This is a genomic window from Saccharopolyspora taberi (assembly GCF_039534165.1).
Taxonomy (GTDB): Bacteria; Actinomycetota; Actinomycetes; order Mycobacteriales; family Pseudonocardiaceae; genus Saccharopolyspora_D; species Saccharopolyspora_D taberi.
Window position 1 is genome coordinate 637 of the sequence record NZ_BAAAUX010000023.1, and the last position, 57,444, is coordinate 58,080.

Sequence of the window (57,444 nt, forward strand, 5' to 3'; positions counted from 1 at the left end):
ACGGCATGACCCAGCTCCTGTTCTCCGACGCCATCGTCGGATTCCTCAAGGAATTCGCCCGCACCACCCCGCACCGCCCGGACGTCCTGCTGTCCTTCGGCTTCATCCCGGGAGTCGAGCGCAGCAAGAAGCTCATCCAGTGGCTGATCCAGGACCCCGGCAACCCGGCCGTCGCCGCCGAGCAGGAATTCGTCGCCCGCACGGCGGAACTCGGCTTCCAGCAACGGAAACAGGCCGTCGTGGACCTCTACAAGCGGGTCATCGACGGAGTCCACGACCTCGGCTTCCCGCTGAGCGTCCACCTCGAAGCCCCCTACGGCTACAACGAACCCGCCTTCGAGACCTTCGCCGCGCTGCTGGAGCACTGGGAGCCGCAGCCCTGACCCCCGCAACCCGTTCGACCACGCGGGCGCCTGCCGGAGCTGAACGCCAGCACCGGCGGGCGCCCGTCCGCAGCAGGGGTTTCCGCCTCCCAGCGCGATTTCCTGCGACCGATCTCACCCAGCCGGTTGCAACCGGAGCGGATTCCGCTTAGGCTTCCCAGTGGGAAGTTCCCACGTGAGGTGGAGGTAGCGTTATGACCACGGGACCGCGCGTTGCCGTGATTTACTACAGCAGCACGGGCACGATCTACGGTCTCGCGCAGGCCGCGCTGGAAGGCGCGCGCGAAGCCGGAGCCGACGTCCGCCTGCGGCGCGTCGCCGAGCTCGCCCCCCGCGAGGTGGTGGAAAGCACCCCCGAGTGGCTGGCGCACGCGAACGCGACCCAGCACGTCGAAGAGGCCACTCTGGACGACCTGACCTGGGCCGACGCGATCGTGTTCGGCACGCCGACCCGGTACGGCAACATGGCCGCCCAGATGAAGCAGTTCATCGACACCACCGGTGGCCTGTGGGCGGAGAACCTGCTGGCGGACAAGGTGGTCAGCGGCCTCACCAGCGCCGGTTCGGTGCACGGCGGCCAGGAGACCACCCTGACCAGCATGTACCACGTGTTCATGCACTGGGGCGCGGTCATCGTGCCGCCCGGTTACACCGACCCGTGCATCGAGGAGGCCGGTGGCAACCCCTACGGCGTCAGCTCCAACGACGGCGAGGGTGCTGGCCCGGCCGCGGCCTCGATCGTCGCGGCGCGGTACCTGGGCCGCCGCGTCACCGAGAAGGCCGCGCTGCTCAGCAGGCCCGCGGTGGCCGCTGAACCGGCGTCGGTCTAGATCCAGCGTTGAGAACCGACGCCGGTTCAGCGGCGAACCGGCGTCGGGGACGTGGTCTTCGCACCAAAGTGGTCGGTCTGCCGGTCACTCCGTTGTGACCAGCAGACCGAGCGGATTTCCCCTGGGGGTGCGGACGAGCCGGCTGGGCCGGTCCCGTGGACTGGCTCAGTCGGCCCGACCGTCCGGCGCGATGTTGTGGTTGACCCGGAACACGTTGTCCGGGTCGTGCTCGTTCTTGACCCGCACCAGGCGCTCGTAGGAAGCGGGCTCGTAGGCGCCGCGCACCTGGTCGGCCTCGCCCTCCTCCGCGGTGAGGAAGCTGACGAACGGCCCACCGACCCGCCACGGCGCCAGCACGTCCAGCACCTTCTGCTGCGCGGCCCGGACCGTACCGACCTGGTCGCCCTCGCCCGGCGCGGCGACGAACAGCGTGTAGCCGGGCCTGCGGTACGGAACCGCGTTGGGCTGCTCCGGCTCGACCGCCAGCGCACCGGCGATCCGGCGGATTTCCACCACGGTGACCGGGAAATCGGCGTCCGGACCGGCGACCTCCAGCAACGCGCCGATCGCGGCGTCGTCGAAGCTGCCGAGCCGCCCGGAGCGCTCGTAGAACGGGCCCGGCTCCATCGGGTCGAGGTTGACGCTGCCGATCTCGGTGTAGGGCATGTTCGTCACGGTGTCCATCAGCGGCTCGGCCACCTGGCGCAGCGGGCGGACCAGCCGCTCGCCCTCCTCGGCCGAACCCCGGTAGGTCACCCGCACGTGCCCGACCAGCTTGCCGCGGATCGGCTCCGGCACCACGTCGAGGTCCGGGAACCGGACCACGGCGATCGCGGTCTGCATGTTCGCGGGCACGTCCTCCGCCCAGTCCCGCCAGGTGCGCAGCAGCTCGGGCAGCGACTCGCCGGGCATGAACAGCCCGCCACCGTACACAGTGGACAGCGGGAACAGGTCGACCTCGACCGAGGTCACCACGCCGAAGTTGCCCTTGCCGCCGCGCAGCGCCCAGAACAGCTCCGGATCGCTCTGCGCGGTGACCTCGCGCAGGCGGCCGTCGGCGGTGACGACGTCCAGGCTGCGGACGTGGTCGGCGGCGTAGCCGAACGAGCTGCCGAGCGGACCGATGCCGCCGCCCAGGACGTAGCCCATCACGCCGACCGTCGGCGACGAGCCGTTCAGCGGGGCCAGCCCGTAGGTCGCGGCGTCCTGGACGACCTTGCCCCACAGCACACCGGCCTCGATCCGCGCGGTGCGCGCGTCGGGGTCGATGCGCACGCCGCCCATCGCCCTGGTGCTGATCAGCAGCGCGTCGTTCCCCGGGAGGACCACGCCGTGACCGGTGCCCTGCACCGCGACCGGGAGGCCGTGCTCACCGGCGAAGCGCACCGTGCGCACCACGTCCGCCGCACTGCCCACCGCGATCGCGGCCTCGGGCCGGAGGTCGACGGTGCGGTTGAACCCGAGGCGCTCCGCGTCGTAGGCGTCGTCGGAGGGCAGCAGAACCGAGCCGTGGAGCGCGGGTTCGAGATCCTGCCGGAGTGCGTCGACGACCTTCGCTCGCTGTGCCTCGGTAGGGATGGCTGCCATGGAAAAGGTTCTCCCTTCTGGCCCGCGGATGTGCGGGCGTCAGACCAAGAATCTCGGATTTTCGCCGGTCAGTGCGAGAACATGTCCTCGTCCGGCGAGATGTGAAGTGCGCGGTACGAGCCGGTGAAGAACACCAGCGGTTCCCCCTCCCGGTGCGCCAGATGGCGCACGTGGCCGACGAACAGCGTGTGATCACCGGCGTCGTGAGCGTCCCACACGTCGCACGCGACGTGTGCGAGCGCCCCGCTCAACAGCGGAACTCCGTGCTGCCACACGAATTCCGGTTGCAGGTTCGGCTGCGGCCTGCCCGCGAAGTGCCGCGAGTGCGACTCCTGGTCGTCGGCCAGCATGCTGATCCCGTACCGCCCGGACTGGGGAAGAACTTCCGCCATCCGCGTGGTTTTCGCCAGCGACACCAGGATCAGCGGCGGGTCCAGGGAGACCGAGAGGAATCCGTTGGCGGTCATCCCGTGCACCTCGCCGTCGGCTCCCGGCGCGGTCACCACCGTGACCCCGCTGGGAAAGCGCCCCATGACGTTGCGGAAAGCACGGCTGTCGACTGCGAATTCTGTTGACATGTTCGCCTCCAGCGCGAAGATCGGTCAACGGGCCGTGCCCGGCACGGCCGTGGCGGCGCGGACCTCCGCCCGCGCCGCCCGCGGTTTCTGGGACGTCCTCCCCGACGTGACCCGCTCACCGGCACGCGAGTCGCCTGCGCGGCCCGGAGTTCCCGGGTGTCCCGCCGGAGGGACACCCGGAAGCTCCGGAACACACCTGAGAGCCCGTCTTCCCCGACCGGTGCGGCGGCCGAGCCTTCTGAAACGTTTCTAGTCGTGTGCGGCCAGGAAGGCGTCGGTGCGCTCCGGGGTGGACAGCACGTCCCAGAGCCGCTCCGGCTGGTTGAAGAAGTCGATGAACTCGTCGGCCAGCGCCTGGTCGGTGGCCATCCGCTGGAACAGCCGGATCTGGTGCGCCGGAGGTTCGCGGCGCAGCATGAAGTTGCCCCACTGGACCGTCGACAGCACCCGGTGCGCCCGCTTCCTGGCCACCTTGACGCAGAACCGCTCGTCGAAGCCGAGGTCCTCCACGATCGACTCGCCGATCACGAAGGCGGAGTACGAGGCGAGGTTGGCGCCCTGGCCGATCATCGGGTCGACGGTGGTGTGCGCGTCGCCCACCGACAGCGCGTAGCGGCCGTTGGGCAGCCGGACGTAGTCCTCCCGCACCCCCGGCACCAGCGCGCCCTGCACGATGTCCTCCGGGCGGGTCAGCGAGAACTCGCTCGGGTTCACCCGCGCGAACACCGTCGGGTGGTACTTCTCCAGCTTGCTGAGAACGGCCTTCTCGAACGCGGCCGGGTCGTCCTCGTAGCGCAGGTGCGCCAGCTCCTCCATGTCGCCGCCCGGCTTGATCTCGAACAGCAGGGTGGTGACCGGGCCGTCGAAGGAGTGCATCGGCAGCTCCAGCAGCTCGCCCTCCGGCGACACGCTCATCGTCATGCCGGTCGGGTCGGGGCGGGCGACGCCGTGGTAGAGCCCGGCCGACAGCTTGCGCTGCGGCACGTCGAACGGCGACGCGTCGGTGCGGCGGCCGAACATGTTGGACAGCCCGGCCTTGCCGGTGCCCACCACCACGAGGTCGTGCTGCTCGGACAGCGACACGATGGTCGCGGGCTGCACCTGCCGGGTCTCGAAGTTCCCGCCGCGGGCGACGAAGTCCTCGACGAGCCGGGGCAGGTAGATCCGGTAGTCCAGGGCGCGCGCGGGACCCGAGGCGTGCGGGGTGAACCGCAGCGGCGGGTCGCCCGCGATGTGGTGGTGGTGCGCGGTGTAGCCGTACTCGTCCAGGTCCCAGTGGCTGATGCCCAGTTCCTGCTCGCGCCGGATGGTCGTGTTCTGGTGCGCCACCGTGTTCGGCAACCTGCCGGTACCGAGCTGTTCGACGGTCTTGTCGCTGTAGATCGTGACCGGGACGTCGTGCTTGCGCAGGTAGAGGCCCAGGTGGAGGCCGGCCACCCCGCCTCCGACGATGCCGATGTTTGTCACGGGTGCTCCCTTCGAGGGGCAGGCGTGCCGTGCGCCCGCGGTCGCGGGCTGGACCGGCGCACCTGCGCAGCTCCGGAGATGGATGTCGACATGCCTTCCGAGCCTAACCGGAAGACATTCCGTTTACGATCCCATAGTATGCCTGGGTAGACGCCCTGACAACCACCGGCAGCGACCAACCGGTGACGTGGGGAAATCGCCCGAGCCGGTGGCCGGACCGCACCGGACCGAGGAGAGGAGCAGCGATGGCAGCCGATCGGTCAGCCATGAACGGTCGCGGACTCGGCCTGACCGTGGCGGGGCAGCCGCAGCCGGAACGCGCCGACGCAGCCCGCAACCGCAAGCGGATCATCGACGCCGCCCAGCGGATCGTGCGCAGCGGCGGCGTGGAGGCGCTGTACATGGAGGAGGTCGCCCAGGCCGCCGGGGTCGGGGTCGGGACGGTCTACCGCCGGTTCGGCGACCGGGCCGGGCTGGCCTACGCGCTGCTCGACGAGCGGGAGGTCGAGCTGCAGCAGGCGTTCCTGGCCGGGCCGCCGCCGCTGGGATTCGGCGCCCCGCCCGTGGAGCGGATCAAGGCCTTCCTGCACGCGCTGCTGGACCGGCTGCAGGAGCAGTCGGCGCTGCTGCTGGTCGCCGAGACCAACAGCCCGCACGCCCGCTACGTCAGCGGGGCCTACCGGGTGCACCACGCGCACCTGGCCGGCCTGGTGGAACAGGTCCGCCCGGGCAGCGACGCCCGCTACCTGGCCGACGCCCTGCTCGCGCCGATCGGCGCCTGCCTGGTCACGTACCAGCAGGACGTCACCGGCATGTCGCTGGACCGGATCAAGTCCGGCCTGGACGACCTGGTGGACGCGATCAGCAAGCCCGAGAACTGACACCCCGGGTCGCGGTGCCAACGCACCACACTGCACCGCGGCCCGCGTGTCACCGCGGCGAAGTACCCGCAGACCGCCTCGACCATCGACGCGCCGGATTCGCCGCTCTCCGCCGCACCCCAGCGGATGGCCAACGCCATGCCCTCCACCAAGCCCAGATCGGGAAAGACCCTCGCGATAGCGACCAATAGCCCACTACGTCGCCCAAAACAAAACGACAAACCCAACCCCGGGAAGCTGGCCCAAGAGCCAACCCCGAAAAGCTGGTCCAAGAGCAGGCCGAGAACACTCCCAAAGCAAGGAGCACTCGACTCCCAACCACCGCACCGTAGGGGGTTTGGGGGAGTCGCTCCCCCAACAAAATGACGAAGCCGATAAAAGCGAAACGCCCTGCGTGAGCAGGGCGTCCCAATCGCGAAGTGGAGCTGACGGGATTCGAACCCGTGACCCCTTGACTGCCAGTCAAGTGCGCTACCAACTGCGCCACAGCCCCTTGTTCAGTTCTCGCCCGAGGCTCCCGGGGTTTTTCTGTCCCGTTCATCTCGTGCCTGCATACCGTACAACAGCCTCCGGAGGCCCTTCGCAGGGGGGTACCCCTGTTGGATCTACCCAGCGTGCAGCCCGCTCTGCTACACCGTGGGTCGTGACCACTGCACAGCGCGTGTCGCCTCCGCTGACGGCGCCGGAGGACGAGGGGTGCGATCCCGAGCGCCGTCGTGAGCTGCAGGAACGGCGGTTGCAGCGGCTGGTCGACCGGCTGCTGGCGGCTGGCGGCGTGCAGGCGGGGCGGCTGCGCGACAGCGGGGTGCGCCGGGGCTCCGACGTCGGCCTCGACGAGCTGCACCAGCTCCCCTTCGTCACCAAGCAGGACCTCTGGGACCACTACCCCTTCGGCCTGCGGGCCGCTCCGGAGACCGACGTGGTGTGCATCCACGGGACCTCCGGGACGCTCGGGCGGCAGACGCTGGTGCCCTACACCGCGCACGACATGGACGTCTGGTCCGAGGTGATGGCGCGGGCGCTGGCCGGGGCCGGGGTGACCCGCCGCGGGCTGGTGCACAACGCGTTCGGCTACGGCCTGTTCACCGGCGGGCAGGGCCTGCACCAGGGCGCGATGCGGCTGGGCGCGAGCGTGCTGCCGGTCTCCGGCGGGGGCACCGACCTCCAGCTGCGGCTGATGCTCGACCTGCGCCCGGACGTGCTGTGCTGCACCCCGTCGTACGCGATCTACCTCGGCGAGTCGTTCCGCTCGACCGGGATCACCGCCGACCAGCTGTCGCTGCGCATCGGCCTGTTCGGCGCCGAGCCGTGGACCGAGCAGATGCGGATCGAGATCGAGCGGCTGCTGGGGCTGCGGGCGCTCAACATCTACGGCCTCACCGAGATCATCGGCCCGGGCGTGGCGTGCGAGTCGCTGGACTCCGAGGGGCTGCTCAACATCGCCGAGGACCACTTCTACCCGGAGGTCATCGGCACCGACGGGGAACCGGTGCCGGACGGCGAACCGGGCGAGCTGGTGTTCACCACCCTCACCAAGACCGGGCTGCCGCTGCTGCGCTACCGGACCGGCGACGTCGCCGCCGTGTGCGGACCGGTGCCGGGTTCCGCGCGCACGCTGCGGCGGATGACCCGGGTGATCGGCCGCAGCGACGACATGCTGATCATCCGCGGGGTCAACGTGTTCCCCGCCGAGGTCGAGGCGGTGCTGCTGGAGGACGACCGGGTCGCGCCGCACTACCTGGTCGTCGAGGACCGCCGCGACTCCTCCCGGCCCGAGCTGCGGATCGCGGTCGAGCCCTACAGCGCGGCCGAGGACGCCGCGGTCCTCGAACGGGACCTGGCCGCCGCGTTGCAGCAGCGGCTGGGCATCACCTGCGTCGTGCGCATGTTCGCGCCCGGCCACATCCCGCGCGCGACGAGCGGCAAGGCCCGGCGGGTCGTGCGCTGGAACCACGGCGTGGCGCCGCTGCCCGGGCTGGAGTGATCACCCCGCCTGGCCGCCGTGGCGCTGCGGCAGGCCGCGGGTGTTGGCGGCCTTGACGAACTCCGACCGCGGGTCGTGCAGTTCGCCGAGCGCGACTACCTGCCTGCGGAACGGCAGCTCCAGCAGCCAGTCGCCCATGATGCGCGCCTTCCGCGACGCCGTGGGCATCTTGGCCAGGTGGTAGACCCGGTGCAGCGCCCACGCCGGGAAGCCCTTCAGCTTCACCCCGTACACCTCGGCGGCGCCCTGGAAGAGCCCGAGCCCGGCGACCGATCCCGCGTACCTGTGCCGGTACTGGTGCAGTTCCTGGCCGCGCAGCAGCGCCACGACGTTGTCCGCGAGCACCTTGGCCTGCCGCACCGCGTGCTGCGCCGACGGCGAGCACTTCGCGTTGGGGTCGCGGCTGGTCAGGTCCGGGACGGCGGCGCAGTCCCCGGCGGCGAAGACGTCCACGGTGCCGCGTACCTGGAGCTTGGCGGTGCAGTCCACGCGGCCCTTGTCGTCCCGCGGCAGGTCGCTGCCCTCCAGCATCGGGTGCGGTTTGACCCCGGCGGTCCAGACGATCGTGTCGGTGTCGAACTCGTCGCCGTCGGAGAGCACCACGTGCCCGCCCTCCATCGACTTCGCCGTGGTGTTGAGCTTGACCTCGATGCCCCGGTCGGTCAGCCGCTGCCGGGTGTACTCCCCCATCGGCTGGCTGACCTCGGGCATGATCCGGCCCATCGCCTCGACCATCACCCACCGCATGTCCCGGACGTGGATGCCGGGGTAGTCGCGGATCGCGTAGCGGGCCATGCTCTCCAGCTCGGCCATCGCCTCGATCCCGGCGTAGCCGCCGCCGACGAACATGAACGTCAGCAGCCTGCGGCGCAGCTTGTCGTCGGTGGTGCTGGCCGCGATGTCCAGCCGGGACAGCACGTGGTTGCGCAGGTAGATGGCCTCCCCGATGGTCTTGAACCCCACTCCCTGCTCGGCGAGTCCCGGGATGGGCAGCGCGCGGGAGATCGAGCCCGGCACCACCACGAGCACGTCGTAGCTGATGTACTCGGCGGTCCCGTCGCCGATGGTCGCGGTGAGCTCGCGGCGGGCGTGGTCGATGGCGGTGACCTGCGCGGTGATCACCTCGGACTTGCGCAGCGCCTCCCGCAGCGGCACCACGACGTGCCGGGGTTCCAGCGACCCGGCGGCGGCTTCGGGCAGGAACGGCTGGTAGGTCATGTGCGGCTGGGAGTCGATCACCGTGACGTCGGCCTCGCCGTCCCGCAGGATCCGCTGCAACCGCAGCGCGAGGGTCAGCCCGGTGTGCCCGCCGCCGACGATGACGATCCGCGGCCTAGGCATTCTGCGGCTCCCCCCTCGCACCTTCCCTGGTCCGCCGCGGGTCGACGTCGCGGTCGGGGTGCCGCCGCAGGTACTCGTGCTCCAGCTCGAAGGTCCGGGCCGTGTGCTCGCGCAGCGAGTCCGGCGAGCCGTGCAGGAACGTGTCGTGGCGGGTCTCGTGCAGGTGCCGGAGCTCGCGCAACAGATCCGGTTCGGGCAGTTCGCTACCGGGGATTCCGGTGATCATGCTCATGTCGTCCTCCCTGCGTCGGACACGCCGAAGGGTGCGTGCCTGCGGGAGTACCCCGGTCCAGCTCGATCAACACACCGTCAGCGGGCGCCGAACCGCGTCTCCGGCGCGCCCACCCACACCAGCAGCGCGAGCACCGCGGTCAGGCCGGTGACCGCGAAGGCCACCTGGAACGACACCAGGTCGGCGAGCACCCCGGCGACCAGCGGGCCGAGGATCGCGCCGACGTCGGCCGACATCTGGAAGGCGGCCAGCACCGTGCCGCCCTTGCCCTTCGAGCCGACGACGTCGGCGACCGCGGCGCTCTGCGCCGGGTTGAGCAGTCCCGCGCCGAGGCCGGCGACCAGCGACGCGCCGAGGAACCAGACCACCGAGTCGCTGAGTCCGAGGGAGATGCTGCCGACGGCGGAGACCACCAGGCCGATGATCGCCATCGGCTTGCGCCCGCGCTGGTCGGCGATCCGGCCGGACAGCATCAGCACCGCGGCGTTGCCCACGGCGAACACCGAGAGCGCGATGCCGGCCATCGACTGCGTCGAGCGCAGCGCCTCGACCACGAACAGCGGCACCAGGGCGATCCGCACGCCGTAGACGGCCCAGCCGTTGCTGAAGTTCGACAGCAGCGCCGCGCGGTAGGTGCGGTGCGCCAGCGCCTGGCGGACCGTCATCTCCGGCACCGCGTTGCCGCGGTCCGGCGCGGCGAGGGTGGAGTGGCGCAGCATCAGCCAGCCCGCGAAGGCGGCGACGAACAGCGTCGCGCCGTAGGTGAGGAACGGCAGCCGCATGGAGAAGCCGACCATCAGGCCGCCGATGATCGGGCCGGAGATGTTGCCGAGCAGGAAGCTGGTCGCCCACAGACCGGAGGCGCGCCCGCGCAGGTGCGCGGGGGCGAGGCGGACCAGCAGCGCCACCACGGAGACGGTGAACATCGTCGAGCCGATGCCGCCCAGCGCCCGGAACACCAGCAGCTGCCAGTACGAGCCAGCGAAGGCGCACGCGGCGGTGCTCACGCCGACGATCGTGATGCCCAGGACGTACATGGGCCGCTCCCCGAGCAGCGACACCAGGCGACCGCTGACCGGCGCGAAAGCCAGCCGCATGAAGGCGAAGGCGCTGATGATGAAGGAGACGGCGGTGACGCCGACGTCGAAGCTGGCGGCGAAGGCGGGCAGCACCGGGGAGACGATGCCCATGCCGATCGCGACGATGAAGCTGCCGACGACGAGGATCCAGATCTCTCGGGGCAGTGCTGCGGTACCGGATGTCGGAGTGGATGCTGGGGTGGACTCGGCGGCAGTCGCGCTGGACACCCGGACCTCCTGTCTTTTTAGCCGAACTAAGCGAACCAGACGGATTTGCCCGGGTCAATCGGATACCGCGCCCCGCAACGGACCCTGCCCCTCAGCGCCACCAACCCTCGGGCTGCCAAAGGGGCTTTCCGCAGTCAACGGATGTCCCGACTACAGCAGCTCATCCACCCGCCGGGCGTAGGCGGTCACGGGATAGGCCGCCTCAAACCCGCACGCCTCCGCGAACCGCTCCGCGGGCCTGCTCTCGTCGCTGTGCGCCGCGACCAGCCGCGCTCCGCGCTCGCGCAGCTCGTCGACCGCCGTGACGGCCAGCCCGCGTCCCAGCCCCCGGCGCCGCCTGCCGGGCCGCACGACCACCTGCTCCACCAGGCCCATGCCGTGCTCGACGAAGCCCTGCGCGAAACCGGCGATCCGGTCGGCATCCGCGTCGTCGACGACGTGCACGACGCAGCGCGGGTCGTCGATGCGGTGCCCGAGGTTGCGGATCAGCCGGGACTCGCCCGCCTCGGACAGGCCCGCGTCGTCGGCGATCAGCTCCGCGATCCCCGGCAGGTCGCGGTCCTCGGCCGGGCGCGGGGAAACCCACGTCACCCGCGGCTCCCGGTGCAGCAGCACCAGGCCCTCCTCCACCGCGCGCCAACCCGAGTCGTCGGCGATGCCCTCGATCTCGGCGACCGTGCTCGGCGAGGCGTAGACGACGGCCTCGGACCGCCCTGCCTCGGCGAAGACCTGCTCCAGCCGCAGCAGCGTGCTCGCGACCTCGGCGAGCGTTCCCCAGAGCGCGCAGGCGTGGTTGGCCGTTGGCAGCGGGTTGTCCTGGTTGAGCACCAGCGTCGCGACCCCGACCCGGGTGCGCAGCCCGTAGCGGATCGCGGCCGACGACATCCGCGCGTTCTCGACCAGTCCCGCGAGCATCCGGGCCTGCCTCGGGTGCAGCAGGTCCTCGTCGTCCGGGTCGTGCAGTGGGTCCACGCGTTCATTGTCTGCCCCGGGGGCTTGCCCGTGGCGCGCGCGGCTGGACGATGTGCGTGTGGCCACACCAGAACAGCTCGCCGACGAACTGCTGGACCTGATCTTCGAAGGGGATCCGGTCCGGGCCAGCATCTACGGCGACCGCACCCGAGACGACCTGCTGCCCGACCTCAGCGCCGCGGCCGAGCAGTCCCGGCGCGCCCAGTTGGAGGACGTGCGCAGGCGCGCGATGGCAGTCGACACCGAGCACGCCGAGCTGGAGCAGCGGCTGACCATCGCCGTCGTGGTGCACCAGGCCGAGGCCGCGATCGACCGCATCGACTCCCGGTCGGTGGAGTACGGGATCAACGGCTCGCTGTTCGCCCCGGTCTCCGGCCTGCTGGGCGCCCTCGCCCGGGTCTCGGTCACCGACGCCGACCAGGCGCGGGCGTTCCTGCGGCGGCTGGCCGCGATTCCGCGGTTCACCGAGACCGTGGTCCAGCGCCACCGGGAAGGGCTGGCCACCGGCATGCTCCCGGTCCAGCCCCTGGTGGAGGAGGCTGTCGACCAGCTCGACCGGCTCCTGGCCGCGCCCGGCACCGATCCGCTGCTCGAACAGGACATGCACGGCCTCGACGCCGAGCGCCGCGAGCTGCTCGACGAGGTCGTGCACCCGGCGCTGCGGCGCTACCGCGACGTGCTGGCCACCGAGGTCGCACCGGCGAGCCGCCCGGCCGACAAACCCGGCCTGTGCTGGCTGCCGAGCGGACGGGACATCTACCGCCGCCTGGTGCGCTCGCACACCACGACCCAGCGGACACCTCAGGAGCTGCACGAGACCGGCCTGCGCATCGGCGCCGACCTCCGGCGCGAGTACGCCGAGCTGGGCGCCCGCGCGCTCGGCGTCTCCGACCCCGCCGAGCTGACCGAACGCCTGCGCTCGGACCCCGCGCTGCGCTGGCGGGACGCCGACGACCTGCTGACCACCGCGCGCGACGCGATCAGCAGGGCCGAGGCGGCGGCGCCGGACTGGTTCGGGCGGCTGCCCTCGCAGGGCTGCGAGGTCCGGTCGATCCCGCCGTCCAGCGGCCGTTCCACCGGCGACTACTACACCCCGCCCGCGCTGGACGGCTCCCGGCCGGGCATCTACTTCGCCGCCACCGACCGGGCCGCCGAGCGCGTCCGCTACACCGCGGAGGTCATCGCGTTCCACGAGGCCGTGCCCGGCCACCACTTCCAGCTGACGCTCGCCCAGGAGCTGACCGGCCTGCCCAGGCTGCGGCGGCTGCTGGCGATCAACGCCTACACCGAGGGCTGGGGCCTGTACACCGAGCGCCTCGCCGACGAGATGGGGCTGTACTCCGGCGACCTCGCCCGCATCGGCATGGTCTCCGAGGACTCGCTGCGGGCCGCGCGGCTGGTCGTGGACACCGGGATCCACGAGTTCGGCTGGAGCAGGCAGCAGGCGGTCGACCACATGCTCGAACACACCACCCTGCCGCCGCCGGAGGTCGCCGCCGAGGTCGACCGCTACATCCAGCTGCCCGGCCAGGCGCTGTCGTACATGGTCGGGCGGCTGGAGATCGAGCGGATCAGGGCGGCGGCCCGCGACCGCCTCGGCGCGGACTTCGACATCCGGGCCTTCCACGACGCGGTGCTCGGCCACGGCGCGCTCCCCTTGTCCACAGTGGACATGGTGGTGGCATCCGGGTGAACCCCGGCCCGCCGGTGCGACATCCAGGTGATCCCCGCCTGAGCAGCTAGAAAACGCCCGTCGGCGCTCTAGCCTCGGAGGTGGCCGAAGCACCCGTTTCCGCAGTGGAGGCAACGGTGACCGGGACGCACCACCACCGCGAGGAGCGCCTCCGCCGCCAGGCGGAAGCGGAACTGCGAGCCAGGCCGCCGCTGCCGCCGTGGCAGAAGCGGGTCGTGGAGCGGTTCGCGGTGGAGCGCCCGGCCGGCTGGTACACGCTACTGAACCAGTTCGCCCCGCACACCCCGGAGAACCGGCCGGACGTGGTGCTGGCCGGTCCGCGCGGGGTGCTCGCGGTCCTGCTCCGCGAGGAGGACCCGGGCTGGGAGGACGCCAGGGCGGCCTTCGTCTGGACCGCCGAACTGCTGGCGGGCGTGCCCACCCCGCACGGCCTGCTGACCGAGGCCGCGCTGCGCACCGTCGTGGTGCGACCGGCGGGCTCGGCCACCGGCCACAGCGGCGAGCACCTGACCGTCGCCGAGGACGACCTCGACCGGATCCTGTTGCGCGGTGAGGAAGTCCTGGAGCGCGCGGACGCGCTCAGCGCCGCCCGGCAGCTGAGCAGCCGCACCTTCGACCTGACCCCGATCGGCTGGAACCCGCAGCGGATCCCCGAACCGCGGGCCGCGGGCGAGACCGGGGTGTCCGGCCGGTCGTCGGGGCTGTTCGACGTCGACGAGCTGCGCGAGCAGCGGTTCGAGCGCGCGCTGGAAGGGCCGATGCCGGACTGGCGGATCTTCCTGGACGACACCCAGCTCGGGCTGGTCCGGCGGCGCTACTCCGGCCCCGCCCGGATCACCGGACCGGCGGGCACCGGCAAGACCGTGCTCGCCCTGCACCGGCTCGCGTACCTGGCCCGCCGCAGCAGCGGCGAGCTGCTCTACACCACGCACCTGAGCACCCTGCCGCGGATCGCCGAGAAGCAGTTCCGCTCGCTGGCCCGCCAGGTCGGGCACCGCGTCCGGTTCCAGCACCTGCACGGCTGGGCCAAGGAGTTCCTGGCCGCACGGGGCCGGGACTCCGAGGCCGACGACCGCCAGATCGAGGAGGCGTTCCTGGCGGCCTGGCAGCGCGCGGGCCAGGGCGGTCCGCTGGCCGCGGCCCGGCCGTCGCGCGGGTACTGGAAGGACGAGATCGACCGGGTCATCAAGGGGCGCGGGCTGCGCTCCCTGGAGGCGTACAAGACGGCGCCTCGCCGGGGTCGCGGCGGCAACCTGACGCCGGGTTTCCGGGCGCACGTCTGGGAGTTCTACTGCGAGTACGAACGCGAGCTCGGCGAGCGCGGGGTCAGCGACCACAACGACATCCTGCTGCGCGCGCTGACCGAGCTGGGCCGCACGCCGCTGGAACGCCCGTTCACCGCGGTGGTGGTCGACGAGGTCCAGGACCTCACGCTGATCGGCCTGCGCCTGGCGCACGCGATCAGCGGCGACGGCCCGAACCAGCTGCTGCTCGTCGGCGACGGCCAGCAGCAGGTCTACGCGGGCGGCTGGCGGTTGTCCGAGGCCGGGATCGCGCTGGGCGGACGCGGCGAGATCCTGCGCCGCAACTACCGCAACCGGACCGCGATCGTGGACGAGGCGGGCGAGCTGGACGCGGTCAACCGCTTCGACGACCTCGACGGCGGCCCGACGGTGGCGCTGCGCTCGGCGCTGCCGGTCCTGGGCGGCGGCCGGGCGGTGCGCTGGCGCGGGCCCGACCAGGAGGAGGCGCTGCTGTCGGCGCTGCGCAGGCTCGACGACACCGCGGACGCGGCGGTGCTGACCCGCACCAACAACGCGGCCGAGCACTGGGAGAACGTGCTGCGGGCGGCGGGTTTCCAGGTCAGCCCGCTGGACCGGTGGGACGGCACGCCCTCCCCCGCGATCCACGTCGGGACCGTCCACCGGGCCAAGGGAACCGAGTTCCGGTCGGTGTTCCTGCCCGACGAACCGCGCATCGCGACGAACCACCGGGAGGAGCAGGAGGCGTCGCAGCGCCAGCAGCTGGTGGCGATCACCCGCGCACGCGACTTCGTCTGGACCGGATTCGTCGAGTCCGACTGACCCGTTCCGCACCGATCCAGGTCCCCTTGCGGTCCGCCTAATTCAACGTACGATGAATTTATGCGGATACTCAGGCACACCATCGCGATCCTGGTGGCACCGGTGACGGTCACGATCGTCGTCCCGCTGCTGCTCACCCTGACCATCGGAACTCTGACGCTCCCGCTGGGCCCGGTCGGCGACCCGGCGGCGGCCACCCTCGGAGTCGCCGCGCTGGGCGGCGGCCTGACCCTGGTGATCTGGACGATCTTCCTGTTCGACCGGGACGGCGACGGCACGCTCGCGCCGTGGGACTCGCCGCGCAGGCTGGTCCTGCGCGGCCCCTACCGGCACGTGCGCAACCCCATGATCAGCGGCGTGCTCGCGATCCTGCTCGCCGAGTCGCTGATCCTGCGCTCCCCCGTGCTGCTGGCCTGGTTCGCCGCGTTCTTCCTGCTGAACCAGACCTACATCCCGCTCTGGGAAGAACCGGATCTGGAGAAGCGGTTCGGCCGCGATTACGTCGCCTACCGGCAGAACGTCCGCCGCTGGGTCCCGCGGCTGCACGCCTGGAACCCCTGAACCCCACCAGTTGCCGCGGGCAGCTCCCCGGCGTAATTTAGTCACCATCCTTGACTATCAAGATTGATGACCAAGATTTGATGACCCAGATTCGATGACGGAGTGCCGCCCGATGCTGCTGCCCGCCAAACCCGCCGCCCTCGATCTCGACCCGGCCGAGAGCGCGGTCCTCGTGATCGACATGCAGAACGACTTCGGAGCCCCGGGCGGCATGGCCGACCTGGCCGGGCTCGACATCGGCGCGGTCCGCGCGACGATCGACCCGATCGCGCGCGTGACCGCGACCGCGCGGTCGGCGGGGATGCCGGTGATCTACCTCCAGCACGGCTACCGGCCCGACCTCGCCGACATGGGCGCCCCGCGCTCGAAGAACCGCCTCGCGCACGAGGCCGCCGGCGTCGGCAGGACCGTGCCGACACCCGCCGGCGGAACGGGCCGCCAGCTCGTCCAGGGCACCTGGAACACCGAGATCCTGCCCGAACTCGCTCCCGAACCCGGCGACCGCGTGCTGCCGAAGACCCGCTACAGCGGCTTCTACGACACCGACCTGGACGCCACGCTCACCAGGCTCGGGATCACCACGCTGGTCGTGACCGGCTGCACCACCAGCGTCTGCGTCGAGTCGACGATCCGGGACGCGATGTTCCGCGACTACCTGCCGGTCCTGCTCGCCGACTGCACCAGCGAACCGATGGGCCGGGCCAACCACGAGGCGTCGCTGGCGGTGATCGAGCGCAACCTCGGCTGGATCTCGGACGCGGTGTCCTTCACCGCGACCGCTGCCGCTCCACGATGAACCGCAGATCCCGCTTGAACCGCGCGTAGCGCTGCTCGGACAGCGCCTCGGCGTGCCGCCGCTCGATGCCTGCGAGGATGCCGTCCGCGGCGCGCTGCTCGGCCAGACCCCGCTCGGTCGGCACCACCAGCTTCGCCCGGCGGTCGGCGGGATCCGGTTTCCGCTCCACGTAGCCGAGCGCCTCCAGCTCGTCGACGATGGTCCCGATGATCTGCTTGTGCAGCCCGGAAAGCCGCGCGAGCTCGCTGGCCCGGACACCGGACTCGTCGAGGTAGGCCAGCACCGCGCCGTGCCGCGGGGTGAGGTCGTCGAACCCGCGCTCGGCCAGCGTCCCGAACAGCTCGGCCTGCACGGAGAACAGCAGCCGGGCGCTGAGCGCACCCAGGTCCGGGTCCGCGGCCATCCGGTCGGCCCGCCGCTGCTCCTGCGCCACCACTGCCTCCTCTGGATCGACCTCCGGACGGTACTCGCAGCGGGAACGGGCCACCCGACCGACCACAGTGGACCAGCCCGGTTCGGCCCCCCGGGACGGCCGGGTTGCAATACGCTCGGCGGTGATCGACGAACCTGGAGGGGAACGTGGCAACCTGGGAGAACCTGACCGACTTCATCCGTTCCGAGTACGAGGTCACCAAGGACACCGACGACGAGCTCCGGATCCTCATCGAGTACGAGGACGGCCGCAGCCAGGTCATCATCATCGCCCGCGAGATCCTGGACGGCCGGGAGGACTGGGTGCAGGTGGCCTCGGTCTGCGGGCTGGTCGCCGACGTGGACCTGAAGCGCTTCCTGGAGGAGATCGGCGAGACCTCGGTCGTGTGCGGCGCGGTCATCATGGGCGAGCACCTGGTCCTGCGCCACGCGCTGCCGCTGGAGAACCTCGACATCAACGAGTTCACCGACCCGCTGACCTTCGTCGCCGACACCGCCGACCACCTCGAAGAGCTCTTCTTCGGCGGCGACGGGTACTGACCTGACATTTCCCTCGCTTTCCCTTGCGGGACAAGCCTTTCCTCCTGCGCTTCCCTTGACACCCCAAGGTGTACAACCGTCTACTTATGTTTTGCCGCAAGCGATCCCGAGGGGTGGGCAATGAGCACAACCGAGCAGGAACGGGAAAGCGAGTTCGCTGGACTCGGCCACATCATGGAAATCCTGACCGGGGACTGGAAGGCGCGGATCCTGATGACCGCGGTGGAGGTCGACCTGTTCTCCCGGCTTTCCGGCAGCCCGGCCACCGCCGAGAAGATCTGCGCGATGCTGGGCTTCCAGTCGTCCGGCGTGCACGACTTCCTCGGTGCGCTGGTCCATCTCGGGCTGCTGGAGGAGGAAGCGGGCCGCTACCGCAACTCGCAGGCCGCCGAGCGCCACCTGATCAAGGGCGGGCACGCCTACATCGGCGGGTACGTGCGGTTCTGCGACCGGCAGCTGAACCCGGCGTTCGACGGCCTGACCGACACGCTGCGCACCGGCAGCCCGGCCAACCGGGCCGCGACCGGAGGCAGCAACCCGTACGACTCGCTCTACGCCGACGCCGACGTCACCGAGACGTTCCTGGACAGCATGGACCTGGCCGCGACCCCGGTCGCGCTGACCCTGAGCGCCCTGGACTGGTCGGACTACAGGTCCGTGGTGGACGTGGGCGGTGCGCGCGGGCACCTGATCCGCCTGCTGGTGTCACGCAACCCGCACCTGGAAGGGATCGTGTTCGACCTGCCCGCGCTCGAACCGGCCTTCCACGAGTACCTGGCCACCACCGGCGCCCGCGAGCCGATCACCTACCGGGGCGGGGACTTCTTCACCGACCCGCTCCCGGAGGCCGACGCGATGGTCTTCGGCCACGTCCTGCACAACTGGGGCGTCGACGAGCGCATCACCATCCTGCGCAACGCGTACCGGTCGCTGCGGCCCGGCGGCTCGGTGTTCATCTACGACCACATGATCACCGAAGGCACCCCGTCGCTGAACCGGCTCCTGTCCAGCCTCGGCATGCGGGTGTGGTCGGCGGGCGGCCACGAGTACTCCGCCGAGGACTGCCACGGCTGGCTGCGCACGGCGGGCTTCAGTCCGGTCACCTCCGGCCTGCCGGACCTCGGCGAGGACGTCCTGGTCGTGGCGCACAAGGACGGCTGATCGCGGCGCGGCGCCAACGATGCCGCCGCGCCTCGGTGGTTCGTCGCCCAACCGCGGACCAACTACAGTCGGATGGCGGGGGTTTGCCCGCGGGTAACCTTTTTGACTCCGCGGTGAGGAGACAGGAGACGGCCGGGTGAGCGACATGACGACCGACGAGACGACCGGAGCGGACACCAAGGGCGAGCGGACCCGGCGCCGCATCCTCCTCGCGGCCCGCAAGACGTTCGCGACGGTCGGCTACGAGCGCGCGACCATCCGCGCCATCGCCGCCGCAGCGGACGCGGACAAGTCGTCGGTCATCAAGTACTTCGGCAACAAGCAGCAGCTGTTCCGCGAAGCGGTGCACTGGGACATCCCCATCGACGAGCTGACCGCGGTCGACACGGGCATCACGGCCGAACAGCAGATCCGAGCCATGCTCGAAGGCTGGGCCAAAGACCCGATCTCCCCGATGTCGGTCCTCCTGCGCGCGAGCATGACGAGCGAGGAAGCAGCGGAGATGCTGCGCGAACACGTCACGGCCAACTCGGTGGACGCGATCGCCAAGCACATGGGCCACCTCCCCGACGCCCGCCTCAGAGCAGGTGTGTACTCGGCGATGATGATGGGCCTGGCCAGCGGCCGCTACCTCCTCCGCTTCCCGGACCTGGCGGAAGCGGACCTGGAGGACGTGATCCGAGTAGCGGCCCCGGTAATCCGGACCCTGATCGACCCGGACCCCAAACAGGCAAAGACCCGCCGCTGAGGCCGGAGTCGCTCCGACGATGAGCTGACCCACCGACTCCAGCGGCCTTGATAAAGTCCGCCGTTGTGGCGGAAATGATCACGGGTGCTGGCGGAGCCGAGCCTGGTGGTCCGCCGCTACCGACCGACGTCGAACGTGCGCTGTACGCCACGAAGGTCCGCGGCGACTGGGACGGTTATCTCCGGGTCCTGCTTACCAACGACCTGTTCGGCTATTCGTCCAGGACGCAAATCGACAGCAGCAAGCTGGGGTTGCCGCATTGGCAGTATCTCCACGGGCCGGATGGTCGAAAGCTCCTTCCCGTGTACACCAGAGGGGAGCTGCTCCCACCTCGCCAGGACGTGGTGGTGCACCCGGTCGAGCTCCCGTTGTCGAGGGTCGACGCGGTGCTCGCGGAGTGGCGCGGGGTGGTGGTCAATCCGGGAACACCGACGGAGGCGCACTTTCCGGATATCCACAAGCAGCGCAAAAGCTGGAAAGCCCTGAAGGAAAGCACCCCGCGAGTCGGTGCGGACGCGATCCTGCGCACCAAGTACACCGGACCGCTCCATGGTCCACTCGCGCACGGCCTGGCGTGCGGCGCCCTCCTCGCGACGCACAACAAGGTGGTCTGGAACGACATCGGCGACTGCTACGACCACTACGCGGAAGACGTGCTGGTGCTGCGCGACGCGTGGAACGTCACCGACCGGGACGGTTGCCTCGGGCAGCTTTCCTTTCTTCTGCGAGGCATGAACAGCCCGGCGCAAATCGAGTTCTTGCTCGGCGTTCGCGAGGCGATGACGCGGCGATGGCCGGGCACGAGGGACGACGCGGAGGCGTGGCGGAAGATCAGCGTCGACCAGTTCCTGGCCCTTGGCAACGATCCCGGCGGGATCCCCGCCATTCAGGAGTTGATCGGGCGAATCCTGCGGTACGAAGCACGTTTCCGCGCCGACGGCGTGCTGCCGCCGGACGGCCGAGTCACGTCGACGCTGGGATACGACTACGGCCGGGCGGTCAACTTCGCCCGGTGGGGACTGAGCGCCCGGTACCTGACCTTCAACGAGGCCGAGCAGGCGATCCTCGAGGCGGGCGAGTTGAGCCGAAAGGCGCATCGCTCGTGGGCGGACTTCTCGGCCGGCTACATCCTCGGCCGGGTGCTGCGGTTCGACGAGGAGACGTACGGCGAGTTCTACCACCCGGTGGTCGGGGCGCACCGGATCCTGTTGAACGAGCCGTCCAGCCCGTGGCGCAACATCCCGTTCAACGTCGACTGACGGTGGCCAGGTTCGTCGCGACCCCGAAACAGCAGGAAGGCCACCCGCAAAACGGGTGGCCCATCCTCGGTGGAGGTGCCGGGAATCGAACCCGGGTCCTCCGTCGCTTCACCAAGACTTCTCCGTGCGCAGTTCGCTGTGCCTCTGCTCGGCTCCACCGGTCTCACGAACCAGCCGGTGTGACGAGCCCAGCCGCTGTTTGGTGTCCCGCCAGGTTCCGCGGCCGAACCTGGCGGTAAGAGCCTCCTAGCTGATGCCGGATCCCGGGTCGGAGGCGCTCCCGGTCCGACAGAGTCGCTCCTCGCTCAGGCGGCGAGGGCGAACTCGCGCTGACTCTTGTCGGCGCTTATTCAATTGCGGCGACGCTCACGGTGGTCTCCCGCCTGCACCGGCACGCTTCCCTTGGATCAACGTACGGAGTCGAAACCGTTCACCCCCCTGGCCGTCCTGTTGTCCAGCGGCCTGTCCTTCGAACCACTGAACAACAGGATAACGCCTGCCGACCTGACGATCATTCCCATATCCCCGTACCCGTCACGACCTGGTGCGGAGCAGCTTCCCCGGGGTGTCGTGCAACACCGCCCGCAGGAAGAGCGCGCCCAGCCGGTCGTCGGCGTTCGCCCATCCGACGATCGCGGCCAGCTGCTCGGCGTACGGGTACGGGATGTTCGGGAAGTCGGTCCCCAGCACGATCCGGTCCCCGATGTCGGCGAGCCGTGCGGCCCAGTCGCGCGGCAACGGTGCCAGTCGCTCGGTGTACTCGACGCCGACCATCGTGGTGTCCATGTGCACACCGGGGTACCTCGACACCAGTTCCAACGCCGACTCGTACTCCGGCATTCCCGCGTGCGCGAGCACCGCGACCAGGCGCGGGTGCCTGGCCAGCACTTCGCCGAACACGTCCAGTCCGGTGTAGCTGCCCGGCAGCGGACCGTGTCCGCAGTGCACCACAGCAGGCACACCCGCCTCGGCCAGCACTCCCCACGACTCGTCCAACAGCGGGTCGCGCGGGTCGAAACCCCCGACCTGCACGTGGACCTTCACGCACCGGGCGCCCGCTTCGACGGCGGCCCGCAGCGACTCGGCGCTGCCGGGCTCCGGGTACATGGTCGCGGTCGGCACCGCGCCCGGGGTCCGGTTCCCGAAGTCGACGGCCCACTCCGTCAGCCACGCCGCCATGCCCGGCTTGTGCGGGTACACCAGCGGCGCGAACGTCGTGACGCCGAGATCGCGCAGCACCTGCAACCGGGTCACCTCAGCGTGCCGGTAGCGGATCGGCCAGTCCACGCCGTAGTGCACGCGGGCCTGGTCGAAGTACGCCCACACCTTGCGCAGGACCCGCGGCGGCAGGAAGTGCGTGTGGATGTCGACCAGGCCCGGGATCCCGAGCTCCGCCAGCCACGACCGGACCTGCCCGTCGTCGGCGGGCGCGGCGGCTACCAACTGCCCTTCCGGGCCCGGCCCATGGCCCGCTCGATCTCCCGCTGCGCGTCCCGCTTGGCCAGGTCCTGGCGCTTGTCGTGCGCCTTCTTGCCCTTGGCCAGCGCGAGCTCGACCTTGGCCTTGCCGTCGGAGAAGTACAGCGACAGCGGGATCAGGCTCAGCCCGCTCTCCTGGATCTTGCCGATCAGGCGGACGATCTCGCCCTTGTGCAGCAGCAGCTTCCGGGAGCGCCGGGGCTCGTGGTTGGTCCACGTGCCCTCGGTGTACTCCGGGATGTGCACGTTGCGCAGCCACACCTCGCCGCGGTCGACGGTGGCGAACCCGTCGACCAGCGACGCCTTGCCCTGCCGCAGGCTCTTCACCTCGGTACCGGTCAGCACGATGCCGGTCTCGTAGGTGTCCAGCACGGACCAGTCGTGCCGCGCCTTGCGGTTCTGCGCGATCAGCTTGCGGCCCTTTTCCTTCGCCATACCCGCAACACTACAAGCGGACGTACAACCGGAGCGTCACATATCCGGTGATCGCCGAGATGCCTGCGGCCACGAGCAGCAGGATCGGCGAGACCCAGGCGATGTCGGCGTAGCCGATCTCCGGGATGATCCCGGTGCCGAAGACCGGCGCCATCACCTTGTCGATGAACGTCGCCTTCGAGATCAGCAGACCGGCGATCGCCAGCACCGCGCCGATCAGACCGGAGACCACCGCCTCCAGCAGGAACGGCATCTGGGTGTACCACCGGGTCGCGCCGACCAGCCGCATGATGCCGGTCTCGGTGCGCCGGGTGAACGCCGAGAGCTGGATCGTGTTGGAGATCAGCAGCAGCGCGGCCAGCGCCTGCACCAGCGCGATCGAGAACGTCGCGTTGCGCACGCCGTTGAGCACGTCGAACAGCCGGTTCAGGTAGTCGGCCTGGTCGACGACGCTGTCCACCCCGGGCTTGCCGGTCAGCTGCTGCTCGATCACCGGGAACCGGTCCGGGTCCTCCAGCTGCACGCGCAGCGACGCGGGCATGGCCTCCTTGCGGGCGACCTCGCGCAGCTCGGGCTGGGACTCGAAGACCTTGTTGAAGTTGTCGAACGCCTCGTCGCGGTTCTCGTAGCGGACGTTCTCCACGCCCGACGCCTGGGTGAGCTGCGACTTGATGCTCGCGCACGGCTGCTGGGAGCAGCTGGGGTCGTTGGCGCTGACGTCATCGGTCATGAACACGACGACCTCGACGCGGTCCTGGTAGGTCTCCTGCATCTTGTCGATCAGCCGGACCACGAGCAGACCACCGCCGAGGAGGCCGACCGAGATGGCCGTCGTCAGGATCATCGCGATGGTCATCGTCACGTTGCGGCGCAGGCCGTTGACGACCTCGCTGAATACGAAGCTCGCGCGCATCTTTGAGTCAGCTTTCCTGGCTTGAGTCGGGGGAAGGAGTTGCCGGGGGCGGGCCGCTACCGGCCGACGCCGTAGACGCCGCGGGCGTCGTCGCGCACGACCTTGCCGAGGCTCAGTTCCACGACCCGGCGGCGCATCGAGTCGACGATCCCGTGGTCGTGGGTCGCCATGACGACGGTGGTTCCGGTGCGGTTGATCCGCTCAAGCAGCAGCATGATGTCCTGGCTGGTGTCGGGGTCCAGGTTCCCGGTCGGCTCGTCGCACAGCAGCACCAGCGGCCGGTTGACGAACGCCCGCGCGATCGCGACCCGCTGCTGCTCACCACCGGAGAGCTCGTGCGGCATCCGGTCCGCCTTGCCGTCGAGGCCGACCAGCTGCAGCACCTCGGGCACCACCTTGCGGATGGTGTGCCGGGGCTTGCCGATCACCTCCAGCGCGAAGGCGACGTTCTCGGCGACCGTCTTGTTGTTGAGCAGCCGGAAGTCCTGGAAGACGCACCCGATGCGCTGCCGCAGGCGCGGCACCCGTCGGCGGGGCAGTTTGGCGACGTTCCAGTCGGCGACCCACACCCGTCCTCGGGTGGGCACGTCCTCCCGCAGCAGCAGCCGCAGGAAGGTCGACTTGCCCGACCCGGAGGGGCCGATGAGGAACACGAACTCGCCCTTGTCGATAGCGACCGAGACGTCCTCAAGAGCGGGTCGGGTCGACGTCTTGTACGCCTTTGACACGTGTTCGAGCCGGATCACGGGGCGTGAGTTTACCCGCGACCTTTCGAGGGATGTCGCTCACCCGCACCAGCGGCCGAACACCCGGCTACCTGGGGTTTTCGACCGGTCACCAGGGGTCGCGACCACGCCTGGAGAGCGCCTCCGGTCACCCGGCGGGCTCGGCTGAACCACAACGATGCGATTTAGGTTCGCAGTCCTTCCGGCGACGCCGCACCGCCGCGAGCTACGCCGCGGTCTCCTGCTGGCGGCGCCAGCGGATGCCGGCCTCGAGGAAGCCGTCGATCTGGCCGTCGAGCACCGCGTCCGGGTTGCCGACCTCGAACTCGGTCCGCAGGTCCTTGACCATCTGGTACGGGTGCAGGACGTAGGAGCGCATCTGGTTGCCCCAGCTGGAGCCGCTGTCCTTGAGCGCGTCCAGCTCGGCCCGCTCCTCCTCCTTCTTGCGCGCGAGCAGCTTCGACTGGAGCACGCGCAGCGCGGCGGCCTTGTTCTGCAGCTGCGACTTCTCGTTCTGGCAGGAGACCACGATGCCGGTCGGGATGTGGGTGATGCGCACGGCGGAGTCGGTGGTGTTCACGCTCTGCCCGCCGGGACCGGAGGACCGGAAGACGTCGACCCGGATGTCCTTCTCCGGGATCTCGACGTGGTCGGTCTCCTCCACCACGGGCAGCACCTCGACCCCGGCGAACGAGGTCTGCCTGCGGCCCTGGTTGTCGAACGGCGAGATGCGGACCAGCCGGTGCGTGCCCTGCTCGACCGACAGCGTGCCGTAGGCGTAGGGGGCGTTGATCCGGAAGGTCGCCGACTTCAGGCCGGCCTCTTCGGCGTAGGAGGTGTCGTAGACCTCGACGCCGTACTCGTGCCGCTCGGCCCAGCGGACGTACATCCGCATCAGCATCTCGGCGAAGTCGGCGGCGTCGACGCCACCGGCCTCGGCTCGGATGGTGACCATCGCCTCGCGCTGGTCGTAGTCACCGGAAAGCAGGGTGCGGACCTCCAGCGCTTCGAGGTCCTTCTTCAGCCGGGCCCGCTCGGCGTCGGCCTCGGCCAGCCCGGAGTCGTCGCCCTCGTCCTCGGCGAGCTCGTAGAGGACCTCCAGGTCCTCCACCCGCTGGCGGAGGTCGTTGACCTTGCGCAGCTCCGCCTGCCGGTGCACCAGCTGGCTGCTGACCCGCTGGGCGTGCTCGACGTCGTCCCAAAGGTCGGGGCGGGCCGCCTCCTCCTCGAGTTCCGCGATCTTCGCGCGCAACGAGTCGAGATCCATCACGCTCTCGATGCCCTCGAGAGTGGTGGCAAGTTCCTTGAGGTCGGCGGCGACATCGGGATTCACAGTGCTCAAGCGTACTTGACTCGGCCCGGACGCCGGAACTGCGATGCCGGGCGGCCCGCCGAGGGGCCGCCCGGGACGCTCGCGTCCGCTAGTCCGGAATCGCGTCGAGCAGCTTGATGACCGCCCGGTTGTGCGCGACGGCGAAGTCGGCAGCGGCCTTCTCGTACGGGTCGGTGGTCGCCTTGGCGGCGTTCTTGGCCTCGTCGAGCTTGGCCGCGTACTGACCGCGGGCGGACTCGACCAGCGCGGCCCGCTGCTTCGGCGTCAGCGATCCGGAGTGGACCAGCCGCAGGATCAGCGGGCTGCGGACGTTGTCCGGCCCCGGTTCGGTGTTCAGCCACGACTTGAAGGCGCGCTTGCCCGCGGCGGTGATCGCGTACTGCTGGCTGGAGCGCGGCCCCTGCTTGCCGAGCCGGAGCAGACCGGCGTCGGTGAGCGCGGGCAGTTCCCGGTAAACCTGGCTGCGGGTCACACTGAAGAACCCGCCGAAGCGTTCGGTGGCGGCGGCCACCAACTGGCCACCGGTCTTCGGACCCTCGTGCAGTAGGCCCAGCAGGGCGGCGGAAGTCGCATTCAGCTCGGTCACCCCACCAACGGTGCCACGTGTCCGCGATGGTGTCCACAGTGGCCACCGCTTCTGTCCACTGTGGTTGCAGCGAACTGGTCCGAGTGGACGAACGACTACTCCGTTCCCCGGTCGCGGGACCGTCCGGAACTCACACGTGAAGCGGTTTCGCTTCGGCCGAACGGATCGCGCGGGTGCACGGAGCGCTACCGGGGTCGGAAGCGCTGCCCTGTCCGGGCGTTCTTGCCCGCACCAAGAGGTGCTATCCCCCGGCCGCACTGCCGCTCGCGGCGCGCGCCGCGCACTCTGCTGTTTGGCCGACCGACCGGCGGCCAGGAGTGCGGCGATCTGGAGGTGCGACCGTGCATCGCAGTTGGTTGCGTACCAAGCTCGTGGAGACCGGGGCGAAGATGACGGACAAGGTCACCGAACGCGCGAAGGCCCTGGTGCCCGTGCAACTCGAAACCGGAACCGACTCGTGCATGGTCTGCGGCCGGTCCATGCGCCGCCACCACCTGGTGCGCGGAGAAGGCCGGGTGTGCTCGCCCGCCTGCGCCCGGAAGTGGGCGGAGGGCCTCTGAGCGTACCCCCGGCGGGAACAGCAACAGCGGAAACGGCGAAGGCCCGGACCATTTCGGTCCGGGCCTTCGTTAGTAGCGGGGACAGGATTCGAACCTGCGACCTCTGGGTTATGAGCCCAGCGAGCTACCGAGCTGCTCCACCCCGCGCCGTATTTCTGTTGTAAAAAGAACTCTACACCCCACCAAAAACCCCCTTTCACAGGGGGTCCAACAACCCCCTGACCAGCAGAAACCACCCCACCCGAGCCAAACCCACCCACGCCAGAACCACCCGAGCCAGAACCCACCCGAGCCGGAAGAAGCTGGTCCGAGAGCAGGCCGGGAACCGCGAAAAGCGAGGAGCCGACGAAACCCGACCACCGCACCGTGGGGCCTGCGGGGCTCGGCCCCGCAAAATGATCGGAAAAAAGGGAAGGCGGCGCACGAAAGTGCGCCGCCAAACACCATCTTGGTAGCGGGGACAGGATTCGAACCTGCGACCTCTGGGTTATGAGCCCAGCGAGCTACCGAGCTGCTCCACCCCGCGCTGTGTTGTGCCACCAGACTAGATGACCCGCCAATCCTAGTGCAAACCAGGTCCCGTGAGAAGTGATCAGCGTCATCACCACTCGCAAGCACGACCCCTGGAAATGCAGGTGGGGCGCCCGCACCGAGGTGCGGGCGCCCCACCGGGAGCAGCGTCAGCGACCGCCGCCCTGCAGCTGCTCGAAGCGCTTGAGCGCTTCGTCGAGCTGCTGGTAGGCGGTGCCCATCTGGCCGAAGTTGCCGGACTGCTGCGCGCTGCGGACCGCTTCCAGCGCGGACCGGATGTCGCCGACCGCCTTGCTCATCTCCGGGCTGGCAGGCGGCGGCTGCTCGCCCGGGTTCTGCGCGGGCGGCGGGGTGCTGTCCTGGCCCGGCGGCTCGTCGCCCGCCTGCTGCCCGGCGCCGGGGCCGAAGACCTCTTCGAGCGCACCCGCCAGCGTCTCGGAGAACCCGACCTTGCCGCCGAACGACACCAGCACCCGCGCCAGCTGCGGGTAGGACTCGGTCTCGTTGCGCTGGATGTAGATCGGCTCGACGTAGAGCAGACCGCCCGCGACCGGCAGCGTCAGCAGGTTCCCGAAGATCGCCGTGACCTGCGGGTTGTTGAACAGCGTCCGGTTCTCGGTGACCTCCGGGGTGGACTCCATCTGGTTCTGGACCTGGTTCGGGCCCGGGGTCTGGGTGTTGGTCGGCAGCCGCAGCACGGTGAGCTTGCCGTAGTCGTCCGGGTCCGAGGACGCCGACACCCACGCCGCCAGGTTCTGCCGCCGCAGCGCGGTGAGCGCGCTGGTGAGCTGGAAGGTCGGCCTGTCCTGCCCCTCGACCTGCGCGAGCACGTAGTACGGCGGCTGCTGGTTGCCCTGGTTGGTGCCGCCCTGACCGCTGCTGGTCGGGTCCGGCGGGACCTCCCAGAAGGTGCGGTTGGAGAAGAAGTCACCGGGGTTGTTCACGTGGTACTGGGTCAGCAGCTGCCGCTGGACCTTGAACAGGTCCTCCGGGTACCGGAAGTGGTCCCGCAGCTGCGGGCTGATCTCGGCGGACGGCTTGACCACGCCGGGGAAGACGCCCTGCCACGCCTTGAGCACCGGGTCCTTCTCGTCGACCGCGTAGAGGTCGACCGAGCCGTCGTAGGCGTCGACGGTCGCCTTGACCGAGTTCCGGATGTAGTTGATCGGCTGGTTCGTCTGCCGCTCGACGCCGTTGAGCGTGTCGGTGGTCGCCGCGCCGAACTGGGTCAGCTGCGCGTACGGGTAGTTGTCGAGCGTGGTGTAGCCGTCGATGATCCACTTGACCTTGCCGTCGACCACCGCCGGGTACGGGTCGCCGTCGAGCTTGAGCCACGGCGCGACCTTCTGCACCCGGTCGCGCGGGTTCCGCTCGTACATGACCTTGGAGTCGCTGCCGATCGCGGTGTTGAACAGGAAGTTGCGCTCCCCGTAGTAGCCGGCGAAGACCAGGCGGTTGAAGAAGCTGCCCAGCGGCACGCCGCCCTGGCCGGTGTAGGTGTAGGCGGACTGGTCGGTGTCGTACTCCCGCGGGGCCTCGCCCGGGTTGCCGCCGACGATCGCGTAGTCGTTCTGGGCGAGCAGTTCGCCGTAGTACACCCGCGGGTTCTGGACCGGGATCGCGCCCCTGCCGTCGTTGGCCACGTCGCTGATCTGGAACACCGGGTAGCCGCCCTGGGTGGCGCCCTCCTGGAAGGTGGAGTCGACCCGGTCCGCGGGCGCGGCGATGAAGCCGTTGCCGTGGGTGTAGACCATGTGCCGGTTGATCCAGCTCTGCTGGTTCTCGGCGAGGCCGTCGGTGTTGATCTCGCGCAGCGCGACCAGGTAGTCGCGCAGGTTGCCCTCCGCGTCGCGGTACCGGTCGACGTCGAGCTTCTTGTTGAAGCCGTAGAAGTTGTACTGCTGGGTGAGCTGGGTGAACGTGTCGGACAGGACGTTGGGGTCGAGCAGCCGGATGTTCGGGATCGTGCCCTTGTCGTCGGCGACCTCGCCGGGCGTCAGCGCCGTCTTGCCCGCGTAGTCGACGAAGTCGACCTTGTCCTGCCCGATGTCGAAGGCGCTGCGGGTCGCGGCGATGTTGCGCTCGATCGACAGCGCCTCCCGCTGGTTGGCGTTCGGGCGCACCGAGAACTGCTCCAGCAGCGCGGGCCACACCGAGCCGACCAGGATGCTCGACAGCACCAGCAGCACGGTCGCGATCGCCGGGATCTGCACGTTGCGCAGGAAGATCGCCGCGAAGAACGCCAGCGCGCAGAACAGCGCGATGATCATCAGGATCAGCTTGACCGGCATCAGCGCGTTCAGGTCGGTGTAGGTGGCACCGGTGAACAGCGCGTTGCGCTGGGACAGCAGCAGGTCGTACCGGTCGAAGAAGTAGTCGACCGCCTTCAGCAGCACGAACAGCCCGGCCAGCACCGACAGCTGGATCCGCGCCGGGGCCGCGATCTGGCCGGACCGGCCCGCCAGCCGGATGCCGCCGAAGATGTAGTGCGTGACCAGCGCCCCGAGGAAGCCGACGCTGATCGCGACGAACGACCAGGACAGCAGGTAGCGCCAGAACGGCAGCTCGAAGGTGTAGAACGCGATGTCGTTGCCGAACTCGGGGTCGGCCTGGCCGAACGGCACGCTGTGCAGGAACAGCTGGAGCGTCTGCCAGTCCGACTGCGCGGTGAGCCCGCCGATCACCGCGACCACGATCGGGATGCCCAGCCCGATCAGCCGGGAGCGCTCGGTGGTCACCGTGCGGTACCGCGCGAGCGGGTCGTCCGGGCCGCTGACCGGGACGAACACCGGCCGGCTCCGGTAGGCGATCCAGAGGTTGAGCAGCAGCACGCCGCCGACGAACGCACCGACGGCCACGCCCAGCCCGGCCCGGCTCAGCACCTGGGTGGTGAAGACCTGGCGCTTGCCGACCTCACCGAACCACAGCCAGTCCACGTAGGTGCCCAGCAACCGCGAGCCGGCGAGCAGGGCGACCAGCACCACCCCGCCGAGGATCAGCAGGATCCGGCTCCGCCGGGACAGTTTCGGCATTGATACCGGGGGCCGCATGGCCACAGCGCACTCTCCTGATGACGGTCAGCAGGCTTGGAGACCGCCGCGAGCACCGGCGACCCCTCTCGTGATGTTCAACTCTACGACCCCCCGGCAAAGTTCCAGAACCGCACTCGAAAATTGGATGAAGCGGACATCCCGCCCGGGCGGCACCGCTGCTCACCAGGCCCGTCCCGGGTGCGACGATGGGCCCATGTCATCGGAGACCGGCGAGGGGATGGCCGTGGCGCTGCGGCTGGCCGCCCGCGAGATCGAGGAGTTCGTCGCGACGGCCGGATGGGACCAGCCCACCCAGGTGTTCGCGCTCGTGCCCACCCGCCAGCTGCTGGCCGCCGAGCCGGGCCTGGCCGACCAGCTCGACCCCGAGTCCGCGCTGACCCCGATCGCGCAGGAGTCGCTGCCCGCCGACGACCTGGCCGACGCGCTGGCCCGGATCAGCTGGCCGGACCAGGTCGCCGGGTGCGCGATCGTGCAGGAGATCGTGGTGCTGCCGCCGGAGGCGGAGGCGGAGCTGCCCACCGACGGCGAGCAGGCCCGGCAGGCCGCCGCCGAGCACCCCGAGCGCCGGGAGGCGCGGCTGGTCGCCGCGGTGCTGCGCGAGGGTGGCGAGGCCTGCGTGATGCGGCTGCGCGGCGAGGGCGACGAGCCGGGCGAGCGGATCGAGGACCCCTCGCTCGCGCCGAACCTGCTCGCCGCGCTCAGCGAGACCTTCGAGGACTGACCGTCAGCAGCTCGGCGGGGTCTGGCCAGCCTTGATCGCTTCCAGCGCCTTGGTCGCCTCGTCGAGCGTGCCGACCCGGACCAGCCGCAGGTCGTCCGGGGCCTGCGCCTTGGCCTCGGCGCAGTTGTCCGCGGGCACCAGGAAGGTCGTCGCGCCCGCCTCGCGGGCCTTGACCATCTTGAACGGGATGCCGCCGATCGGTCCGACCCTGCCCTCCGGGTCGATCTCGCCGGTGCCCGCGACGAACTGGCCGCCGTTGAGCTCGCCCGGGGTGAGCTTGTCGACGATCGCCAGCGAGAACATCAGCCCCGCCGAGGGTCCGCCGACGTCGGCCAGGCTGATCTCGATGCCGAACGGCACGTCCGGCCGCTCGGTCGCGGCGACCCCGAGGAAGCCCTGCGGCTCGCCCTTGGGGTGCGGCGCGAGCTGGACGTCGACCACGCGTTCGGGCTCCTCGGCGTGCTGGAAGCGGATCTCGGCCCGGTCGCCGGGCCGGGAGTTCGCGAAGACCTCGCGCAGCGTCATCGAGTTGGTGACCGGGACGCCGTTGGCGCTGATGAGCCGGTCGCCCGGGGCGACGAGGCCGTCGATCGGGCTGCCCTTGACGATCTCGCCCGCGAGCACCTTGGTCGGGTAGCCGAGGTAGCGCAGCGCGGCGGTCTCGGCGGTGGTCTGCGAGTCGTTGAACGCCGCGGTGTTCTCCTGCTCGATCTGCTGCTCGGACTTGTCCGGCGGGAAGTACACCTCGCGCGGCGCCAGGGCGTACCGGCCGCTCACCCACAGGCCGAGCGCGCCGAACAGCGAGAGCTGGTCGGTCACCGACACCGTGGTCATGTTGAGGTGTCCGGCGGTCGGATAGGTCTGCCTGCCCTCGATCCGGATGACCGGGGTGTCCCCCTCCGTGCCCAGCGTGTCGTAGGTCGGCCCCGGCCCGAGCGCCACGAACGGCACTCGGACGAACGCGCCGAGCAGTCCGAAGGCGACGACGAGCAGCACGCTCGTCAACAGCGTCCACGTTCGACGGGTCACGGGGCGACAGCGTACGTGTTCGCTGATGGCGAGGGAGTGGACACCTTCTGCCTCGCGGCCCGACCCGCGTACGGTGGAAGCATGAGTGATCTGCCGTTCGGGTTCGGCCCGCAGGACCCCGACGATCGCGACAAGCGCGACTCGTCGGAAGGGCGCTCCGAGGGTGGCGCCGGGAACTCCGGGGACTTCCCCGGCTTCGGATTCGGCAGCCTGCCCGGGGGTCCGGGCGGCATGCCCAACTTCGACATCGGCCAGCTCGGCCAGATGCTGACCCAGCTCGGCCAGGTGCTGAGCCACTCGGGCAGCGGCGCCGAGGGGCCGGTCAACTACGACCTCGCCAAGCAGCTGGCGATCCAGCAGCTGCACAGCGCGCAGCGCACCGAACGCCCGAGCCAGGAGCAGGTGAAAGCGATCGAGGAGGCCGTGCACCTGGCGGAGATGTGGCTCGACCCGACCACGTCGCTGCCCGCGGGCGTGCGCAGCGTGCAGACCTGGTCGTCGGTGGACTGGGTGGAGAAGACGCTGCCGACCTGGCAGCGGCTGTGCGACCCGATCGCCCGGCGGATGTCCAGCGCCTGGCTGGAGGCGATGCCGGAGGAGGCCAAGCAGGCCGCCGGGCCGCTGCTGTCGATGCTCGGCCAGATGGGCGGGCTCACCTTCGGTTCGCAGCTGGGCCAGGGCCTGGCGCAGCTCGGCGCGGAGGTGCTCACCTCCACCGAGGTCGGGCTGCCGCTGGCGCCGGAAGGCACGGCCGGTCTGCTGCCGGCCAACATCGCCCGGTTCGTGGAGGGCCTGGACCGCCCGGTCAGCGAGGCGACGATCTTCCTGGCCGCCCGCGAGGCCGCCCACCACCGGCTGTTCGGCCACGTGCCGTGGCTGCGGCAGCGGCTGCTGGCCACCGTCGAGGAGTACGCCCACGGCATCAGCGTCGACACCTCGGCGCTGGAGGACATGGCCAGCAAGATCGACCCGACGAACCCGGCGTCGATGCAGGAGCTGATGAACTCCGGCATGCTCGAGCCCAAGACGACCCCGGAGCAGGACGCCGCGCTCAAGCGGCTGGAGACGCTGCTCGCGCTGGTCGAGGGCTGGGTCGACGTGGTGGTCGCCGACGCCATCGGCGAGCGGCTGCCCGGTGCGAGCGCGCTGAGCGAGACCGTCCGCAGGCGCCGCGCCAGCGGCGGTCCGGCGGAGCAGACCTTCGCGACGCTGATCGGCCTGGAGCTGCGGCCGCGCCAGCTGCGGTCGGCGGCCACGCTGTGGCGGCTGATGACCGAGCGGCACGGCATCGACAGCCGCGACCGCGTCTGGGAGCACCCGGACCTGCTGCCGAGCAGCGAGGACCTGGACGAGCCGCTGGACTTCGCCGACCGGTGGGGCTCGGGCTCGGAGGACCTCGACGACCCGATCGCGGCGATCCGCCGCGCGGAGGCCAAGGAGGCCGAGCAGTCCTCGGAGGAGGACTCCGGCGGGGAAGGCTCCGGGGACGAGGGCTCCGGCGGGGACGAGCGCAAGTAGACGACGGCCGCCGCTTCCGGGTCCAGCTGCCCGAGGCTGGCCCCGGAGGCGGTGGCAGGTTCGCTGCGCGTGGCGGCCGGGCCGCCCGCGATTGGCCGATCCGCCACCCGCGACGGCCAGCTCCCTGCCCGCGACGGCCGGCTCGCCGACCGCGACGACCGGTTCCCTGCCCGCGGCGGCCGGTTCGCTGCCCGCGATGGCCGATCCGCCACTCGCGACGGCCGATTCGGGCTGCCGGGCTGCGGCCGGTTTCCACCAGCCCCAGCGACCGGCCCCCAACTGCCGCGCGGCGGCCGATTCCCTACTGCCGTGCGGCGGCGATTCCCCACTCGTGCGGCGGCCGATTCCCGCTGCTTCCCCACGCCGCGCGGCTGACCGGACCCTGCCCCGGTCAGCCCTTGGCGTCCACGACGTCGGCGTCGTCGTCCAGGCCGAGGTCGAGGTGGGCCGCCGCGGAGAGCCCCTCCAGATAGCCGATCGCGCGCTCGGTCTTCGGGTAGCGGCGGACCCACTTCCAGAACGCAGGCCCGTGGCCGGGTACCAGCAGGTGTGCGAGTTCGTGCACCAGAACGTAGTCGAGCACCCATCCGGGTACATCTCGCAGGCGGCGGCTCACCCGGATGGTCCCCTCGCTGGGGGTGCAGGAGGCCCAGCGGGTCCGCATCGGCGGGACCCACTTGATCGCGGTCGGCTCGGCCGTGCCGTCCAGGTACTTCGCCGACAGTTCCCGGCAGCGCTCGGCCAGCGCCTCGTCGGAGTCCCGCGCGGGCGAGCGGCGGCGGACCTCGCTGCGCTGCAGGCGGCTCAACATGTCCGCCACCCAGCGCTTTTCCTCGGCTCGGCTCATCCGAGCAGGCAGCAGCACGACGACCTTGTCGCCATCCCTGTAGGCACTGACGGTCTGCCGTCGACGTTTGCTGCGGCGCACCTCAACCTGGGGTTCAGCCACGAGAGCCGACCTTAGCGAGCGGCCCCGACATTGGGAGCCCCCTGTGAGCTTCCTTGCATCGCTCACACCGCGTGATCACCTAAGGGATTACTCCATTAAGCCGAACATGCGATCCTCGTTATGTATGCAGGCCTGTTACTCCGCCTGTACCGTTCCCCCAGCGCGGCCCGGACCCGGGCCTGAGACGACTCGGCGACGACGCTGGGTCACAACACGAAGGAGGGAGCCGTGGCCGAGACGTACAACGGCTACTGCGTGAAATGCCGGGACAAGCGCGACTTCTCCGGCGAGGTCACGGAGACCAACGGCCGCCGGATGGCCAAGGGCACCTGCCCGGTCTGCGGCACCAAGATGACCCGCATCCTCGGCAAGGCTTGACCGCGCACGCGGGTGGGCCCGCCGGTCCACCCGCGTGCCGCCCGCCGGCATCGCGCCTGGCAGATCCCGTTCCACCCGCACCGGGTGTTCCCGGCGCGCAGGGGAACCTGTGCTGATTTCCGGGTCCCCGCCAATTCCGCGCATTGCGACCCGTTCGCCCGAACCGCGTCTGCGCTGTTCTTCTCAACGACGGCCGCCGAACTGTCGATCACGGTCCACAACGGGCTTGGAAAGCTCTAGCATGTGACTGGGTTTCTCGATGCCGAAACCACTTCCGTCATCGGGGGAGTTTTCCTGTGCCCGAAAAAGGAGAATTCGTGACCGACATCCCCCGCCGCGCGGCGCACCGCACCGCCAAGCTCGCCAGCCTGCCGCTCAGCGTCGCGGGGCGAGTTGCCGCGGGCTGGGGAAAGCGGCTCACCGGCGGCAACGCGGAGGAGATCAGCGCCGAGGTGTCGGCCAAGACCGCCGAGCAGCTGTTCGCCGTGCTGGGCCAGCTCAAGGGCGGCGCGATGAAGTTCGGGCAGGCGCTGAGCGTCTTCGAGGCCGCCGTTCCCGACGAGATGGCCGGGCCGTACCGGGAAGCGCTGACCAAGCTCCAGTCGGCGGCCCCGCCGATGTCGGGCGCGAGCGTGCGCCGGGTGCTCGACGAGCAGCTGGGCCGGGCGTGGCGCGACCGGTTCGCCGAGTTCGACGAAACCCCGGCCGCCGCGGCGAGCATCGGCCAGGTGCACCGGGCGGTCTGGCACGACGGCCGCGAGGTCGCGGTCAAGGTCCAGTACCCGGGCGCCGACGAGGCGCTGCGCTCCGACCTGCGCCAGCTGCTGCGCTTCTCCCGGCTGTTCCAGTCGCTGGCCCCCGGAGCCGAGGTCAAGCCGCTGCTCACCGAGCTGCAGGACCGGATGGTCGAGGAGCTCGACTACCGCACCGAGGCCGACAACCAGCGCACCTTCGCCAAGGCCTTCGACGGTGACGCCGACGTGCTCGTGCCCCGCGTGGTCGCCAGCGCTCCCAAGGTGATGGTCACCGAGTGGATCACCGGCACCCCGTTCTCGTCGATCATCGCCTCCGGCTCGCGCGAGCAGCGCAACGAGGCGGGCAGGCTGCTCAGCGAGTTCCACTACTCGTCGCCCGCGCGCGCCGGTCTGCTGCACGCCGATCCGCACCCCGGCAACTTCATGCTGCTCGACGACGGCAGGCTCGCGGTCATCGACTTCGGCGCGGTCGCGCGACTGCCGGAGGGACCGCCGACGACGATGGGCCGGATGCTGCGGCTGGCGCTCGACGACCGCTCGGACGAGCTGCTGGAGCTGCTGCGCGCCGACCGGTTCGTGCACACCGACAGCAAGTTGCGCGCCGACGACGTGCTCGCCTACCTCGGGCCGTTCGTGGATCCGCTGCGCGGCGAGACGTTCCACTTCACCCGGCGCTGGTTGCAGCGTCAGGCCGAGCGGGTGGGCGACCTGCGCAGCCCGGACTTCCGGACCGGGCGCTCGCTGAACCTGCCGCCGGACTACCTGCTGATCCACCGGGTCACGCTGGGCGCCACCGGAATCCTGTGCCAGCTCGACTCCGAGATCGCCGCGCGGGAGATCATCTCCAGGTGGCAGCCGGGGTTCGACGACTGACCTTCAGGGTTTCGTCCCGACGTGGACGGTGTGCGCGACGAGGTACTGCACGTCGTCGCGCCCGCGCACGTAGTGCGGGCTTTCCGGGTCGAGCAGCCGGGTGATCGCGTCCAGGTCTTCGGCGCTGCCCGCTTCTTCCGCTGTCCTGCGCAGGAATTCGAGCCGGTTGACCGCCGCGTTCAGCGCGACGCCGGAAACCGGGGCGGGCCGGTCGACCAGGTAGCTCCACGTCTCGACATCGGTCAGACCGGCTTGCGGCAACGCGCTGGACCATCCGATCGGCAGCCGGACCGAACCGTCCATGTCCGCCCGCATCCGGCGGAACCACTGCTCCCGCAACGCGATCAGCCGCAGCTCCAGCCCGGGTTCGCCGACCCCGACGTCCCACGGGAGCACGCGCGGTTCGAGCCCGAACTCGACCAGCGCGAGCCGGCCTCCGGGGCGCACCGCGCCCGCCATCCGGCGCAGGCCGGCGAGCTGGTCGGGCAGGTGGTGCGCGACGAACGCGGCGAACACCAGGTCCGCCTGACCGACCAGGTCCGGCAGGCCGTCGTCGGCGGCGTCGGCCCGCACCGGGCGGATCTCGACATCCGGCGCCGCGTTCCGCGCGGTTTCCGCGGCGACCGTCAACAGCTCGGGCGCGCTGTCCACCACGGTCACGACACCGCCCGTCCCGGACAGCGCCCTCGCGAAGGCCGCAGCGGACCCACCGGCGCCGGAACCGATCTCGGCCACCGCCCGGTCCTCGGGTCGCAGCAACCGCTCGACCAGCGCCGCCGTCTCGGGCGCGGTCAGCTCGTCGATCTCGCGCAGCCGATGCAGGCGGTCGTTCCAGTCGATGTTGTCGTGCGAGTGAACGCCCATCCGCTCACTGTACGGGCGCGAGCCCGGCGAACCCCTTCAACGGACGGGGTTCGCCGGGCTCGCGCTCATTGACAGCGTTGCGCGCGGTCGGCGCGGTCGGCGGCGTAGACGGCCAGTCGCCGCCACAAACGCCCGGCGCCGACCTTGTGCGCCAACCGCTGTTGTTGTGCTTCGCGTATCAGATCGTTCATCCGGATCCTGGTCAGTTCTTCGGACATCAGCACGGGAAAACCTGCTTCCACTCGGAGATCGACGGTTGGCTGGGTGACCCTGGTGTCGTTCATGCCGCTCGCTCCTGCCCTCGTCGGCCGGTCCGCACTTCGCCGGAACCGGACGCGGCGGGCGCGGGGTTCTTGCGCGGACGGCCGCGCGGGCGCTTGCGGGCGATCACGCTGCCGCGCTCGAAGATCTCGCCACCCCAGACGCCCCACGGTTCCCCGCGGGAAAGGGCGCCTGCGAGGCACTCGGCCTTGATCGGGCACTCGGCGCACAGCGCCTTGGCCTGCTCCAGCTCGCCCGGGCTCTCGGCGAACCAGAGGTCGGGGTCCTGCCCGCAGGGCAGTTCGCTGCCGACGGCGGGGGCGCTGTCGAGTAGTGCGCCGACCGCGTCGGCCTCGCCGGATATCGGCACGCTCGTGGTCAACATGGGGCTACCTCCTGTGTTGGATCGGCGACGGTTTTCGGTGCTGCTGCTGGATTTCACGTGGACCCCAGAAAAAGACAAAGAAGGCCGCGGACCCGGCTGTTGCGGGTCCGCGGCCTTCGAAAGAAGCCTGGAAGCGACCTAAATCATGGGATCGAGGACGCGTTCACGCACGGACCGACAACGGTCGGTCTGGATCAACTGGGTAAATGCGCGGAAGGCACGCGGCTTCATGACGCCGCCCTTGAGGGCCGCGACGTCGTTGCCATACGGTCGCTTGGTCGCACCGACGTGCCAAAGCGCGGCACCCCTGGTCATGGGGTGGCCAGAGGTACCGAACATCGTGATGTTGGTCATCGGAAGCCACCTCCTTTCCCAGGTCCGCGCGGGGGTTTCCACCCCTCGCTCAACGCGCTCTTGCAGGTTATTGGCACGGGGGTGCCGGTCGCAACTTATTTTTCCAAGATTCGCGGCAACTCGCGAAAAACCGCCCTGACCTGCGAGTTCAGGACCGGCGATCGCCCTGGATCAGGGCCAGCACGTCCGATCCGAACTTGCGCAGCTTCGAGGCGCCTATTCCCGATATTCCCACTAATGCGGCCTCGTCCTCGGGTCGCTGTTCGGCGATCGCGGTCAGGGTCGCGTCGGTGAAAACGACGTACGACGGCACCTTCAGCTGCCGGGCCCGTTCGCTGCGCCACGCCTTGAGCTGTTCCAGCAGGCCCTCGTCGACGTCGGACGGGCAGTCCGAGCACCGGCCGAGCTTGATGTCCATGGTGCCGGCGAGCGTCGTGTTGCAGACCCGGCAACGCGGTTTGGCAGCGCGCTTGGCCGGGGCCTCGAACTCCCGCTGCCGCACCTTCGAGGGCAGCGCGGCCGGGTGGTCGTCCGGCACCAGGTTGTAGATGAACCGGCTGCGCCTGCGGTAGCGGCGGCCACCCTCGGCGCGGGCCAGCGACCAGGACAGCTGGAGGTGTTCCCGGGCCCTGGTGACCCCGACGTAGAGCAGCCTGCGCTCCTCCTCCACCGCCGCGTCGGTGTCGGCGTGCTGGATCGGCAGCGTGCCCTCGACCAGTCCGACCAGGAAGACCGCGTCCCACTCCAGTCCCTTGGCCGCGTGCAGGGACGCGAGCGTCACGCCCTCGACCGTCGGCGGGTGCTGGGACTCGGCGCGGACGTCGAGCTCGACGACGTAGCGGGCGAGGTCGGCCTCGGGAACCGCGGCCGCCAGCTCCTCGGCGAGCTCGACCAGCGCGATCAGCGACTCCCAGCGCTCGCGGGCCGCACCGCCCGCGGGCGGCTCGTCGGTCAGGCCGATCTCGGCCAGCGCCTCGCGCACGTCGGCGGGCAGGTCGCCGGAGGGCTCCTGCCGGGACGCGGCGGCGCGCAGGGTCACCATGGCCTGCCGGACCTCGGCCCTGGCGAAGAACCGCTCACCACCCCGGACCTGGTACGGGATCTCGGCGTCGGACAGCGCCTTCTCGTAGACCTCGGACTGGGCGTTGACCCGGAACAGGATCGCCATCTCCGACAGCGGCACGCCCTGCTTGGCCAGCCGGGCGATCTTGCGGGCGATCGCGGAGGCTTCCGCGGGCTCGTCGTCGAACTCGGCGAAGTTGGGCCGCGGACCGTCGGGGCGCTGCCCGACCAGCTTGAGCCGGGTGCCCGCGGGCCGTTCGCGCGCGGCACCGATGACCTGGTTCGCCAGCCCGACGACCTGCGGCGTCGATCGGTAGTCCCGCTCCAGCCGCACGACCGTCGCCTCGGGGAAGCGGCGCGGGAACCCGACCAGCCACTTGGGCGCGGCACCGGCGAAGGAGTAGATCGTCTGGTTGGCGTCGCCGACGACGGTCAGGTCGTCGCGGTTGCCGAGCCAGGCGTCGAGCACCCGCTGCTGCAACGGGTTGACGTCCTGGTACTCGTCGACCACGAAGGACCGGTAGCGGGTCCGGAACTCCTCGGCGACCTCCGGGTGCTCCTCCAAGATGGCCGCGGTGTGCAGCAGGAGGTCGTCGAAGTCCAGGACCTGCGCGCTGTTCTTGAGCTTCTCGTAGGCCGCGAAGACCTTGCTGATCTGCTCCGGCGGTGCCGGGGCGTCCCGCCCGGCCTTCGCGGCGGCCGCGCCGTACTGCTCGGGCCCGATCAGCGACGCCTTCGACCACTCGATCTCACCGGCGAGGTCGCGGACGGACTCCTTCTCCGTTGGCAGCCCGACCTTCCCGGCGGCCTGCATGACCAGCCGGAACTTGTTGTCGGTCAGCGGCCAGACCTGGGTGTCGTGCACCCGCGGCCAGAAGTAGCGGAGCTGGCGGAACGACGCCGCGTGGAAGGTCTGCGCCTGCACCCCGGCCGCACCCAGCGCGCGCAGCCGGGTGCGCATCTCACCGGCCGCGCGCGCGGTGAAGGTGACGGCCAGGACCTGCTGCGGCGCGACGAGGCCGCGCTGCACCAGGTAGGCGATCCGGTGAGTGATCGTGCGGGTCTTGCCGGTGCCCGCACCGGCGAGCACGCACACCGGGCCCCGCGGTGCGATGACCGCCTCCCGCTGCTCCGGGTCCAAGCCTTCCAGGAGTCGCGGTTGTTCGGCCATGCCAGGCATCTTCGCAGAAGCCTTCCCCCGACCGTGGCAGCCCCGCTGTTCCACTCGCGTGTCGGGCGGGCCGCCCTCGGCCGGGGGCCCGGTCAGTCCTCGTGGTGGGCCCAGCCGGTGAGCATGCCGTAGGCGATCGAGACGCTGGGCGGCAGGCGCAGCCCCTCGACGCCGACGCCGTCGGCGTCCAGCGCGGCGCGGACCTGCTCGCGGGTGAACCAGCGGGCTTCCTCGATCTCGCCCGGCGCCGGGCGAAGCGGAGCCGACCGGTCGGCGACCGCGGCGAAGCCGAGCATCAGCGACCGCGGGAACGGCCAGGGCTGGCTGCCCAGGTAGCGGACGTCGGAGACGTCGACGCCGACCTCCTCCATGACCTCGCGCCGGACGCACGCCTCCAGCGACTCGCCGGTCTCGACGAAACCGGCGAGCACCGAGTAGCGCTGGGCGGGCCAGGACGGCTGGCGGGCCAGCAGCACCTGGCCGGCGCCGTCGTGCACCAGGCAGATCATCGAAGGATCGGTGCGCGGGTACTCCTCGCGGTCGCAGCCGGTGCAGCGGCGCATCCAGCCCGCGTGCGCCCGGTTCGTCGCCGCGCCGCACCGAGCGCAGTAGCGGGCGTTTTCGTGCCAGCCGAGCAGGCCGACCGCGGTGGTCAGCAGACCGGCGTCGGTGTCGTCGAGCACGGCGCCCGCCGCCCGCAGGTCCTGCCAGCCGTCCTGGGCGCCGTCCTGCTCCACGCGCAGCGCCCAGTAGCCGACCCCGGCCTCGGCGCCGAGCAGCACCGCGCCGGGCACCGGGGTGTGGCCGAAGTCGGTCGTCGGCTGGTGGGCCAGCCGACGGCCGTCCTCGACGCGGGTGCGCCCCTTGGCGTCCACCAGGATGATCCGGCCGCCGGGCCAGAGCTCGTCGGCCCCGGTGTTCCGCAGGATCTCACTTCTGTCCACTGTGGACCGCGACAGCACGGGTGCGGCACCCAGCTGGAAGCCGCCGCGGACGGGAACACACATCTCCGAAGTCATGACCCGTTCAGCATCCCACAGGGCGACCCCGATCCGGTCATGGCAGAACCACTCCGCCCAGCGCCCGCAACTGATCGCTGAGCTTGTCGGCGTCGCCCACCACCACACCGGTGAACGCCGTGGGGGCGAACAGCCGGGCCGCCTCGGCGACCTGCTCGGTGGTGACCGCGCGGAGCCTGCCCGGGTGCTCGACTAGCCATTCGTGGTCCAGGCCCGACGAGGCCAGCACGACCAGCATCGACGCCAGCCCGGCCTGCGAGGAGGTCGAGGTCAGCAGCCCGCCGATGGCGTACTGCCGCGCCGACTCCACCTCGGACTCCGTCGGCGGCACCAGCGCCAGCCTGCCGAACTCGTAGCGGGTCTCCAGCAGCGCGGCGGCCGTGACCTCGCTGGCGGTGTCGGCGTCGACCAGCAGCGTGCCGTTGTCCCGGGTGAACTCGAACGACGAGTGCGCGCCGTAGGTGTAGCCCTTGTCCTCGCGGATGTTCTCCACCAGCCGGGAGGAGAAGTAGCCGCCGAAGGCGAGGTTGGCGATCTGCAGCGCCGGGTACCGCGGATCGGTGCGCGGCAGCGCCTGCGCCGAGAAGCGCAGCTGCGACTGCACCGCGCCCGGGCGGTGCACCAGCCGCACGTCACCGCCGCTGACCTCCGGCAGCGCGGGGATCTCCGCCGCCGAGGCGTCGGCCCGCCAGCCGGAGAGCCGCTGCCCGGCCTCGGCGACCGCCTGCTCCGGGTCGATGTCGCCGACCAGGACCAGCACCGAACCGCGCGGCAGCACCGACTCCCGGTGCAGTTCGCGGACCTGCTCGGCGGTGACCTCCGCGACGTCCTCGGCCTGCGGCACCTCCCGGACGAACGGGTGGTCGCCGTAGCGGTGCCGCTGCAGCTCCTCCCGCGCGATCACGCGCGGCTGCGAGCGGGCGACCGCGATCCGCTCGACCAGCCGGTCGCGCTCGCCGGACACCTCGTGCTCGGCGTAGACCGCACCGGTCAGCGCGTCGGCGAGCACGTCGAGCAGGGTGCCAAGACCGCTGGCCAGCGAGTTGCCCGAGATGCTCAGCCGCTCCGGGTCGACCCCGGCGTGCAGGTCACCGCCCACCGCCGCGAGGTCGGTGTCGACCTGCACGCGGTTGCGGCGCTCGGTGCCGGTGAGCAGCGTCTCCGCCAGCACCTCGGCCCGCGCCGGGTGCGACGGGTCCGATCCCGCGAACGGGATCCGCAGCCGCAGCTCGGCCATCGGCACCGCGCCGTGCCGCGCCGCGATCACGCGCAGGCCGTTCTCCAGCACCGCGTCCACGGTCGCCGGGGGCTTCCCGGCGCGCGGCTCGCCCAGCGGCGGCAGCGGCCTCGGCCCGTGCTCGGTGCGGCCGATCTCCTCGGCGCTGCGGTGGGTCGGGCGGGTCATGCCGCACCTCCTGCGGAAGCGTCGCTTGCGGGTTCCAGCTCAAGCACCGCGCGGGCGTCCGGGCGCAGCGCCTTCGCCGCCGCGGACACGTCCTCGGCGCTGATCTCGGCCACCCGCCTGGGCAGCTCGGAGATCAGCTCGGCGCGACCGTGCAGCAGCTCCGCGCTGCCCAGGTCGAGCGTGCGCGAGATGACCCGGTCGTGCTCCCGGTACAGCCCGGCCGACCAGCGGGCGGTGACCCGCGCCAGCTCGTCCTCGGTCGGGCCGTCGGTGGCCAGCTTGTCCAGCTCCTCGTCGACCGCCGCGATCACCCGGTCCGCGCCGACCTCCGGGGTGTGGATCGCGGTGAGGGTGAACGAGTCCGGGTCGCGGGCGTCCAGCGGGGCGCCCATCAGGCCGCAGCCGGCGTGCACGTCGACCACCAGCGACTCCTGGTGGAGCATGCGCTGCTGGAGGCGGGAGGCGTCACCGTCGGACAGGATCGCGGCGAGCACGACGTTGGCCAGGTACGCGTCGAGGTCGCCGACCGGGTCGGGCAGGCGGTAGCCGAGGGCGACCGCGGGCAGCGGCGCGTGCGGGTCCTCGTGGCGCCCGCGCAGCTCGCCGGACGGGTGCGGCTCGGCGAACGACGGCCGGGGGCGGACCTCGCGGGCCGGGACGTCGCCGAAGTGCTTGTGCACCAGCTCGGTCGTCCGCTCCACGTCGATGTCACCGGCGACGGTCAGCACCGCGTTGCCGGGGGCGTAGAAGGTGTCGAAGAACGCCGCGCAGTCGTCGACGGTGGCGTCTTCGAGGTCGGTGAAGTCGCCGTAGCCGTTGTGGGCGTTGGCGAAGGTCGAGTACAGCACCGGGGGCAGCAGGATCCAGGGGAAGCCGCCGTAGGGGCGGTTGAGGACGTTGAGCCGGATCTCCTCCTTGACCACGTCCACCTGGTTGCGCAGGTTCTCCTCGGTGATCTTGGGAGCGCGCATCCGGTCGGCTTCCAGGAACAGCGCCCGCTCCAGCGCGGCCGAGGGCAGGACCTGGTAGTAGTCCGTGTAGTCCTGGTGCGTCGAACCGTTGAAGGTGCCGCCGGAACCCTGGACGTGCCGGAAGTGGGCGAGTTTCTCCAGGCTCTCACTGCCCTGGAACATGAGGTGCTCGAACAGGTGCGCGAAGCCGGTCCTCCCCTCCGGTTCGGAGCGGAAGCCCACGTCGTAGTGCACGCTGACACCGACCACCGGGGCCCGTCCCGCCTCCGCGGCGCCCTCTGCTGAGTCCGGTGCCAGCACCACGCGCAGCCCATTGGGCAAGGTGACGCGATGCAGCTGGGGTTCGACCATGCCTTGCAGCCTACGACCGTCCGGTCACGCTGTGTCTCGCCCCCCGCAGGTCGCTTCGGCGTGTTGGGTGCGCCGACCTGCGCGGATCCGCCTCGCTTCGCTCCGGGCGAAACCCCGGCTAGGCCCCCAGCGCCGCGTTCAGCTTCGCCACCAGGACCGGGAACCGGCTCTGGAACCGGCGCAGGTTGGGCGCCTGCCCGGCTTCGCCGTACCAGTACAGGCCCGGGGTTCCGTCCGCGCCGGGATCCAGTTCGGCGAACTCCTCCAGCCACCGCTCGGACTCGCCGAGCACCACCGCGTAGGGCAACGACCGGGAGAACACCGTCTCCCGGTCCGCCGCCGGGAGCTGGGTCGCGGAGACGCCGTGGAGGTAGTCGCGGAGCCCGCGCACCTGCGCCACGAGCGCGCTGCCGCGCGTGGTGCGCGCGGGCATCAACCGCGCGCCGAGCGTCATGGCGATCCCGCCGAGGACCACGCCGATGCCGAGCAGGCCCAGCGAGCTGGTCAGCGCCAGCACCGCGGTCAGGACCGCGCCGCCGATGATCAGGCCGATCCCGCCCCACCAGAACAGGTTGCGCTCGGAGTCCGGCCGCCGCGCGAACCAGTCCTTGTCCACGACGTCGTGGTAGAGGCGGTCGCGCACACCACCGAGCCCCGGTCCCCGGAGCTCGGAGACCAGCACCTCGGCCCGGCCCTGCGGCAGGACGAGTTCGTACACCGCGCGCTCGTAGGGCCGCAGCGAGTCGTCCGGCGGGTTGATGCCGACGATCCGCCAGTCGTCGCCCGGCTGCTCCTCGACCCACAGGTAGTTGCGGACGGCGAGGTCGACGATCGTGGACGTCACGTCGATGACGTCGACGTGCTCGTCGATGACGGTGCCGATCTGCCCCGGCAGCACCCCGTCCGGGGAGGCGAAGCTGACCGCACCCCAAGCGTCGGTCATCAGCACCTCGACCGGTCCGGCTTCCCCGGCCACCGTCCGCGCGTCCCGGCCGCGCGTGTACCAGAGCAGCCCGAAACCGCCGATCAGCAGCAGGCCGATGCCCACGAGACCGGCGCCGGTGCCGGGCGTCAGCGAGAAGGCGTGCGCGAAGTCGAAGGTCTCCTCCTCGACCGCGTTGGCGGGGACCGTTCCGGCGGGCAGGTACAGCCGGATGTCGACCCGTTCGCCGGGCGCGAGGCCGAAGGTCAGCGCGCGCACCGACTGCGTGTGGCTGATCTCGAAGCGGTCGCACTGGTCCGGGCTGCCGACCGGTCCGGCCAGGCACTCGATGCCTTGCGGGACCTTCGGCGACAGGAACTTGGAAACCTCCACCCGGTCGACCGGGACGTCCCAGCCACCGGACACCTGCCAGCGCACGTCCTGCACGTCGCCGTCGTCGGCGACCGCGCCGCCGACGACGTAGCTCAGCGTCGACACCCCGGGCCGCAGCGTGACCGACAGGTCGCGGGTGCCGGGCTCGACGGTGCCCTGACCTTCGATTCTGGGGTCGGTGACGGTGAAAACCCGCTCGGTGTTGCCGCCCGCGGGCTGCCGCAACGGGATCGTGCGGTGCACCAGCCCGCCGTCGGGGACGGTGATCCGCTCGGTGACCGAAAGCCTGCCGTCGCGTTCCAGCTTCAGGTCGACGTCGCTGGACACCGTGCCTGGCAGGCCCTGGTTCGGTTCGCCCTGCGCAGACGCGGTCGCGGGCAGGCCGAGCAGGGTCAGGGCCAGGGTCGCGGCGAAGGTCGGCAGCCCCCGTTTTCTGAACACGGCCCGCACGATAGCGCCCGGTGGTTAAGCTCGGCGGCGCAATCGGCGCAACGGGCAAGGGGAACTTGGCGGGATGACGGATCCACGAACGCTGCCTGATCGTCGACCAACCGTCCACATCGGACACTTCGGCACCGGTTCGCCGGAGGTCCGCGCATGACGCAGCCGCCCTGGCCACCGCAACCGCCGCAGCAGCCACCGCAGCGCCCGCCACACCCCCAGCAGCGCCCGCCGCAGCCTCCGCCGCAGCAACAGCGGCCACCGCAGCAGCCGGGTCAGCAGCAGCCGCAGCAACGGCCATCGAACCAGCAGCAGCCGCAATCCCCGCAGCAGCAGCCGAACCAGCAGCCGCCGCGAGCGCCGCAGCAGCCGATTCAGCAGCAGCCGCAAGCACCACAACAACCGCGTCAGCCGCAGCAGCAGGGCGCACCCCAACCGCCGCCGCAGCAACGGCCGCCGCACGGCGGCTTACCGCCGCAGCGCCCGGTGGCTCCGCCCCCGGCCAACCGGCCGCTCCCGCCGCCGCAGGCCACGATGCCGCTCACCCGGCCGCACCCGGCCCCGCCCGGACCTCCGCAGCCGCCGACGATGCCCGTCGGCGTGCCGCGCTTCGGCCCGCCGCCGCGCAAGAGCAACACCGGCGCCATCGTCGCGGTGGTGCTTGCCAGCGTGTTCCTGCTGGCAGTCGGAAGCGTCGGCGTGCTCGCCGTGTCGTCCAGCTCCAGCAGCGACGCCTCCGACTACGACGACACCAGCACCAGCAGCGAGACGTCCAGCTCCGAGACGTCCTCCAGCGACACCTCCACGTCGGACAGCAGCAGCGAGACGACCGAGCCCAGCTCCGACTCCGACGCGGGTCCGCAACCGGTCCCGGCGCTCGGCGACAACCCGTTCAACATCGAGGGCAACGGCGCGATGAACACCCCGTGCGACCTGCCCGCCTTCTCGACCGACGTCTCCTCCCAGGACGCCTTCTACCAGGCCGCGCTGCCCTGCCTGATGGCCGCGTGGACCCCGGCGCTGGAGGCGGCGAACCTGCCGGTCCGCACGCCGACCGTGGTCACCACCGGCGAGGACGTGAACAGCCCGTGCGGCACCAGGTCGTGGAACCAGACCGCGATGTACTGCCCCGGCAACCACACGATCTACATGACCGCCCGCTACTACGCGGAGAAGGAGCAGCAGACCGAAGCCGGTGTCTACCTCGGCCAGTTCGCGCACGAGTTCGGCCACGCGATCCAGGGCATGACCGGGATCAACAGCGCCTACGGCGACGCCAGCTACGACGCAGGCGGGTACGAGACCTCCGCCGGTCTGGAGCTGACCCGGCGCTCGGAGCTGCAGGCGACCTGCTTCGAGGGGATGGCGTTGGCGGCGCTGCAGAACGGCGGCGTCAGCAACGACTACATCTTCCCGGCGCTGCAGGACTCCTCGAACCGCGGCGACGAGTTCAACAACCAGCCCGACCACGGCTCCACCGCGACCAACAAGGTCTGGGTGGAGCAGGGCTTCTACAAGAACCGCATCACCGAGTGCAACACCTGGCTTTCCCCGCCCGAAGACGTCGACTGACGGTGCTCACGCCGCGCGGCGGGGACGCAGGAGCATTCCGTAGCCCCCGCCGGCGAGACCGGCGATGGTGACCAGCACCCAGCTGAGCCGGTCCACCAGGTCGTCGGAGGAGCCCCCTCCGGTCGGCGCGCCGGGGCGGACCACGAAGTCCGCACCGGGATCGACCGGGATCCGCACGTCGAGCTGCTGGCCGGGGGCGTGACCGCAGCCGTCGAGCCGCGCCTGCCGGGTCTGGTTGCCGACCCGCACCTCGACCAGGTCACCACGGGTACCGGCTCCGCACGGATCGGACCGCACCACGGTCGCGGTCGCGGGCCGCAGCTGGACCGCGCTGAAGCTGGCGACCCGCTGCGACTGCGGCCAGGACGTCAGCGCGAAGACGACCATCCCGAGCGTTCCCAGGACAAGCAGGACCAGCGCAACGGATGCCGAACCATGTCGCCGAGCCACGTCAACGATGTTCCCAGAAGCGCTCAGCCGTCGGCAGGGCTCACCTTCTTGACGTAGAGCAGCCGGTCACCGGCCTCGATCGCGTCCGCCTCCGGCGCGTCGACCCGGTACAGCTGCCCGCCGCGGACCACGCCCAGCACGATGTCGGCCAGGTGCCGCGGCGAACCGCCGACCTCGTTCGGCTCGACGTCGCGTTCGGCGATGGCCAGGCCCACGTCCGGGGTGAGCAGGTCCTCGAACATCTCCACCACCGAGGGCGTGGTGGTCGCCATTCCCAGCAGCCTGCCCGCGGTTTCGCTCGACACCACAACGGAATCCGCACCGGACTGGCGCAGCAGGTGGACGTTCTCGGCCTCCCGCACGGCCGCGACGAGCTGCGCCTTGGGCGCGAGCTCGCGCGCGGTGAGGGTCACCAGCACCGCGGTGTCGTCGCGGGCGGGCGCGACCACGATCGCGCGCGCCCGCTGCACCCCGGCCACCCGCAGCACGTCCGAGCGCGTGCCCGAACCGTTCACCGTGACCAGCCCGAGGGACGACGCGGCCTCCAGCGAGGTGTGGTCGGTGTCGACGACCACGATCCGCGACGGGTCGGCACCGTCGCCGAGCAGCGCCCGGACCGCGGAGCGGCCCTTGGTTCCGTACCCGATGACGACCACGTGGTCGCGCACCCTGGACCTCCAGCGTTGGATCTTGAACGCCTGCCGGGACCGTTCGGTGAGCACTTCCAGCGTCGTGCCGACCAGCACGATCAGGAACAGCACCCGCAGCGGCGTGATGATCAGGACGTTGACCAGCCGGGCGTGCGGGCTGATCGGAGTGATGTCGCCGTAGCCGGTGGTCGACAGCGACACCGTCGCGTAGTAGAAGGCGTCCAGCAGGCTCAGCTCACCGCCCGCGGCGTCCCGGTAGCCGTCCCGGCCGAAGTAGACGATCAGCACGCTCGCGGTCAGCGCGAGCAGCGCGCCGATGATGCGCCGGACGATCGAGCGGACCGGGCTGATGGTGGCCTCGGGCATCCGGATCACGCCGACCAGCGCGTGGTCGGGGCGGCTGGTGAGGCGTTCGGCCGTGTCCTGCTCGGGATGGCCGACGAACGGGTTCGGCCGGATCCGCCCGGACCGGCGGTTCATGACCGCTCCGCCGGAGCACCTGGCGGTACAGGGGTGCACGAGCGCAGTGGACCGCGCATCTGCCTTCCTCCGGAACCGGCTAGCTGATCGCTCACGCCAGCAGACACTAACTGCCCGCCGCACCACCGCGGCATCCGGCGCACCCCTGTTCCGATAACGACTTCCGCACCCTGGAAGGAGTGCTCTTGTATACGAGCGCGTCCAGCGGCTTACCATGCACCGGTGCAACAGCTGGAGCACGCGGCTCTCGCCCTAGGGTGGGAAGGTCATCTCATCCCGGACGTCGAAGTGCTCGGCGCTCGGTTCGCCGCCGTCGCGCGGATCCGCCCGGACGTCCACCAGTGGCGCTCGGCCAACGGCTGGGAACCCGAGCTGAACCCGACCTGGTTCCGCGCCTGGACGGAACCGACCATGCACGACCACCTCCCGCTCGCGGCGGTGGACCTGCTCGGCATCCTCGTCCCGGTGGCCAAGGCGCGCGACGCCGTGCACGCCTGCGGAACGCTCATGACCCTCGCCCCGTGCGCCGTGGTGCTCCCGCACGACCACCCGTACAAGCCGTGGCGGATGATCGAGCTCGACTACTACGGGATCGGCGCGGTCAACGCCGGGGCGGACGCCGCCGAACTCGTGCTGCGCCCGGAGGACCGGACCTCGGAGTTCGGTTCCTCGCTCTTCGGCCGCTGGCTGCTCGAAGTGCTGTACTCGCGAGTGCTGGAACGCGACTCGCAGGCCGCCGAGCGCTGACGGTTCCCGGGCGTCGCACGGAACCTCAGGCGATCACGTACTCGTGCCAGGCGAGTCCTGAGTCGTTCCAGCGCATTCCCCGGCCCTCGTTCAGCGAGCGCAGGGCGTGCATCGTGTGCGGCCAGCGGCGGATGACGTTGGCGACCGCGACCGGGGTCATCTTGTCGCTGGTGCGGCGGTGGTCGCCGGGCCCGAGCAGCGCGATGCCGCCTTCGGTGGAGATGATGTCGGCGAGCACGACCTGACCGGACAGCGCGGTCTGCTCCACGCTCACGATGTGGTGCGGGTGCAGGTCGGACGGCCAGGTCCGGCGGTCGAGGTCGGCGGCCACCGGCTGCTCGCACTCCCCGCAGCGGCACTCGAACTCGCCGATCCAGCCGTGCTGGGACCACGACCACACCGCCGTCGTCCCCGGCTGCAGGTCGCCCAGCGCCGCCACGTGCGGCCAGGCCGCGACCACCGCGCCCAGTACCGTCGTCTTCGTCGCGCCGACGTCTTCGCCGGGCCCGTGGAACGACCACTCGCCCGCGTCACCGCGCACCACCCGGACCAGCGGCACCCGCATCGCGAGCACGTCCTCGCCCACCGCGACCTCGGTGTCCGGTGGGGTCTTCAGCTTCCAGTCTGTGTTCTGCACGGCGCGAATGCTGGTCCGCGGCGTCGTGCGATCTCAAGCTCGGCCACTCGAACGTGTAGATATTTTCCGGTTTTCACTCCGGGACGGGTACTTCGGCGACGAGCCGGCGCAGGCCGTCGGCGTCGAGCAGGTCGGCTGGGCGCAACGTGCGGTCGTGGCGCACGTAGTGGAACGCCGCACGCACTTTTTCCAGCGGTGCGCCCGACAACTCCGACCACGCCAGCCGGTACGCGGCGAGCTGCACGGACAACGCCGGGACCTGGTCGCCCGCCGGGACGGCGCCGGTCTTCCAGTCGACCACTGTCCAGCCGCCGTCGGCGTCGGCGAACACCGCGTCCATCCGGCCCCGGACCACGATTCCTTCGATCTGGGTCTCGAACGGGACCTCCACCCGGTGCGGGGTGCGGTCGGCCCACGCCCCGGCCAGGAACGCCTCCTGGAGCGCTTCGAGGTCGTCGTGCGGGGTCGCGGATTCGTCGGCCGCGCCGGGGAGTTCGTCGAAGTCGAGCAGCGCGGTCGAGGTGAACCGGTGCTCCAGCCAGGCGTGGAAGGCGGTGCCGCGCCTGGTCATCGGGTTCGGCGGGTACGGCAGCGGGCGGCGCAGCCTGCGCGCCAGCGCCTCGGAGTCGTCGGCGAGCTCGACGAGCTGGCTCACCGACAGGTGCTCGGGCAGCCGGACCTGGTCGCGGCGCCGGGCGGCAGCGGCGCGTTCGGCGAGCAGCACGTCGACGTCGCGGGCCCAGCCCTCCTCGTCGTCGCCGTCGTCGATCGAGTCCACATCGGACAGTGCGGCCAGGACCAGGTTCGCGCCTTCGGCGACCGCGTCCCGCCGGTGGCCGAGCGGATCGGCGGGCCACTGCGCACTGCGGACCGCCTCCGCGAGCGGGTTCGCCGCGTCCTCCGCGGGCTGCGGATCCCAGCGCTCGGGTTTCGGCACGACCTCGGCCAGTTCCAGCAGGAAGTCCGACGGCCCTTTGGGCTTGTCACCGCTCTCTGCCCACCAGTGCCCGGACAGCAGCAGCGTCCGCTCCGAACGCGTGACCGCGACGTAGAGCAGCCGCCTCTCCTCGGTGAGCCTGCGCTGCTCGAACTCCTCGTCGTGGACCTGCAACGCCTCCACGATCTCCTTGCGGTCCATGCCCTGGAGCCGGTCGAGGTCGAGCCTCGGCAGGTCCTGGGAGTCGCCGCGCAGCTCCGCGGGCAGCTCGGTGACCGAGCGCAGCCAGGAGGACGTCTTGCGCTTGCCGGGGAACACGTCGCGCACCAGGTGCGGCAACGCCACGACCTGCCACTCCAGCCCCTTCGCCGAGTGCACCGTGAGCACCTGCACGCGGTCCTCGGCGACTTCCACCTCGCCCGGCTCCAGGCCGTCCTCGGCGCGCTCGGCGGCCGCGAGGTAGTCCAGCAGCGCGGGCAGCGTCGCGGACGGGCTCGCGGTGGCGAAATCCGTTACCACATCGGCGAAAGCATCGAGGTGGATCCGGCCCGCCCCGCTCGGCCGCGCCAGGCTCTCGATGTCGAGCAGCAGGGTTCGCTCGACATCGGCGACCAGTTCCGACAGCGGCTGTTCGAGCCTGCGCCGCAGTGCGGCGAGTTCCCTGCCCAGCCGCCGGATCCGCTGGTAGCCGGGCTCGGAATAGCGCTCGGGCTCGCCGGGATCGTCCAGGGCGTCGACCAGGCCCGCCTGCTCCGCGTGCTCCCCCGGCATCGCCGCCGCGACGGCCGCGGTCGGGTCGTCCGACTCCGCCGCGCCGAAGTTCTGCGCACCGAGTTCCCGCGCGCGGTCCCACAGCGCGGCGATGTCGGCCGCGCCCAGGCGCCACCGCGAGCCGGTCAGCAGCCGCATCGCGGCGGTCCCCGCGAGCGGGTCGACCAGCACCCGCAGCGCGCTGACCAGGTCGCGCACCTCGGCTTCGTCGAGCAGGCCGCCGAGCCCGACGACCTCGACCGGCAGGCCGCGATCCCGCAGCGCCGCGGCCAGATCCGCCATGTCGGCGCGGCGCCGCACCAGCACCGCCGCGGTCGGCGGCCTGCCGGTCTCGTCCATGCTCGCGTGCCACTGCGCGGCGACCTGGTCGGCGACCCAGTCGCGTTCGGTGCGCACGTCCTCGACCAGCGCCAGCCGGATGTCACCGGCTTCCGCGCCCGGTTTGGCCCGCAGTTCCTCGACTTCCAGCCCGGCCTCGCGGAGCGGCCCGGAAACCGCGTTGGCCACTTCGAGGATCTCCGGCGGATTCCGGAAACTGGTCAGCAGCCCGTAGCGGTCGGCCGGTTCTCCGGACTCCCGGGGGAAGTCCGAGGTGAAGCGCGGCAGGTTCGCCGCGCTCGCGCCGCGCCACCCGTAGATCGCCTGCGCCGGGTCGCCCACCGAGGTCACCGGCATCGAATTCCCCTGCCCGAAAAGGGAACGCAGCAGGATGCGCTGGGCGTGCCCGGTGTCCTGGTACTCGTCGAGCAGCACCGCGCCGTACCGCTCGCGCTCCCCGGCGACGACCTCGTGGTGCTCCAGGGCGAGCAACGCGGCCAACGACATCTGGTCTGCGAAGTCCATCGCCGCCTCGCGCCGCTTGCGCTGCCCGTACTCGGCCAGCAGCGGCAGCAGCGCGACGCGGAGCCGTTGCGCCGCAACGATCTTCTGCAGGTCCTGCGGCAGGTTCGCGCGCTGTCCCTTGGCGCGGGGCGCGTTCTCGATCGCCTGGCACAGCTTTTCCGCGTGGGCCCGGAGTTCCTCCGGCCCGACCAGGTGCTCGGCGAGCTCACCGGCCAGCGACAGGACGTATCCGGTGACGGTGGACGGGACCTTGTCGGTGTCGAGGTCTTCGGTCCAGGTCGAGACGACGCGGTGCGCAAGCTGCCACGCGGCGGTCTCGGTCAGCAGCCGCGCTCCCGGCTCGACCGGGACCCGCAGCCCGTGCTCGCCGACGAGCCTGCCCGCGTAGGCGTGGTAGGTCAGGACGGTCGGCTCGCCCGCGAGCACGATCGACCGCAGCTCCTCGTCGAGCAGGTCCGAGCCCGCGAGCCTGCGCAGCCGCGCGCGGACGCGGTCGGCGAGCTGGCGGGCGGCCTTGCGGGTGAAGGTCAGGCCCAGCACGCGGTCCGGGGTGACCAGCCGGTTCGCGACCAGCCAGACCACCCTGGCGGCCATCGTCTCGGTCTTGCCCGCGCCGGCGCCCGCGACCACCAGCGAGGGCGTGGGTGGGGCGGCGATGACGGTGGCCTGCTCGTCGGTCGGCGGATGCAGGCCGAGGGCCTGCGCGATCCGCTGCGGTGAGATCACTGCCCGACCTGCCTTCCGGCCGGGTGCACCGGGCAGCAGGTCCGCGCCGGGCAGCGCGGGCAGTCGGAGTTCTCGTTGGCCACGTAGGCCGGACCGACGCTGGACGCGGCGGCGTCGTGCACGACGTCCAGCCAGACCTGGACCCGCTCCCGGTCCAGCCCGTCCTGACCGCGTTCGGTGGCGGCCCCCGTCTTCGCCTCCGGCTTGGCGACGTAGAGCAGCCGCGCACCGCCGGGTTCGGTCAGCTCGCCGCCGTTGAACGCGCCCAGCGCCGCCGCCAGCTGGTACACCGCGAGCTGCGGGTGCTCCTCGGCGTCGTTCTTGCTGACCGGGGTCTTGCCGGTCTTGACGTCGACGACCACCGGCCGTCCTCGGGCGTCCGCCTCCAGCCGGTCGACCCGGCCGCGCAACCGCAGCCAGGGACCACCGTCCCTCGCGGGGATTGTGACGTCGAGGTCCTCCTCGACCGCGACCTGGGTCAGCTCGGCCCGCGACTTCACCAGCCAGGCCAGGAACGCGTCGATCATCCGCTCGACCCGGCCGCGCTCCTTGCGGGAGAACCACGGAGCGCCCGCGTCGACCGACTCCCACGCCTGGTCCAGCGCCTGCCGCAGCTGCTCGGGACCGGCGCCGTCGGCGGCTGCCTGCACCAGCGCGTGCACCAGGGTTCCGGTGACCGAGGCGAGTTCGGCGGTGTCCTGCCCGCCGTGGCGCTCGACCATCCACCGCAGCGGGCACTTCGCCAGAACGTCCACAGTGGATGGTGAAACCCGGACCGGATCGTCCCCGGACACCAGCGGCGCGGTGCTGGAGCTGTCCGGCAGCCCGTACCAGGTCTCCGGATGCGCCCCCGGAACCCCGGCCGCGGCGAGCCTGGCCAGCTGCGCCGCGGCCCGCTCGCGCCGCTGCCGCGGCGCCTCCGCGTCGCACACGACCTGCCGCAGCTCGCCGACCAGCTCGGCAAGCACCAGCCCCCGCTCCGGGCGGGCGACCGGCCGCTCCGCGGCGTCCGGATCGCTGACCACACCCTCCAGCTCGTCGAGGAACCGCGACGGCTGCTCGTCCTCCCCGCGCACCGCGCTGACCAGCAGGCTCCGCCGGGCGCGGCTGGCGGCGACCAGCAGCAGCCTGCGCTCCTCGGCCAGCAGCGGCGCGGTCGCCGACACCCGGGCGTCCACCCCGGACAGCAGGTCGACCAGCCGCTCGACGCCCAGCAGCGAGCCGCGCAGCCGCAGGTCGGGCCAGATCCCCTCCTGCACCCCGGGAATCGCGACGACCTCCCACTCCTGGCCGCCGGCGGCGTGCGCGGTCAGCACCGACACCGCGTTCTCCTTCGGCGCCGACGGCGCCAGCGAGCTCCCGGCGATCTGCTGGCCGGTCAGGTAGTCGGCGAAGCCCGCGACGTCCGCGCCGGGCAGCCGGTCGACGTACTGCGCGGCGGCGTCGAAGAGGGACACGATCGCGTCGAGGTCCCGGTCCGCCTGCGCGCCGGTGACCCCGCCGCGTTCGGCGAGCCCGAGCCAGCGCTGCTGCAGCCCGCTGCTCTGCCATACCTTCCACAGCGTCTCCTCGACGCTGTCACCCGCGTCGACGGATTCCCGGGCCCTGCCGAGCAGGTCGGCGACCCGGCGCGCGGGCGCGGCGGCGGAGTCCTCCAGCGCGGCGAGTTCGTCGTCGCCGTTGAGCACCTCCACGAGCAGGTCGCCGCTGGACCTCGTTCCGCCGGAGGCGGTTTCCAGGCGGCGCAGCCCGCGGCGGAGCCTGCGCAGCGCGAGCGGGTCGGCGCCGCCGAGCGGCGACGCGAGGAGCTCCGCGGCGGCGTCCGGGTCGAGCGCCGGCGGGCGGGCGGCGCAGCGCAGCAGCGTCAACAGTGGACGGACGGCGGTGCGCTGCGCGAGCGGGAGGTCGTCGACCGGCAGCACCAGCGGCACGCCCGCCGCCAGCAGGGCCCGGCGCAGCACCGGGAGCGAGAGGCCGGTGGACCGGACGATGACGGCCATGTCCGACCACGGCACGCCGTCGAGCAGGTGCGCGCGGCGGAGCTGGTCGGCGACCCACGCCGCCTCCTGCGCTTCCGAAGCCAGCAGCCGGACCTGGACCGCGCCGCCCGCGCAGTCGTCCGGGGCGACGAGCCTGCGCTGCGGTCCCGCGCCCGGCAGCTTCTCCGCGAGCCGCTGGACCGCGCTGCGCACCGCTTTGGACATCCGGTGGTCGACGGTCAGCACCACCGTCTCCCCCTCCGCGTCCCGCACGATGCCCGGATCCGCGCCGCGGAAGGCGAAAACCGCCTGGTCCGGATCGCCCGCGAGCACGAACTCGGACGCGGTCTCGCCGAGCCGCCGGACCAGCCAGTGCTGCTGGGGGTCCAGGTGCTGGGCGTCGTCGACCAGGACGTGGCGCACGCGCTCCTGCTCGGCGTGCAGCAACGCCGGGTCGGTGTCGAAGGCCAGCAACGCGGACGAGACGAGTTCGGCGGCGTCCCGTCCCGCCGCGTCCTGCAGCAGGGTGACCTGCTCGTACTGCCTGCCGAACCGGCCCGCGGCCACCCACTCCGGACGGTCGTGGCGGCGGCCGAGCTCGACCAGGTCGTTCGGGCCCACACCGCGTTCGGCCGCCCGCAGCAGCAGATCCCGCAGCTCTTCGGCGAATCCGGGCACGCCCAGCGCCGGACGCATCTGCTCCGGCCAGTCCAGCGCGCCTTCCTCCAGGTCGCCCTTGAGCAGATCGCGCACCAAGGCGTCCTGATCAGGGCCGTTGAGCAGGCGCGGCGGCGGCAGTTGTTCCCGCACGGCCTGGAGCCGGAGCACCGCGAAGGCGTAGGAGTGCACGGTTCGCACGAGCGGTTCCGGCGCGGTGCGGAGTCCCCCGGATCCGGTCAGCCGCCGGGTGATCGCGCTGCGCATCGACGCCGCTGCCTTCCGGCTGGCGGTCAGCACGAGCACGTTCTCCGGCCGCACTCCGCGATTGAGCACGCGGTCGGCGGCAACCTCGGCGATGAGCGCGCTCTTCCCGGTTCCCGGACCGCCCAGCACGCGGAGGAATCCCCCGTCGTGGTCCAGCACCCGCCGAGCGTCGGTGTCCCAGGTCAGCCGTGGCCGGTCGGTACCGGCACGGCGGACGAGAACAGGCGCGGAGGGCACGCCCCGATGGAATCATGCTGGCCCGACACCGGAGCGTCCGGGCACGTCAGGGGCGGTGCGCCCGGAACCGGAACGCGGGAATCCCACTACGGCTTTTGGTGGTACAAACCAATTTTGCTCCATGCGAGGGTTCGTCCTCGTCACGGTCTGAGCACGAACCAGGAGGACACATGGGCAAGCTCCGCAAGAACCTGCTGGCCTGGGCCGGAGCGGGTGCCG

General features: G+C 71.1%; 52 protein-coding genes, 3 tRNA genes and 1 other RNA gene (1 of these 56 only partly in view). 20 read left to right on the forward strand and 36 right to left on the reverse strand.

All coding sequences use genetic code 11. From position 1 onward, the window contains the following. Positions 1-383: mycobacterial-type methylenetetrahydrofolate reductase (locus ABD691_RS26395; RefSeq protein ID WP_344684198.1), on the forward strand; the 383-nt coding region annotated here is incomplete at its 5' end. 194 nt (positions 384-577) lie between these two features. Next, positions 578-1,213, forward strand: coding sequence for an NAD(P)H:quinone oxidoreductase (gene wrbA / locus ABD691_RS26400; RefSeq protein ID WP_344684200.1), 636 nt, complete (start codon positions 578-580; stop codon positions 1,211-1,213). A 165-nt stretch (positions 1,214-1,378) separates the two neighbouring features. Here wrbA and ABD691_RS26405 read toward each other — a convergent pair whose 3' ends face one another. The 3 genes from ABD691_RS26405 to ABD691_RS26415 all read right to left on the reverse strand — a co-directional run bounded on the left by ABD691_RS26405 (position 1,379) and on the right by ABD691_RS26415 (position 4,845). Continuing rightward, positions 1,379-2,800 (reverse strand): FAD-binding oxidoreductase, encoded by a 1,422-nt coding sequence (locus ABD691_RS26405; protein ID WP_344684202.1) that lies wholly within the window; start codon positions 2,798-2,800, stop codon positions 1,379-1,381. A gap of 68 nt (positions 2,801-2,868) precedes the next feature. Then, positions 2,869-3,378: a flavin reductase family protein gene (locus tag ABD691_RS26410; protein WP_344684204.1), complete on the reverse strand. Its 510-nt coding sequence runs from the start codon at positions 3,376-3,378 to the stop codon at positions 2,869-2,871. 249 nt (positions 3,379-3,627) lie between these two features. Beyond that, positions 3,628-4,845 (reverse strand): styrene monooxygenase/indole monooxygenase family protein, encoded by a 1,218-nt coding sequence (locus tag ABD691_RS26415; RefSeq protein WP_344684206.1) that lies wholly within the window; start codon positions 4,843-4,845, stop codon positions 3,628-3,630. A gap of 245 nt (positions 4,846-5,090) precedes the next feature. On the opposite strand from ABD691_RS26415, the gene ABD691_RS26420 reads away from it, so the two are divergent. Next, positions 5,091-5,726, forward strand: coding sequence for a TetR/AcrR family transcriptional regulator (locus tag ABD691_RS26420; protein WP_344684208.1), 636 nt, complete (start codon positions 5,091-5,093; stop codon positions 5,724-5,726). A 420-nt stretch (positions 5,727-6,146) separates the two neighbouring features. On the opposite strand, the gene ABD691_RS26425 is transcribed toward ABD691_RS26420, so the two are convergent. Beyond that, positions 6,147-6,219: transfer RNA gene (locus ABD691_RS26425), tRNA-Ala, on the reverse strand. A gap of 150 nt (positions 6,220-6,369) precedes the next feature. Between ABD691_RS26425 and ABD691_RS26430 the strand changes: the two genes are divergently transcribed. Continuing rightward, positions 6,370-7,710 (forward strand): phenylacetate--CoA ligase family protein, encoded by a 1,341-nt coding sequence (locus ABD691_RS26430; protein ID WP_344684210.1) that lies wholly within the window; start codon positions 6,370-6,372, stop codon positions 7,708-7,710. Here ABD691_RS26430 and ABD691_RS26435 read toward each other — a convergent pair whose 3' ends face one another. From ABD691_RS26435 to ABD691_RS26450, 4 genes are all read right to left on the reverse strand, one after another. Next, positions 7,711-9,051, reverse strand: coding sequence for an NAD(P)/FAD-dependent oxidoreductase (locus ABD691_RS26435; RefSeq protein WP_344684212.1), 1,341 nt, complete (start codon positions 9,049-9,051; stop codon positions 7,711-7,713). Next, positions 9,044-9,283, reverse strand: coding sequence for a DUF6158 family protein (locus ABD691_RS26440; protein WP_344684213.1), 240 nt, complete (start codon positions 9,281-9,283; stop codon positions 9,044-9,046). Before ABD691_RS26440 ends, ABD691_RS26435 begins: the two co-directional genes overlap by 8 nt. Before the next feature lie 77 nt (positions 9,284-9,360). Continuing rightward, a complete protein-coding gene (locus ABD691_RS26445) occupies positions 9,361-10,590 on the reverse strand; it encodes an MFS transporter (RefSeq protein WP_344684215.1) in 1,230 nt (409 codons plus the stop codon). A 150-nt stretch (positions 10,591-10,740) separates the two neighbouring features. Further along, entirely contained in the window at positions 10,741-11,562 is an 822-nt protein-coding gene (locus tag ABD691_RS26450; RefSeq protein WP_344684217.1) for a GNAT family N-acetyltransferase, read from the reverse strand. 58 nt (positions 11,563-11,620) lie between these two features. On the opposite strand from ABD691_RS26450, the gene ABD691_RS26455 reads away from it, so the two are divergent. From ABD691_RS26455 to ABD691_RS26470, 4 genes are all read left to right on the forward strand, one after another. Continuing rightward, positions 11,621-13,255, forward strand: a complete 1,635-nt coding sequence (locus tag ABD691_RS26455; RefSeq protein ID WP_344684218.1) for a DUF885 domain-containing protein — start codon at positions 11,621-11,623, stop codon at positions 13,253-13,255. A gap of 116 nt (positions 13,256-13,371) precedes the next feature. Beyond that, a complete protein-coding gene (locus ABD691_RS26460; protein ID WP_344684220.1) occupies positions 13,372-15,339 on the forward strand; it encodes a UvrD-helicase domain-containing protein in 1,968 nt (655 codons plus the stop codon). 60 nt (positions 15,340-15,399) lie between these two features. Then, complete coding sequence (locus tag ABD691_RS26465; protein WP_344684222.1) at positions 15,400-15,900, forward strand: methyltransferase family protein; 501 nt, start codon at positions 15,400-15,402, stop codon at positions 15,898-15,900. Between the two features lie 94 nt (positions 15,901-15,994). Continuing rightward, positions 15,995-16,696, forward strand: coding sequence for a cysteine hydrolase family protein (locus ABD691_RS26470; RefSeq protein WP_344684224.1), 702 nt, complete (start codon positions 15,995-15,997; stop codon positions 16,694-16,696). Here the strand turns inward: ABD691_RS26470 and ABD691_RS26475 are convergent. Then, positions 16,668-17,129, reverse strand: coding sequence for a MarR family winged helix-turn-helix transcriptional regulator (locus tag ABD691_RS26475; RefSeq protein WP_344684226.1), 462 nt, complete (start codon positions 17,127-17,129; stop codon positions 16,668-16,670). The two genes, ABD691_RS26470 and ABD691_RS26475, sit on opposite strands and share 29 nt — an antisense overlap. A gap of 146 nt (positions 17,130-17,275) precedes the next feature. Between ABD691_RS26475 and ABD691_RS26480 the strand changes: the two genes are divergently transcribed. The 4 genes from ABD691_RS26480 (at position 17,276) to ABD691_RS26495 (ending at position 20,836) form a co-directional block, all read left to right on the forward strand. Continuing rightward, on the forward strand, positions 17,276-17,668 hold the full coding sequence (locus tag ABD691_RS26480) for a type III secretion system chaperone family protein (RefSeq protein ID WP_344684227.1): 393 nt from the start codon (positions 17,276-17,278) through the stop codon (positions 17,666-17,668). A 120-nt stretch (positions 17,669-17,788) separates the two neighbouring features. Beyond that, complete coding sequence (locus tag ABD691_RS26485; RefSeq protein ID WP_344684229.1) at positions 17,789-18,829, forward strand: methyltransferase; 1,041 nt, start codon at positions 17,789-17,791, stop codon at positions 18,827-18,829. 145 nt (positions 18,830-18,974) lie between these two features. Continuing rightward, complete coding sequence (locus ABD691_RS26490; RefSeq protein WP_344684474.1) at positions 18,975-19,577, forward strand: TetR/AcrR family transcriptional regulator; 603 nt, start codon at positions 18,975-18,977, stop codon at positions 19,575-19,577. A gap of 74 nt (positions 19,578-19,651) precedes the next feature. After that, a complete protein-coding gene (locus ABD691_RS26495) occupies positions 19,652-20,836 on the forward strand; it encodes a DUF1266 domain-containing protein (protein WP_344684476.1) in 1,185 nt (394 codons plus the stop codon). A gap of 67 nt (positions 20,837-20,903) precedes the next feature. Here the strand turns inward: ABD691_RS26495 and ssrA are convergent. From ssrA to ABD691_RS26530, 7 genes are all read right to left on the reverse strand, one after another. Further along, positions 20,904-21,274: a transfer-messenger RNA gene (gene ssrA, locus ABD691_RS26500) on the reverse strand. 96 nt (positions 21,275-21,370) lie between these two features. Beyond that, positions 21,371-22,279: an amidohydrolase family protein gene (locus ABD691_RS26505; protein ID WP_344684231.1), complete on the reverse strand. Its 909-nt coding sequence runs from the start codon at positions 22,277-22,279 to the stop codon at positions 21,371-21,373. Continuing rightward, the gene (gene smpB / locus ABD691_RS26510) at positions 22,273-22,749 is read right to left on the reverse strand and encodes an SsrA-binding protein SmpB (protein ID WP_344684233.1); all 477 of its coding nucleotides are present in this window, start codon (positions 22,747-22,749) and stop codon (positions 22,273-22,275) included. The genes ABD691_RS26505 and smpB overlap by 7 nt, the downstream gene beginning before the upstream one ends. 10 nt (positions 22,750-22,759) lie before the next feature. Next, positions 22,760-23,662, reverse strand: coding sequence for a permease-like cell division protein FtsX (gene ftsX / locus ABD691_RS26515; protein WP_344684234.1), 903 nt, complete (start codon positions 23,660-23,662; stop codon positions 22,760-22,762). A 56-nt stretch (positions 23,663-23,718) separates the two neighbouring features. Then, complete coding sequence (gene ftsE, locus ABD691_RS26520; protein WP_344684236.1) at positions 23,719-24,408, reverse strand: cell division ATP-binding protein FtsE; 690 nt, start codon at positions 24,406-24,408, stop codon at positions 23,719-23,721. A gap of 205 nt (positions 24,409-24,613) precedes the next feature. Then, positions 24,614-25,720, reverse strand: a complete 1,107-nt coding sequence (prfB, locus tag ABD691_RS26525; RefSeq protein ID WP_344684238.1) for a peptide chain release factor 2 — start codon at positions 25,718-25,720, stop codon at positions 24,614-24,616. An 88-nt stretch (positions 25,721-25,808) separates the two neighbouring features. Beyond that, positions 25,809-26,306: a PadR family transcriptional regulator gene (locus tag ABD691_RS26530; RefSeq protein WP_344684240.1), complete on the reverse strand. Its 498-nt coding sequence runs from the start codon at positions 26,304-26,306 to the stop codon at positions 25,809-25,811. Between the two features lie 341 nt (positions 26,307-26,647). On the opposite strand from ABD691_RS26530, the gene ABD691_RS26535 reads away from it, so the two are divergent. Next, positions 26,648-26,866, forward strand: a complete 219-nt coding sequence (locus tag ABD691_RS26535; RefSeq protein ID WP_344684242.1) for a hypothetical protein — start codon at positions 26,648-26,650, stop codon at positions 26,864-26,866. Between the two features lie 73 nt (positions 26,867-26,939). On the opposite strand, the gene ABD691_RS26540 is transcribed toward ABD691_RS26535, so the two are convergent. From ABD691_RS26540 to ABD691_RS26550, 3 genes are all read right to left on the reverse strand, one after another. Next, a tRNA-Met gene (locus ABD691_RS26540) sits at positions 26,940-27,013 on the reverse strand. A gap of 302 nt (positions 27,014-27,315) precedes the next feature. Continuing rightward, positions 27,316-27,392, reverse strand: a tRNA-Met gene (locus ABD691_RS26545). Positions 27,393-27,546: 154 nt separating this feature from the next. Continuing rightward, positions 27,547-30,447, reverse strand: a complete 2,901-nt coding sequence (locus ABD691_RS26550; protein WP_344684478.1) for a UPF0182 family protein — start codon at positions 30,445-30,447, stop codon at positions 27,547-27,549. Between the two features lie 196 nt (positions 30,448-30,643). Between ABD691_RS26550 and ABD691_RS26555 the strand changes: the two genes are divergently transcribed. After that, the gene (locus tag ABD691_RS26555) at positions 30,644-31,171 is read left to right on the forward strand and encodes a PPA1309 family protein (protein ID WP_344684244.1); all 528 of its coding nucleotides are present in this window, start codon (positions 30,644-30,646) and stop codon (positions 31,169-31,171) included. Between the two features lie 3 nt (positions 31,172-31,174). Here the strand turns inward: ABD691_RS26555 and ABD691_RS26560 are convergent, their stop codons facing one another. Beyond that, entirely contained in the window at positions 31,175-32,200 is a 1,026-nt protein-coding gene (locus ABD691_RS26560) for a YlbL family protein (RefSeq protein WP_344684246.1), read from the reverse strand. An 81-nt stretch (positions 32,201-32,281) separates the two neighbouring features. Here ABD691_RS26560 and ABD691_RS26565 point away from each other — a divergent pair, with 81 nt between their 5' ends. After that, a complete protein-coding gene (locus ABD691_RS26565) occupies positions 32,282-33,718 on the forward strand; it encodes a zinc-dependent metalloprotease (RefSeq protein WP_344684248.1) in 1,437 nt (478 codons plus the stop codon). A gap of 391 nt (positions 33,719-34,109) precedes the next feature. Here ABD691_RS26565 and ABD691_RS26570 read toward each other — a convergent pair whose 3' ends face one another. After that, positions 34,110-34,667: a M48 metallopeptidase family protein gene (locus tag ABD691_RS26570; protein ID WP_344684250.1), complete on the reverse strand. Its 558-nt coding sequence runs from the start codon at positions 34,665-34,667 to the stop codon at positions 34,110-34,112. Between the two features lie 228 nt (positions 34,668-34,895). Here ABD691_RS26570 and ABD691_RS26575 point away from each other — a divergent pair, with 228 nt between their 5' ends. Next, entirely contained in the window at positions 34,896-35,045 is a 150-nt protein-coding gene (locus tag ABD691_RS26575) for a DUF5679 domain-containing protein (RefSeq protein ID WP_344684252.1), read from the forward strand. 317 nt (positions 35,046-35,362) lie between these two features. Then, the gene (locus tag ABD691_RS26580; protein WP_344684254.1) at positions 35,363-36,673 is read left to right on the forward strand and encodes an ABC1 kinase family protein; all 1,311 of its coding nucleotides are present in this window, start codon (positions 35,363-35,365) and stop codon (positions 36,671-36,673) included. 3 nt (positions 36,674-36,676) lie between these two features. On the opposite strand, the gene ABD691_RS26585 is transcribed toward ABD691_RS26580, so the two are convergent. The 10 genes from ABD691_RS26585 to ABD691_RS26630 form a co-directional block, all read right to left on the reverse strand. Next, complete coding sequence (locus ABD691_RS26585; RefSeq protein WP_344684256.1) at positions 36,677-37,537, reverse strand: methyltransferase; 861 nt, start codon at positions 37,535-37,537, stop codon at positions 36,677-36,679. A 65-nt stretch (positions 37,538-37,602) separates the two neighbouring features. Next, entirely contained in the window at positions 37,603-37,821 is a 219-nt protein-coding gene (locus ABD691_RS26590; RefSeq protein WP_344684258.1) for a hypothetical protein, read from the reverse strand. After that, positions 37,818-38,183, reverse strand: a complete 366-nt coding sequence (locus ABD691_RS26595) for a WhiB family transcriptional regulator (protein ID WP_344684259.1) — start codon at positions 38,181-38,183, stop codon at positions 37,818-37,820. The genes ABD691_RS26590 and ABD691_RS26595 overlap by 4 nt, the downstream gene beginning before the upstream one ends. Before the next feature lie 138 nt (positions 38,184-38,321). Next, positions 38,322-38,537 (reverse strand): hypothetical protein, encoded by a 216-nt coding sequence (locus ABD691_RS26600; RefSeq protein ID WP_344684260.1) that lies wholly within the window; start codon positions 38,535-38,537, stop codon positions 38,322-38,324. 148 nt (positions 38,538-38,685) lie between these two features. Beyond that, positions 38,686-40,770 (reverse strand): ATP-dependent DNA helicase UvrD2, encoded by a 2,085-nt coding sequence (locus ABD691_RS26605; protein WP_344684262.1) that lies wholly within the window; start codon positions 40,768-40,770, stop codon positions 38,686-38,688. Between the two features lie 92 nt (positions 40,771-40,862). After that, the gene (gene nudC, locus ABD691_RS26610; protein ID WP_344684479.1) at positions 40,863-41,777 is read right to left on the reverse strand and encodes an NAD(+) diphosphatase; all 915 of its coding nucleotides are present in this window, start codon (positions 41,775-41,777) and stop codon (positions 40,863-40,865) included. A 49-nt stretch (positions 41,778-41,826) separates the two neighbouring features. Next, positions 41,827-43,194: a M16 family metallopeptidase gene (locus ABD691_RS26615; RefSeq protein WP_344684264.1), complete on the reverse strand. Its 1,368-nt coding sequence runs from the start codon at positions 43,192-43,194 to the stop codon at positions 41,827-41,829. Then, a complete protein-coding gene (locus ABD691_RS26620) occupies positions 43,191-44,516 on the reverse strand; it encodes a M16 family metallopeptidase (RefSeq protein WP_344684266.1) in 1,326 nt (441 codons plus the stop codon). Before ABD691_RS26620 ends, ABD691_RS26615 begins: the two co-directional genes overlap by 4 nt. Before the next feature lie 118 nt (positions 44,517-44,634). After that, positions 44,635-46,272, reverse strand: a complete 1,638-nt coding sequence (locus ABD691_RS26625; protein ID WP_344684268.1) for a DUF2207 domain-containing protein — start codon at positions 46,270-46,272, stop codon at positions 44,635-44,637. A gap of 24 nt (positions 46,273-46,296) precedes the next feature. Then, a complete protein-coding gene (locus ABD691_RS26630; protein ID WP_344684270.1) occupies positions 46,297-46,734 on the reverse strand; it encodes a hypothetical protein in 438 nt (145 codons plus the stop codon). A gap of 24 nt (positions 46,735-46,758) precedes the next feature. Between ABD691_RS26630 and ABD691_RS26635 the strand changes: the two genes are divergently transcribed. Further along, positions 46,759-47,844: a neutral zinc metallopeptidase gene (locus ABD691_RS26635; protein WP_344684271.1), complete on the forward strand. Its 1,086-nt coding sequence runs from the start codon at positions 46,759-46,761 to the stop codon at positions 47,842-47,844. Positions 47,845-47,850: 6 nt separating this feature from the next. Here ABD691_RS26635 and ABD691_RS26640 read toward each other — a convergent pair whose 3' ends face one another. Both ABD691_RS26640 and ABD691_RS26645 read right to left on the reverse strand, forming a co-directional pair. Continuing rightward, complete coding sequence (locus tag ABD691_RS26640) at positions 47,851-48,294, reverse strand: hypothetical protein (protein WP_344684273.1); 444 nt, start codon at positions 48,292-48,294, stop codon at positions 47,851-47,853. Positions 48,295-48,317: 23 nt separating this feature from the next. Continuing rightward, positions 48,318-49,310 (reverse strand): potassium channel family protein, encoded by a 993-nt coding sequence (locus ABD691_RS26645; protein ID WP_344684481.1) that lies wholly within the window; start codon positions 49,308-49,310, stop codon positions 48,318-48,320. A 336-nt stretch (positions 49,311-49,646) separates the two neighbouring features. Here ABD691_RS26645 and ABD691_RS26650 point away from each other — a divergent pair, with 336 nt between their 5' ends. Further along, a complete protein-coding gene (locus ABD691_RS26650; protein ID WP_344684275.1) occupies positions 49,647-50,171 on the forward strand; it encodes a hypothetical protein in 525 nt (174 codons plus the stop codon). Between the two features lie 25 nt (positions 50,172-50,196). On the opposite strand, the gene ABD691_RS26655 is transcribed toward ABD691_RS26650, so the two are convergent. The 3 genes from ABD691_RS26655 to ABD691_RS26665 form a co-directional block, all read right to left on the reverse strand. Next, entirely contained in the window at positions 50,197-50,808 is a 612-nt protein-coding gene (locus tag ABD691_RS26655; RefSeq protein ID WP_344684276.1) for a hypothetical protein, read from the reverse strand. Between the two features lie 73 nt (positions 50,809-50,881). After that, positions 50,882-54,085, reverse strand: a complete 3,204-nt coding sequence (locus ABD691_RS26660; protein WP_344684277.1) for an ATP-dependent helicase — start codon at positions 54,083-54,085, stop codon at positions 50,882-50,884. After that, on the reverse strand, positions 54,082-57,225 hold the full coding sequence (locus ABD691_RS26665; RefSeq protein WP_344684278.1) for an ATP-dependent helicase: 3,144 nt from the start codon (positions 57,223-57,225) through the stop codon (positions 54,082-54,084). The genes ABD691_RS26660 and ABD691_RS26665 overlap by 4 nt, the downstream gene beginning before the upstream one ends. Positions 57,226-57,395: 170 nt before the next feature. On the opposite strand from ABD691_RS26665, the gene ABD691_RS26670 reads away from it, so the two are divergent. Further along, on the forward strand, positions 57,396-57,444 hold the 5' portion of the coding sequence (locus ABD691_RS26670) for a chitinase (protein WP_344684280.1). Its footprint extends 932 nt past the window's final position; the window shows 49 of its 981 coding nt (coding positions 1-49); its start codon is at positions 57,396-57,398; its stop codon lies beyond the right edge, outside the window.

Excerpts from the sequence above, each read along its gene's own strand:
- ABD691_RS26590 (WP_344684258.1), bottom strand. The coding sequence starts at position 37,821 with ATGAACGACACCAGGGTCACCCAGCCAACCGTCGATCTCCGAGTGGAA.
- ABD691_RS26465 (WP_344684222.1), top strand. The coding sequence starts at position 15,400 with ATGCGGATACTCAGGCACACCATCGCGATCCTGGTGGCACCGGTGACG.
- ABD691_RS26495 (WP_344684476.1), top strand. The coding sequence starts at position 19,652 with ATGATCACGGGTGCTGGCGGAGCCGAGCCTGGTGGTCCGCCGCTACCG.
- nudC (WP_344684479.1), bottom strand. The coding sequence starts at position 41,777 with ATGTGTGTTCCCGTCCGCGGCGGCTTCCAGCTGGGTGCCGCACCCGTG.
- ABD691_RS26410 (WP_344684204.1), bottom strand. The coding sequence starts at position 3,378 with ATGTCAACAGAATTCGCAGTCGACAGCCGTGCTTTCCGCAACGTCATG.
- ABD691_RS26440 (WP_344684213.1), bottom strand. The coding sequence starts at position 9,283 with ATGAGCATGATCACCGGAATCCCCGGTAGCGAACTGCCCGAACCGGAT.
- ABD691_RS26490 (WP_344684474.1), top strand. The coding sequence starts at position 18,975 with ATGACGACCGACGAGACGACCGGAGCGGACACCAAGGGCGAGCGGACC.
- ABD691_RS26550 (WP_344684478.1), bottom strand. The coding sequence starts at position 30,447 with ATGCGGCCCCCGGTATCAATGCCGAAACTGTCCCGGCGGAGCCGGATC.
- ABD691_RS26615 (WP_344684264.1), bottom strand. The coding sequence starts at position 43,194 with ATGACCCGCCCGACCCACCGCAGCGCCGAGGAGATCGGCCGCACCGAG.
- ftsX (WP_344684234.1), bottom strand. The coding sequence starts at position 23,662 with ATGCGCGCGAGCTTCGTATTCAGCGAGGTCGTCAACGGCCTGCGCCGC.
- smpB (WP_344684233.1), bottom strand. The coding sequence starts at position 22,749 with ATGGCGAAGGAAAAGGGCCGCAAGCTGATCGCGCAGAACCGCAAGGCG.
- ABD691_RS26620 (WP_344684266.1), bottom strand. The coding sequence starts at position 44,516 with ATGGTCGAACCCCAGCTGCATCGCGTCACCTTGCCCAATGGGCTGCGC.
- ABD691_RS26600 (WP_344684260.1), bottom strand. The coding sequence starts at position 38,537 with ATGACCAACATCACGATGTTCGGTACCTCTGGCCACCCCATGACCAGG.
- ABD691_RS26420 (WP_344684208.1), top strand. The coding sequence starts at position 5,091 with ATGGCAGCCGATCGGTCAGCCATGAACGGTCGCGGACTCGGCCTGACC.
- ABD691_RS26435 (WP_344684212.1), bottom strand. The coding sequence starts at position 9,051 with ATGCCTAGGCCGCGGATCGTCATCGTCGGCGGCGGGCACACCGGGCTG.
- ABD691_RS26470 (WP_344684224.1), top strand. The coding sequence starts at position 15,995 with ATGACGGAGTGCCGCCCGATGCTGCTGCCCGCCAAACCCGCCGCCCTC.
- ABD691_RS26585 (WP_344684256.1), bottom strand. The coding sequence starts at position 37,537 with ATGGGCGTTCACTCGCACGACAACATCGACTGGAACGACCGCCTGCAT.
- wrbA (WP_344684200.1), top strand. The coding sequence starts at position 578 with ATGACCACGGGACCGCGCGTTGCCGTGATTTACTACAGCAGCACGGGC.
- ABD691_RS26605 (WP_344684262.1), bottom strand. The coding sequence starts at position 40,770 with ATGGCCGAACAACCGCGACTCCTGGAAGGCTTGGACCCGGAGCAGCGG.
- ABD691_RS26565 (WP_344684248.1), top strand. The coding sequence starts at position 32,282 with ATGAGTGATCTGCCGTTCGGGTTCGGCCCGCAGGACCCCGACGATCGC.
- ABD691_RS26595 (WP_344684259.1), bottom strand. The coding sequence starts at position 38,183 with ATGTTGACCACGAGCGTGCCGATATCCGGCGAGGCCGACGCGGTCGGC.
- ABD691_RS26555 (WP_344684244.1), top strand. The coding sequence starts at position 30,644 with ATGTCATCGGAGACCGGCGAGGGGATGGCCGTGGCGCTGCGGCTGGCC.
- ABD691_RS26405 (WP_344684202.1), bottom strand. The coding sequence starts at position 2,800 with ATGGCAGCCATCCCTACCGAGGCACAGCGAGCGAAGGTCGTCGACGCA.
- ABD691_RS26645 (WP_344684481.1), bottom strand. The coding sequence starts at position 49,310 with ATGCCCGAGGCCACCATCAGCCCGGTCCGCTCGATCGTCCGGCGCATC.
- ABD691_RS26485 (WP_344684229.1), top strand. The coding sequence starts at position 17,789 with ATGAGCACAACCGAGCAGGAACGGGAAAGCGAGTTCGCTGGACTCGGC.